This is a genomic window from Coleofasciculaceae cyanobacterium, from assembly GCA_036703275.1.
Taxonomy (GTDB): domain Bacteria; phylum Cyanobacteriota; class Cyanobacteriia; order Cyanobacteriales; family Xenococcaceae; genus Waterburya.
In genome coordinates this window covers 1-57671 of record DATNPK010000092.1, presented here as the reverse complement: position 1 = coordinate 57671, position 57671 = coordinate 1, and the positions used below count along the sequence as shown (strand labels likewise).

52 protein-coding genes, 1 tRNA gene and 1 pseudogene (1 of these 54 running past the window's edge) are annotated in these 57671 nt (G+C 39.7%); 24 read left to right on the top strand and 30 right to left on the bottom strand.

From position 1 onward, the window contains the following. The 3 genes in view from V6C71_18245 to V6C71_18235 are tightly spaced (at most 31 nt apart) and all read right to left on the bottom strand, a layout consistent with a single transcriptional unit that may run on beyond the window. Positions 1–198 carry the 5' end (the start) of a cyanoexosortase A system-associated protein gene (locus V6C71_18245; protein HEY9770402.1) on the bottom strand. It extends 513 nt beyond the left edge of the window, so only the first 198 of its 711 coding nucleotides appear in the window; it begins with the start codon at positions 196–198; the stop codon falls past the left edge of the window. Beyond that, complete coding sequence (crtA, locus tag V6C71_18240) at positions 188–1051, bottom strand: cyanoexosortase A (protein HEY9770401.1); 864 nt, start codon at positions 1049–1051, stop codon at positions 188–190. The genes V6C71_18245 and crtA overlap by 11 nt, the downstream gene beginning before the upstream one ends. Before the next feature lie 31 nt (positions 1052–1082). After that, entirely contained in the window at positions 1083–2303 is a 1221-nt protein-coding gene (locus tag V6C71_18235) for a hypothetical protein (GenBank protein ID HEY9770400.1), read from the bottom strand. Positions 2304–2792: 489 nt separating this feature from the next. On the opposite strand from V6C71_18235, the gene V6C71_18230 reads away from it, so the two are divergent. From V6C71_18230 to V6C71_18220, 3 genes are all read left to right on the top strand, one after another. Beyond that, positions 2793–3722: a hypothetical protein gene (locus V6C71_18230; GenBank protein ID HEY9770399.1), complete on the top strand. Its 930-nt coding sequence runs from the start codon at positions 2793–2795 to the stop codon at positions 3720–3722. 30 nt (positions 3723–3752) lie between these two features. Further along, entirely contained in the window at positions 3753–4328 is a 576-nt protein-coding gene (locus tag V6C71_18225; GenBank protein HEY9770398.1) for a hypothetical protein, read from the top strand. A 62-nt stretch (positions 4329–4390) separates the two neighbouring features. After that, positions 4391–5143, top strand: coding sequence for a hypothetical protein (locus V6C71_18220; protein HEY9770397.1), 753 nt, complete (start codon positions 4391–4393; stop codon positions 5141–5143). Positions 5144–5531: 388 nt separating this feature from the next. Here V6C71_18220 and V6C71_18215 read toward each other — a convergent pair whose 3' ends face one another. Next, positions 5532–7343, bottom strand: a complete 1812-nt coding sequence (locus V6C71_18215; GenBank protein HEY9770396.1) for a sodium:solute symporter family protein — start codon at positions 7341–7343, stop codon at positions 5532–5534. A gap of 179 nt (positions 7344–7522) precedes the next feature. Continuing rightward, complete coding sequence (locus tag V6C71_18210; protein HEY9770395.1) at positions 7523–8176, bottom strand: L-threonylcarbamoyladenylate synthase; 654 nt, start codon at positions 8174–8176, stop codon at positions 7523–7525. Positions 8177–8263: 87 nt separating this feature from the next. On the opposite strand from V6C71_18210, the gene larC reads away from it, so the two are divergent. Next, entirely contained in the window at positions 8264–9502 is a 1239-nt protein-coding gene (gene larC / locus V6C71_18205) for a nickel pincer cofactor biosynthesis protein LarC (protein ID HEY9770394.1), read from the top strand. 57 nt (positions 9503–9559) lie between these two features. Here larC and V6C71_18200 read toward each other — a convergent pair whose 3' ends face one another. After that, positions 9560–9685 carry a hypothetical protein gene (locus V6C71_18200; protein HEY9770393.1) on the bottom strand — a complete coding sequence of 42 codons (126 nt, stop codon included), beginning with the start codon at positions 9683–9685 and terminating at the stop codon, positions 9560–9562. A 249-nt stretch (positions 9686–9934) separates the two neighbouring features. Here V6C71_18200 and V6C71_18195 point away from each other — a divergent pair, with 249 nt between their 5' ends. Next, on the top strand, positions 9935–11152 hold the full coding sequence (locus V6C71_18195; GenBank protein HEY9770392.1) for a transposase: 1218 nt from the start codon (positions 9935–9937) through the stop codon (positions 11150–11152). A 12-nt stretch (positions 11153–11164) separates the two neighbouring features. Here V6C71_18195 and V6C71_18190 read toward each other — a convergent pair whose 3' ends face one another. Both V6C71_18190 and V6C71_18185 read right to left on the bottom strand, forming a co-directional pair. Continuing rightward, a complete protein-coding gene (locus tag V6C71_18190; GenBank protein ID HEY9770391.1) occupies positions 11165–11326 on the bottom strand; it encodes a hypothetical protein in 162 nt (53 codons plus the stop codon). 139 nt (positions 11327–11465) lie between these two features. Next, positions 11466–14150 carry a hypothetical protein gene (locus V6C71_18185; GenBank protein HEY9770390.1) on the bottom strand — a complete coding sequence of 895 codons (2685 nt, stop codon included), beginning with the start codon at positions 14148–14150 and terminating at the stop codon, positions 11466–11468. 162 nt (positions 14151–14312) lie between these two features. On the opposite strand from V6C71_18185, the gene shc reads away from it, so the two are divergent. Next, positions 14313–16226: a squalene--hopene cyclase gene (shc, locus tag V6C71_18180; protein HEY9770389.1), complete on the top strand. Its 1914-nt coding sequence runs from the start codon at positions 14313–14315 to the stop codon at positions 16224–16226. A 39-nt stretch (positions 16227–16265) separates the two neighbouring features. Here the strand turns inward: shc and carA are convergent, their stop codons facing one another. Continuing rightward, positions 16266–17402 (bottom strand): glutamine-hydrolyzing carbamoyl-phosphate synthase small subunit, encoded by a 1137-nt coding sequence (gene carA, locus V6C71_18175; GenBank protein HEY9770388.1) that lies wholly within the window; start codon positions 17400–17402, stop codon positions 16266–16268. Between the two features lie 239 nt (positions 17403–17641). Here carA and V6C71_18170 point away from each other — a divergent pair, with 239 nt between their 5' ends. Together V6C71_18170 and V6C71_18165 are read left to right on the top strand one after the other, a co-directional pair. Then, positions 17642–18736 (top strand): transposase, encoded by a 1095-nt coding sequence (locus tag V6C71_18170; GenBank protein HEY9770387.1) that lies wholly within the window; start codon positions 17642–17644, stop codon positions 18734–18736. Positions 18737–19109: 373 nt separating this feature from the next. Beyond that, the gene (locus V6C71_18165; protein ID HEY9770386.1) at positions 19110–20726 is read left to right on the top strand and encodes a radical SAM protein; all 1617 of its coding nucleotides are present in this window, start codon (positions 19110–19112) and stop codon (positions 20724–20726) included. A gap of 14 nt (positions 20727–20740) precedes the next feature. Here the strand turns inward: V6C71_18165 and V6C71_18160 are convergent, their stop codons facing one another. The 4 genes from V6C71_18160 to V6C71_18145 all read right to left on the bottom strand — a co-directional run bounded on the left by V6C71_18160 (position 20741) and on the right by V6C71_18145 (position 23643). Then, positions 20741–21538: a hypothetical protein gene (locus V6C71_18160; protein HEY9770385.1), complete on the bottom strand. Its 798-nt coding sequence runs from the start codon at positions 21536–21538 to the stop codon at positions 20741–20743. Positions 21539–21612: 74 nt separating this feature from the next. After that, positions 21613–22560 (bottom strand): hypothetical protein, encoded by a 948-nt coding sequence (locus V6C71_18155; GenBank protein ID HEY9770384.1) that lies wholly within the window; start codon positions 22558–22560, stop codon positions 21613–21615. Positions 22561–22928: 368 nt separating this feature from the next. After that, positions 22929–23189: a hypothetical protein gene (locus V6C71_18150; GenBank protein ID HEY9770383.1), complete on the bottom strand. Its 261-nt coding sequence runs from the start codon at positions 23187–23189 to the stop codon at positions 22929–22931. Next, positions 23167–23643 carry a hypothetical protein gene (locus V6C71_18145; GenBank protein HEY9770382.1) on the bottom strand — a complete coding sequence of 159 codons (477 nt, stop codon included), beginning with the start codon at positions 23641–23643 and terminating at the stop codon, positions 23167–23169. Before V6C71_18145 ends, V6C71_18150 begins: the two co-directional genes overlap by 23 nt. A gap of 364 nt (positions 23644–24007) precedes the next feature. Between V6C71_18145 and V6C71_18140 the strand changes: the two genes are divergently transcribed. Further along, complete coding sequence (locus V6C71_18140) at positions 24008–24196, top strand: CPXCG motif-containing cysteine-rich protein (GenBank protein ID HEY9770381.1); 189 nt, start codon at positions 24008–24010, stop codon at positions 24194–24196. A 17-nt stretch (positions 24197–24213) separates the two neighbouring features. Then, complete coding sequence (locus V6C71_18135) at positions 24214–24981, top strand: sulfite exporter TauE/SafE family protein (protein HEY9770380.1); 768 nt, start codon at positions 24214–24216, stop codon at positions 24979–24981. Between the two features lie 32 nt (positions 24982–25013). Here V6C71_18135 and V6C71_18130 read toward each other — a convergent pair whose 3' ends face one another. Beyond that, the gene (locus V6C71_18130; GenBank protein HEY9770379.1) at positions 25014–25430 is read right to left on the bottom strand and encodes an acyl carrier protein; all 417 of its coding nucleotides are present in this window, start codon (positions 25428–25430) and stop codon (positions 25014–25016) included. 228 nt (positions 25431–25658) lie between these two features. Between V6C71_18130 and V6C71_18125 the strand changes: the two genes are divergently transcribed. Then, a complete protein-coding gene (locus V6C71_18125; protein ID HEY9770378.1) occupies positions 25659–26051 on the top strand; it encodes a DUF4346 domain-containing protein in 393 nt (130 codons plus the stop codon). On the opposite strand, the gene V6C71_18120 is transcribed toward V6C71_18125, so the two are convergent. Both V6C71_18120 and V6C71_18115 read right to left on the bottom strand, forming a co-directional pair. Then, positions 26048–26776, bottom strand: a complete 729-nt coding sequence (locus V6C71_18120) for a TPM domain-containing protein (protein HEY9770377.1) — start codon at positions 26774–26776, stop codon at positions 26048–26050. The two genes, V6C71_18125 and V6C71_18120, sit on opposite strands and share 4 nt — an antisense overlap. 176 nt (positions 26777–26952) lie before the next feature. Continuing rightward, positions 26953–27438 (bottom strand): photosystem I reaction center subunit XI, encoded by a 486-nt coding sequence (locus V6C71_18115; GenBank protein HEY9770376.1) that lies wholly within the window; start codon positions 27436–27438, stop codon positions 26953–26955. A gap of 173 nt (positions 27439–27611) precedes the next feature. On the opposite strand from V6C71_18115, the gene V6C71_18110 reads away from it, so the two are divergent. Then, the gene (locus V6C71_18110; protein HEY9770375.1) at positions 27612–27737 is read left to right on the top strand and encodes a photosystem I reaction center subunit VIII; all 126 of its coding nucleotides are present in this window, start codon (positions 27612–27614) and stop codon (positions 27735–27737) included. A gap of 93 nt (positions 27738–27830) precedes the next feature. Here V6C71_18110 and V6C71_18105 read toward each other — a convergent pair whose 3' ends face one another. After that, positions 27831–28697, bottom strand: a complete 867-nt coding sequence (locus V6C71_18105) for an EI24 domain-containing protein (protein ID HEY9770374.1) — start codon at positions 28695–28697, stop codon at positions 27831–27833. Between the two features lie 615 nt (positions 28698–29312). After that, the gene (locus V6C71_18100) at positions 29313–30077 is read right to left on the bottom strand and encodes an SDR family NAD(P)-dependent oxidoreductase (protein ID HEY9770373.1); all 765 of its coding nucleotides are present in this window, start codon (positions 30075–30077) and stop codon (positions 29313–29315) included. A gap of 181 nt (positions 30078–30258) precedes the next feature. On the opposite strand from V6C71_18100, the gene sbcC reads away from it, so the two are divergent. After that, positions 30259–33282: an exonuclease subunit SbcC gene (sbcC, locus tag V6C71_18095; protein HEY9770372.1), complete on the top strand. Its 3024-nt coding sequence runs from the start codon at positions 30259–30261 to the stop codon at positions 33280–33282. Positions 33283–33369: 87 nt separating this feature from the next. Here sbcC and V6C71_18090 read toward each other — a convergent pair whose 3' ends face one another. The 5 genes from V6C71_18090 to V6C71_18070 all read right to left on the bottom strand — a co-directional run bounded on the left by V6C71_18090 (position 33370) and on the right by V6C71_18070 (position 40087). Further along, complete coding sequence (locus V6C71_18090; GenBank protein ID HEY9770371.1) at positions 33370–35280, bottom strand: fumarate reductase/succinate dehydrogenase flavoprotein subunit; 1911 nt, start codon at positions 35278–35280, stop codon at positions 33370–33372. A gap of 385 nt (positions 35281–35665) precedes the next feature. Continuing rightward, positions 35666–36370 carry a succinate dehydrogenase cytochrome b subunit gene (locus V6C71_18085; GenBank protein ID HEY9770370.1) on the bottom strand — a complete coding sequence of 235 codons (705 nt, stop codon included), beginning with the start codon at positions 36368–36370 and terminating at the stop codon, positions 35666–35668. Positions 36371–36448: 78 nt separating this feature from the next. Next, positions 36449–38281 carry a GAF domain-containing protein gene (locus V6C71_18080; GenBank protein HEY9770369.1) on the bottom strand — a complete coding sequence of 611 codons (1833 nt, stop codon included), beginning with the start codon at positions 38279–38281 and terminating at the stop codon, positions 36449–36451. A 169-nt stretch (positions 38282–38450) separates the two neighbouring features. Continuing rightward, on the bottom strand, positions 38451–39770 hold the full coding sequence (locus tag V6C71_18075; GenBank protein HEY9770368.1) for a hemolysin family protein: 1320 nt from the start codon (positions 39768–39770) through the stop codon (positions 38451–38453). A 62-nt stretch (positions 39771–39832) separates the two neighbouring features. Then, entirely contained in the window at positions 39833–40087 is a 255-nt protein-coding gene (locus tag V6C71_18070; protein HEY9770367.1) for a hypothetical protein, read from the bottom strand. 84 nt (positions 40088–40171) lie between these two features. On the opposite strand from V6C71_18070, the gene V6C71_18065 reads away from it, so the two are divergent. Beyond that, positions 40172–40244 (top strand) — tRNA-Ile (locus V6C71_18065). 139 nt (positions 40245–40383) lie between these two features. On the opposite strand, the gene V6C71_18060 is transcribed toward V6C71_18065, so the two are convergent. Continuing rightward, positions 40384–40752 (bottom strand): hypothetical protein, encoded by a 369-nt coding sequence (locus tag V6C71_18060; protein ID HEY9770366.1) that lies wholly within the window; start codon positions 40750–40752, stop codon positions 40384–40386. Positions 40753–40844: 92 nt separating this feature from the next. Between V6C71_18060 and pyrE the strand changes: the two genes are divergently transcribed. The 3 genes from pyrE to V6C71_18045 all read left to right on the top strand — a co-directional run bounded on the left by pyrE (position 40845) and on the right by V6C71_18045 (position 42910). Next, positions 40845–41444: an orotate phosphoribosyltransferase gene (gene pyrE, locus V6C71_18055; protein ID HEY9770365.1), complete on the top strand. Its 600-nt coding sequence runs from the start codon at positions 40845–40847 to the stop codon at positions 41442–41444. A 227-nt stretch (positions 41445–41671) separates the two neighbouring features. Then, positions 41672–42178 carry a hypothetical protein gene (locus V6C71_18050; protein ID HEY9770364.1) on the top strand — a complete coding sequence of 169 codons (507 nt, stop codon included), beginning with the start codon at positions 41672–41674 and terminating at the stop codon, positions 42176–42178. Positions 42179–42559: 381 nt separating this feature from the next. Then, positions 42560–42910 carry a hypothetical protein gene (locus V6C71_18045; protein ID HEY9770363.1) on the top strand — a complete coding sequence of 117 codons (351 nt, stop codon included), beginning with the start codon at positions 42560–42562 and terminating at the stop codon, positions 42908–42910. A 131-nt stretch (positions 42911–43041) separates the two neighbouring features. On the opposite strand, the gene V6C71_18040 is transcribed toward V6C71_18045, so the two are convergent. Continuing rightward, complete coding sequence (locus V6C71_18040; protein ID HEY9770362.1) at positions 43042–43881, bottom strand: GNAT family N-acetyltransferase; 840 nt, start codon at positions 43879–43881, stop codon at positions 43042–43044. An 84-nt stretch (positions 43882–43965) separates the two neighbouring features. After that, entirely contained in the window at positions 43966–44433 is a 468-nt protein-coding gene (locus tag V6C71_18035; GenBank protein ID HEY9770361.1) for a CRR6 family NdhI maturation factor, read from the bottom strand. A gap of 141 nt (positions 44434–44574) precedes the next feature. Between V6C71_18035 and V6C71_18030 the strand changes: the two genes are divergently transcribed. Continuing rightward, positions 44575–45027 (top strand): Fur family transcriptional regulator, encoded by a 453-nt coding sequence (locus V6C71_18030; GenBank protein HEY9770360.1) that lies wholly within the window; start codon positions 44575–44577, stop codon positions 45025–45027. A 569-nt stretch (positions 45028–45596) separates the two neighbouring features. After that, complete coding sequence (gene sir, locus V6C71_18025; protein HEY9770359.1) at positions 45597–47528, top strand: sulfite reductase, ferredoxin dependent; 1932 nt, start codon at positions 45597–45599, stop codon at positions 47526–47528. 91 nt (positions 47529–47619) lie between these two features. Here the strand turns inward: sir and V6C71_18020 are convergent, their stop codons facing one another. Together V6C71_18020 and amt are read right to left on the bottom strand one after the other, a co-directional pair. After that, positions 47620–49083 (bottom strand): response regulator, encoded by a 1464-nt coding sequence (locus V6C71_18020; protein ID HEY9770358.1) that lies wholly within the window; start codon positions 49081–49083, stop codon positions 47620–47622. Positions 49084–49106: 23 nt separating this feature from the next. Next, positions 49107–51914, bottom strand: coding sequence for an ammonium transporter (amt, locus tag V6C71_18015; protein HEY9770357.1), 2808 nt, complete (start codon positions 51912–51914; stop codon positions 49107–49109). A 127-nt stretch (positions 51915–52041) separates the two neighbouring features. On the opposite strand from amt, the gene V6C71_18010 reads away from it, so the two are divergent. The 4 genes from V6C71_18010 (at position 52042) to V6C71_17995 (ending at position 55476) form a co-directional block, all read left to right on the top strand. Next, complete coding sequence (locus tag V6C71_18010) at positions 52042–53196, top strand: glycosyltransferase (GenBank protein HEY9770356.1); 1155 nt, start codon at positions 52042–52044, stop codon at positions 53194–53196. A 69-nt stretch (positions 53197–53265) separates the two neighbouring features. Next, on the top strand, positions 53266–53412 hold the full coding sequence (locus tag V6C71_18005; protein ID HEY9770355.1) for a DUF433 domain-containing protein: 147 nt from the start codon (positions 53266–53268) through the stop codon (positions 53410–53412). 5 nt (positions 53413–53417) lie between these two features. Further along, positions 53418–53861, top strand: coding sequence for a DUF5615 family PIN-like protein (locus V6C71_18000; GenBank protein ID HEY9770354.1), 444 nt, complete (start codon positions 53418–53420; stop codon positions 53859–53861). Between the two features lie 37 nt (positions 53862–53898). Continuing rightward, entirely contained in the window at positions 53899–55476 is a 1578-nt protein-coding gene (locus tag V6C71_17995; protein ID HEY9770353.1) for a DUF4070 domain-containing protein, read from the top strand. 279 nt (positions 55477–55755) lie between these two features. Here V6C71_17995 and V6C71_17990 read toward each other — a convergent pair whose 3' ends face one another. Then, entirely contained in the window at positions 55756–56505 is a 750-nt protein-coding gene (locus V6C71_17990) for a metallophosphoesterase family protein (GenBank protein HEY9770352.1), read from the bottom strand. Between the two features lie 215 nt (positions 56506–56720). Here V6C71_17990 and V6C71_17985 point away from each other — a divergent pair, with 215 nt between their 5' ends. Then, positions 56721–57335, top strand: a complete 615-nt coding sequence (locus V6C71_17985; protein ID HEY9770351.1) for a tRNA-(ms[2]io[6]A)-hydroxylase — start codon at positions 56721–56723, stop codon at positions 57333–57335. Positions 57336–57520: 185 nt separating this feature from the next. On the opposite strand, the pseudogene V6C71_17980 reads toward V6C71_17985, so the two are convergent. Beyond that, a pseudogene (locus V6C71_17980) lies at positions 57521–57671 on the bottom strand (IS1 family transposase).

Genomic DNA, 57671 nt, shown 5'->3' with positions numbered 1-57671 from the left:
TTTAGTTAAATTCGATTTAACGGCAATTGCTGTTGCAGAATTGAGGCTTAAACTTTCAGGAAACTTAAAATCAGCCGTAGAACGATAACCTACAGCAGGAACTATAAGTGCATAAACAACCGCTAAATTAATCCCAATGCTGCTGATGACGAGAAAGTTGCTACGCCATTGATTGAACTGTAAATATTTAAGACTCATTACTTGCCTTTAATTCCTGTTGTCGCAATATCAAGTAGCAGAAAACCGAAAAAATAGCGATCGCCAAAGTCGAAAATATCTGTGAACCTGTCGCTCCATGCCAATAATCAAATTGAGCTGGTTCTGGAATAAATAAAGTTAAAAGACAAACCCTAAGGACTCCCAGAAAAAAACCCAAGATAATTGAAAATGTGGGAATTAATAATTGTTGATATTTTGGCAGGGGTACAAAAGCAACAAATAATAATGCTAATTTGAGTATTAAAAGAATCATTGGTACTCCAGCACAAGGATAATCGACGATCGCTTTAAATGTCCCCGATTGTGGCAAAGAGATCATTACCTGATTTCCTTGAGTTGCAACATTGAACCCCAAATAGTACAAAAAATAAGTAGCAAATTTAGCATTAAGAATAGTAATGTGAACTATGCTATCGATAAAGTTTCCAATTGCTCCTGTAGGAAAAAATAAAAACCAAGCAAAGAATAATTCCTGAATATACTGACCAAAACCTCTGAATCCAGAAGCAATTAAAGCTAGAGCGATCGCTACACTTAGAGGTAAGCTAAATAATAGAGTAGACTCAAACCAAAAAAGCGTCATGGTCTTAGACAAAATTGGCCCCAACAACAGCAAGCCAATAAAGCTAGAAACAGGATCGCTATTATATTCAAAATCATCTCGTTTTCGCCACAGCAGCCAGATAATTGCTCCTGCAAACAAACTATCAGTGGTAAGTTGATCGATATTTTCTGTAGCTTTCCAAACCAAGTTGAGATACAAAAGAGCCACGCCAACTAAACTAGAAAATATCCAAAAGCGATCGTTCCTAACCAAATTTTTCCTGTACATTGGTACTTTTTTTGCTTAAAGTTTAGACAGATTAAATCGGCTCTAAAACATAGAAAGTTACTCCCGCATTGCCCTCAGCCTGAAAATGAGGTTGGGTTTGTTTTATAAACTCAAATTCCTGACTATTAGCCGTAAATAAGTGAGAGTTTGATTGAGTATTTAACATTCGATATAGCGGAACTGTCTCTATGTTTTGTGGTTGAGACTCAAAAGCATAGTAGGCTATATTTTCAAAATTGTAATTACTTAGATTATCAAGAATATACTCTTTTTCAACCTCATCCATAGTGTATAGGTGCGCCCCTGTCTGTCGATTGAAAAAGCGATAAACTGGTAGTGCCTTGTTAATTTTTTCTCCACTCAAAGCATCTGTATCTCTACCTAAAACTTCATAACCTACATTTTCATAGTTGTACTTTATTTCTCCTGCCTCACTGCGCAGAATCACGTTTTCTCGTTCATTTTTATTAGCAGTGTAAAAATGAAATCCCTTTTCATATTGATAAAAACGATATACAGGAGTCCTATCATAAGCGAAGATCTCATAGCCAATATCAGCTAAAACTGCCAAATCTAAATCAGTAGGCAAATTTCTTTCGCCAAAGGTAAAAGATTTATCTAATAAAGCATCGCTATCTGGGTCTACGGTAAAACCATCTCGAATATGATTTTCATCATTATCTAAAGGTATTAGTTGACCTCCATTTAACTCGATGCTTTGAGTACCGATAAAGTGCTGATTTTGAATTTGTCTTGAGAATTGATTGGCAGTTCCAATGCCTAAGATATGACCAATTTCATGAAGACTTAAACTAAGAAAATCTTGTTTATTAAAAGGAATATCATCGTCTGTTTCTGGAGTGGGATCGAAATAGAAACTATCTGCTACTGAAGCATTAAACTCAATAGTCCCTAGCCAAGGTTCAAAATCATCTCCAATAATGCGCTGTTCGCGATCGCTGCCAACAACATAAGTAGCATAATATGCTCCTTCTCCTAAAGTTGCTCGATCTGAAGGCAAATTTACAGAAGAAACAAAGATTAAAAGGTCGTCAATTGGTTTATTCAAAACAACATTTCGTTCAATATTGTTAATTGGAAACCTTAAATTTTCTCCAGTTGGAATTGGTGTAAATTCATCTCGAATATAGGAACTCCATATTTTTCCCGCTTGTTCTAAAATCGCTTTGCGCTCTGGCGTGAAAAAATTTTTTTCATCAAAACGATAATCAAACTTAATATCAAAGCTCATAAAATGTCTGGATTAAATAAAATTGATTGTGCTAAAAATTTGGCTTTTATCTAGGTAGTTTTTCAATTTAAGCTAAAAAAACCAACTGCTTGAAGATTAAATAAATAAATCTAAAATATATTGTAATCTTTTAAAACCAAAAATATATATACAACTACTACTAACTTTTATAAACAAGATAATGCTTCGGTATTTATAACCAAATTAAATTACTATTGGTATTTTTATCTACGTTGAATTTATTAGGTAACTCAGTAATAACAACTATTTTTGCTTGAAGATATTGAGCTTTAATAAATTATAAGATATAACAGCAAAAGTGTGATCCAAAAACTTGCAAATATCAATTATATAAAATAATAAAATTAGCCAGTATTTAGTATTTATAAGCTAAGTATTGCTAGATTTTTTTCAGACTAAGCTCTAGATATTTGTATGACTAAATGATTGATTAATTGTAAGTGTGTTTATATCTATTGCTATGAATTTATGCGTATATTAACTTTTGCTGGCTCTAGCGTACTTTTTTTGCCATTTTTAAGTTTAAATGCTTGGGCAAATCCAGCCGTTAAACCTCAACAACCTGCCAATTTTTCCCAAAGTCAAATCGATAAAACAGCCGACAGTGATTTGACTTTTACTGCTGATAATTCTGGGAGTGATTCTTGGAGCGATTCTGAGGAAAATGATGCAGAAGATGTAAAGTTTAAACTGGAAAATATTCAACAACGCAATTTCACTCCTAGCCGTGGTGCGCCTGGCTTAACTATTGCCAATCCCTATGGCTTTGGTGCTGATCGCGGATTTTATAGTGGTCTTAGCTATCAGGTTGATACTCGTGGTGGAGATGAGGGAACAAATGATGGCGATGCCACCATGGTATTTGGCTTAGGTTTTGGAGATGCCCAGAAGCTGGTGGGTGCAGAACTTAGCTATACTTTGGCGAGTTTTGGTAATAACCGTGACTTCGGTTCAGGTGGTTTGAACTTAAAGCTACATCGTAGAATTGCCAACGGCTGGGGCGTTTCGGCTGGCTGGAATAGCTTTTTGTCTGTTGGTGATGAAAATGACTCAAAAGATTCTTTATATTTGTCCACTACTAAAATTTTCAAAACGAGAGAAGACATCAGTTCTCCTTTTAGTCGTGTAGGGGCAACTATCGGGATTGGTAACGGACAATTTCGTAGTGTTGACGATATTACCGACGATAATGGCAACGTTAATGTCTTTGGTAGTTTAGCTTTTCGGGTAGCCCGTCCAGTTAGTTTTGTTACCGAATGGACAGGACAAGACCTGGGTATGGGCTTGTCAGTATCTCCTTTGCGTACTGTTCCCTTAAGTATTCATCTTGGTGCTAGAGATATTGTTGGCGCAGGAGATGGAGCGCGTTTTATTTTCGGAGTCGGCGCAGGATTCTAATCGCAAAAAAGTATATAAGGATGATTAATCATGCACAAGCAATTATTTTGGCTAGGTACTCTAGTCATGGCAGGAATATTAACGGTAACGACAACGATATCTGCCTCAGCTCAAACCAACCAATCTGACACTACAGGAGCTAATAATACTAGTTCGCCTTCAACCACTGTGAATACTGGCAATCGTGGCAGCGGTAGTGGAGCTCCTCGTACTCTTCAATATAATTCAGCTACAGGAGTGGTATCTGGCGGTGGATTAAGTAGTCCAATTGATTTAGGTTTTGAAAATAGCTTTGATAGTGCTTCAGGTACTGATTCAGGTACTGGCTCTGACAATCAAACCACTGAAGTAAGTTTAAATGAAGTTGCCGAGGCGCTGCAAAAAAATCTCCAACAGTCTTTAGACAATTTAGCAGCAGTAGAAAACGAATATAAGTTAGCCGATTCTGGTCCTAGACGCATTGCCAGAAGAAGCAGTGAACCTGAAGCCAGGGAGTGTATTAATCCAGTCTACGAAGCTCGCCAAATGGCAAAACGACAGCTAGAAGAAACGAAAAAATTTATCGAACAGGTCAATCAGATTGAACCAGAACAAAATCTTTGGTAATTAGCAGGAATATTATGAAGCGATCGCCATCAACAGCAAAATTCTTCTCTAAACTTGATAAAATGCTTAAGCTCAACTGGACTTGTTTTAGTTTATCTCTTGGCACTTTAGGATTGCTTAATGCGATGAGTCTTTCGGCATCCGCAGACGTTGTCGGAAATCAAGGCATTAAATTTAACGAAGATACTATTGTTGAATTTGAATTTATCGAATCTCACGGTGCGTATCAGTCTACCTTTGGCATTGTCGATTTAGATTCTTGTCAGACCAATAGTTCGGGAACAGTCAATTTTGATTCCTGTATTAAAACTCCACTGTTATCTGAGGTTAAAGATTCCGATAGCTTTGATACTGTTTATCGTCGTTCTACCTACGAAACGGATCTACAGGCTGGTCGTAATAATGATTTTCTTGGTACTCCAGGAAATACCGTTCCCGACTTTAAGCGTGAATTTTTGTTTAAAGGCAACAAAAGATATGCTTTTTATTTGGAATCTAAGTTCGACGATAAATCTACTGGTATTGTCTACACTACAGATTTAATTAATTCTACCGGTAATCAACAGGCTCTATTTAATCAAGAAGGCTTATTAACTACTGAAGCTGTAGCTAAACGTCGTAATAATCCTGCTTATGACACCAACAAGTTTGATAGTCTGATTAATGGAGGTTTATTGATTAACTTCGATGATACTGGTTCTGCCTTAGTCAGATCTGATCTTGAAGATGCTGACTTTGATGATTTCATTGTTGGCGTGGGTGGCGGAATTATTTGTGAATATCCTCAGACTAATAAAACTGAACCACAACCATAACCACAAAAGTAAAATTTATTAGGCGTTGGTGAATTAAAAAGCTAAGAGCTAAGAGCTAATAGCTAATACTAAATCCTGTTCACAGAGGTTACTTTTAGTTGCCCCCTTCGGGTGGGTGCGGAATAAGCTTCTTAGCCAGAAGCATTTCCACCCACCCTAAATCCTGCATATTTGGGGGATTTAAAGAAATTCGATAATGACCTTTATCAATCGGATTTAGTATATATAGCTCTTTTTATAACTAACGTCCTAATCTATAGTTCACTTACCTCGTAAATTAGATATAGTTCAATTGAAACTATTCTAGATTTGGAATCCCCCGTATTTTCAATCGGGGGAGGATGTCAATATATCTCATACATCAAATCACCAACGCCATATTGCCAGATTAGTCTAAACCAGGTTTGGCCATAGAAATAGGTTTGTGCTTATTCAACTGGCGTAGCCAAAAGCCACCAATGACGGCGATCGCTAAACAAATCAATCCTGTCCAAGATTGCAGCAATAAAAACCCGCCAATCGCTAACATCGAACCAAATAACAATAAGGTAGCTGCAACTACTTTAAGTAGATCTTGGGTTAAATTTTGGGCTGCGGGAATTCCTGTTTTTTCCCGTTGTCGTTTCCAGCCAATTCCTCCTGGTTGCACCCGTCGGTAAAACTCATTTAAGGTAGCATCAGATTCTGGAGGAGTAAGATACATTACCGTAATCCATAGTAAAGCGGTAATGACCGAAATAAACAGCAGCTGATAGCCGAAATCATTCAATACTTGCTCAAATCCTGGATAAACGCTGATAATTTGCTCAGGATAAATACTGGTAAGCAAACCAATCAAAAATCCTCCAAGCATTGCAGCCAACTCCGCCGCCGCATTGATCCGCCACCAAAACCAGCGTAAGATTAAGACTAAACCAGGCCCAGTGCCGATCGCAATTACTAAACGAAACACACTGGTAATATCAGTAGAGTTCAAAGCAGCGATCGCGCCTAATATTGTTACCAAGACGGATGAAATTCTACCAATCGTGACTAATTCAGCCTGACTAGCATCGGGTTTCATAAAACGCCGATAAATATCGCTAGTTAAATAAGATGCACCCCAGTTTATCGAAGTGGAAACCGTACTCATAAAAGCAGCAATTAGAGAAGTTACCACCAAACCCAACATGACAGGGGGTAAAAAATCCAGCATTAGTTTAGGATAACCAAGCTCTTTATCTTCTAAATCAGGATAAAGAACCATTGCTACCAAAGCAACTATAATCCAGGGCCAGGTTCTAACAGCATAGTGCAGAATATTAAAAAACCAGGCAGATTTTTCGGCTTCGGCTTCATCTTTAGCCGCTACCAAACGTTGAATAAATTCTCCCCCGCCATCGCTACGACGAAAAGACCACCACTGCACAAATAAATATGTCGAAAAGGTAGTGGCGGTAATTCCCGCAGCATCACTCCAGCCAAAGCTACCGTTACTAAACTGCAAGGGAAAAAAGGACAAAACATCTAAATCGCTTATCTGCTGCACTTGGGGAATTAGTTGATGAATTCCTCCTACATGATTAACTGCAACTATCGCAACGACGAACGCGCCTAACAAAGCCAAGAAAAATTGAAAGAAATCGGTAGCAACTACGCCCCACAACCCAGAAAACCCAGAATAGATGAGAACGATAATACTAACCCCAACCACACTCCAGATTTTAAGGTTTTCTCCTGGATTTACTCCCAAACTTTGCCATAATTCTAAAGCATCTACTACTTTCACCATCGCTAACATGGCATAACCAATCCCGATACAGTTAATCGGTACAGCAAACAAAAAAGCTTTCGTACCCCGCAAAATGGCGGCATTACGACCGCCATAGCGAATTTCTGTTAGTTCAGCATCGGTAATAACTTCCGAACGTCGCCACATGCGAGAGAAAATGTAAATCAAAATTACATGAGAAATCCCAAAACTCCACCATTCCCAGTTTCCTGCAATACCTCGACTGGCTACCACACCACAAATATATAATGGCGTATCAATCGAAAAAGTCGTTGCTGCCATACTTGTTCCAGCTAACCACCACCGAAGCGATCGCCCTGAGACAAAAAAGTCTTCTAAACTGCGAGAAGCCCTACGAGAGAGCAATATTCCTAAGCCAGTTGTAAGCACAAAGTACACAAGGACAATTAGCCAATCTATCGATGTCATGGGTATGGATCTGCCTGTTTAAAGTGCCTCATTATAGTAGCTATTCATTCTATGCAGTAAACTTTAGCGCTAGACATAATGACAATTAATCAAATTTAGATTAACCTAATCAGTCCTTTTAAAAACTAAAAACAGTAGCATTTTGTACGTCATTAAATGAATCAGCAACGCCGTTGCTTTTAATGCACTGCATCTAACCAATTCTCAACTTCCTGCCAACCTAAGCCCTGACGTACCACTTCTGGTTCATCGCTGGTAAAATCAAGAATCGTTGATACTTTAAAGCCTGGGTCAATTTGATTGTCAATAATTATATCCACTTGATTTTCTAATGTATTAAACAGATAAGCTTTTTCTACATTGATCGTCGGATATTCGCCATCTTCATCGGATAAATGCGCCGAAGTAGAAACCACAGGATTACCCAATGTTTTTAATAATTCTTGGCAGAGGACGTTATCTGGGACTCTGATTCCTGTAGTCTTGCGTTTAGGACTCATAACCAGCTTTGGTACTTGCTTGCTGGCAGGAAGTAAAAAGGTATATGGGCCAGGAATCAAGTGTTTCATAATGCGATAGGCGCGATCGCTCACCGTGGCGTATTGGGAAATATTAGACAAAGAAGAACACAGGAAGGTTAGCGGTTTATCGTTAGACATCTGTTTGATTCTTCTCACCTTTTCTATTCCTGATTTAACGCTCAGATCGCAGCCAATAGCATAAACCGTATCGGTGGGATAAAGCATCACTGCACCTTTTTTTAAAGCAGTGACAATTTGATCGATACTGCGTTGTTGGGGGTTATTTGGATGTAATTCGTATAAAATCGCCATAATATTAATTAATTGGTCCAGAATAATTTTTGCTGAGTAAGCGATCGACAGTTAAGATCATTCCAAGATTAAGCAAAATTGTATTTTATGGTCAAGATTGGTTACTTAGAATGTCCTACAGGAATTGCTGGGGATATGTGCTTGGGGGCATTGATCGACTGTGGCTTACCCTGGCAATATTTGGTCGACAGTCTCAAGAGCTTGGGTATAGAACAAGAATACCAGTTGACAACTGAAACAGTTATCCGTAATGGGCAATCAGCTACTAAAGTTCATGTCAATTTACAGCAACAGCATCAGCACGATCATAATAGCCAGCATCACCATTTTTCTGCAAGACATCTGCCAGAAATTAAAAATTTAATCCAATCTGCATCATTATCAGATCGGGTTAAGCATTGGAGTCTAAGCATATTTCAAAATTTAGCGATCGCCGAAGGCGCAGTCCACGGTATTTCCCCCGAAAAAGTTCATTTTCATGAAGTTGGAGCAACCGATGCGATCGTCGATATTGTCGGCACCTGTATTGGTTTAGACTGGCTAGATATCGACCAGTTATATTGCTCGGCAATGCCTACAGGAGGAGGAACGATTCACGCTGCTCATGGTAAGTTATCTGTTCCTGTCCCAGCGGTAGTAAAGCTATGGCAGACAAGAGAAGTACCAATCTATAGCAATGGTATCAAAAAAGAGCTGGTTACACCAACGGGTGCAGCGATCGCCACGACTTTAGCGATTGATTTTGGTGAGCCTCCAGCGATGAAACTAGCTAAAATTGGTTTAGGCGCAGGCTCTAGAGATCTAGAAATTCCTAATATATTGCGCTTGTGGATTGGCGAAGCGGAAATAAATCAGCCAAAGTTCAAACTGAAGCAAGAAATCATTACGGTACTAGAAACTCAAATCGACGATCTCAATCCTCAAGCAGTGGCATATACCCTCGACCAGTTATTAACGGCGGGTGCGCTCGACGTATTTACTCAAAGCATCGGCATGAAGAAATCACGCTCTGGCATTCTTTTAACTGTCATCTGTCATCCTGAGATAGCTAATATTTGCCAAACCATTATTTTCTCTGAAACGACTACTTTGGGAATTCGCGAACGTACTCAACACAGAAGTATTCTCGATCGCGAAATAAAACCCGTGGAAACTAAATATGGTGCAGTAAGAATTAAAATTGCTAGCTGGGGAGAAGGAAACAATCGGCAAATACTTAATGTACAGCCAGAATATGAAGACTGTGCAGCTTTAGCTCGTCAACATAATGTTCCCTGGCGAGAAATATCACAAAGCGCGATCGCGGCTTGGGAGAGTAAACAATAATCTAATTACGAAATCGATTACAAAACTTTACAACAAGACTTCTAGGTTAATAATTAATTAAGAATTTTTACTGGCAAAATACGCGGCTAATTTTTCAGGTGCTAAAGCGGTGGTGTATTGTTGTGCCAATTCTGGAGTTGCCAGTTCGAGTAACACAGCATTTTCTACCCAAAACTCAATCACATCAAAATACCCGCGACTACAACGCAAGCACCTCCAGTTTTCACGCTTAGCAATATCATCGATTTGCGACTGATTAAGGGGTATGGAAATGGCAACATGAGTAGCAATAAACTGACTAACCGAATTTGACCAAAATTAATGGGATACAAGCCCCGTGCTTGACGCGAAGCTTATCCGAAGGTGTACCCTAAAGGGCTAGCACGGCTTTTATGATATTATATATTTTGATACTCAAGTTGTCAGTGTCAAATGTTTGTTCTCGAATATAAAGCCAAGCCTACTCAAATACAAATTCAAGCCATAGAAGAAGCAATTAGAACAACTCAATTTGTTCGCAATAAGGTGCTTCGCTTTTGGATGGATAATCGTGGTGTAGGCAAGACTGAAATGTTCAGACACAATACAAAGCTGAGAGCGGAATATCCTTTTGTTAAAGAACTAAACTCTCATGCTTGCCAGACAGCAGTAGAAAGAGTGCTGCGTGCAGTTAATCGCTTTTTGGAAAACTGCCGCAAGAATATTAGTGGAAAGAAAGGATATCCACGTTTTAAGCACAATACACGTTCTGTAGAATACAAAGTTTCTGGCTGGAAGCTAGAAGATTGTCGCAAAAGAATAACCTTCACTGATAAAAAGAACATCGGTACTTTAAAACTGATTGGTTCTAGAGATATATATTTCTACCAACCAGAACAAATCAAGAGAGTACGTATTCTAAAAAGAGCGGACGGTTATTATGTGCAGTTTTCGATTAAGCTCGATTCTAGAGATACGGTCAAGCCGATTGCATCATCACAACTAGCCTTAGGGATAGATGTAGGCTTGAAGTATTTTTATGCCGATAGTCGTGGCGAGATTGTTTCCAATCCTCGGTTTTACCGCTTGTCAGAAAGAAAACTAAATCGAGCCAATCGGCAAAAATCTAAGAAATTCCGTAAAGGAAAACCACAATCGCAAAATTATCGCAAAGCTAGGCAGCGATATGCTCTTAAACATTTAAAAGTAAGTAGACAGCGAGAAGAGTTTGCTAAGAGAATAGCACTTCGTTTAATTCAATCTAACGATTTGATTGTCTGTGAAGATTTGAATGTTAAAGGGTTGGTTAAAAATCGTCGTCTTGCCAAGTCGATAAGTGATGTGGCGTGGTCTAAGTTTAGATGGTGGCTGGAGTATTTTGGGGATAAATATGGCAAAGTAGTAGTCGCCATACCACCACACTATACTTCAGTTAATTGTTCCAACTGTGGCATTAAAGTTAAGAAAACACTATCTACTCGTACTCACATTTGTAGCTGTGGGTATACTGCCTGTCGCGACCAAAACGCTGCACTCAATATTTTACAGCTGGGATTAAGTAGGGTGGGGCGCACCCTAACTAACGCTTGGGGAGATTTGTCCTCTAGCTCGGTTGGAGAAATCCTGCTGGGTTACGACGAGTCGTTGAACCAAGAATCCTCGTCCTTCTAGGACGATGGAGCGTCAATTTTGGTACTGTATTGGTTTAGTGTCTTCTCCTGGAATCATTTCAGTGCCAAGAGGATAAACTTCAACTAAAGTGCCGTACTCATCGGCGGCAAATGCTACATAGCTGTCTGGATGAGACCCAAAAGGGGCGCAATAGCCATTAAACAATTCAGCCAATACCTCAGCAACGTGAAGTGGATTCTTAGCAGGGATGGAAATATGATGAATCACTTTTTAAAAAACTCCGATGATTTTAGATAATTTCACTAATAGTAGGCAGATTATTGTTTATCTTAATAAAACCTTTTCGTAATTATTAATTACTATATTGACTGCATTGCATAATTAATTTGGCAACTAAACCCGTCCAGCCTGTCTGATGAGATGCACCCAAGCCTGCGCCGTTGTCTCCGTGGAAGTATTCATTAAACAGCAATAAATTTCCCCAATTGGGATCGAAGTGTTGTTTGGCAAAATCGCCGTAAATTGGTCTAAATCCCGCTTTATTTGGCAAGAACATACTAATTAAACGTCGTTCTATTTCTGATGCTACTTCCCACAGAGTCATCATCTTGCCCGATCCTGTTGGGCATTCGACTTCAAAATTACCATCATAATAGTAATCAAATCTTTGCAAGGCTTCAATTAGTAAGTAGTTGATCGGAAACCAAATTGGCCCACGCCAGTTAGAATTACCGCCAAACATCTTGGTAGGAGACTCGGCAGGTTCATAGGTTACATCGTATTCTTCATCATTAGTTTTAAAGACGTAAGGATTATCTTGGTGATATTTAGATACAGAGCGAATGCCATACTCGCTCAAAAATTCGGTTTCATCCAGCATCTTCTCAAGCAATAAACGCAGTCTATCTTCATTTACCACGGCTAGAAGGCGACGAGAATTATGATCGCAACCTTTCATACAGGCAAGATTACGACTAAGTTCGGGACGTTCGTTAATAAACCATTGAACTCGATTATTAAAACCCTTTAGCTTTTCCATAGTTTGTTGATCGATAGTAGTTACCGCCAAAAGAGGAATTAGGCCGACAAGCGATCGCACTTTTAGATCGATATTTTCTCCACTGGGAAGACGTAGCACATCATAATAGAAGCCGTCTTCTTCATTCCAAAGATCTGTGCCTTCTGTCCCCAGGTGGTTCATCGCATCAACGATATAAAGAAAATGCTCAAAAAACTTACTGGCAATATCTTCATAAACATCGTTATTTTGGGCTAGTTCTAAGGCAATAGTGAGTAAGTCCAAACAGTAAGTTGCCATCCAGCTAGTACCGTCAGACTGGGATAGTTTTCCTCCTGTCGGTAATTCATCACCGCGATTAAATACGCCAATGTTATCTAAACCCAAGAAGCCACCTTGGAAGACGTTATTACCACCCTGATCATGCTGATTTACCCACCAGGTAAAGTTGAGTAATAGCTTCTGGAAAACTCGCTCTAAAAATTTGCGATCCGAACGTCCATACATCTTTTGTTCGATTGTATAAACCCGCCAAGCAGCCCAGGCATGAACGGGAGGATTTACCCCGTTAAAATCCCACTCATAAGCAGGCATTTGACCGTTGGGGTGCATATACCATTCACGGGTGAGGCGTTCTAGCTGTTTTTTGGCAAAATCAGGATCGATCGCAGCAAAGGGAATCATGTGAAAGGCTAAATCCCAAGCCGCAAAATAAGGATATTCCCATTTATCGGGCATCGAAATTACATCATCGGTATGGAGATGAATCCAGTCACTATTAGTACCCTGTTGACGTTTTTTAGGTGGTTCGGGTTGGGCGGGATCGCCTTCTAACCAAGTATCTACTACGTAATGATAATATTGCTTGTTCCACAGCATTCCTGCAAATGCCTGGCGTTCGACGTTTTCTAATTCCCAGCTTTTTTGATGAGGAGACACACGCTGATAAAATTCGTCCGCTTCTTGTTGACGTGTCTGAAAGATATCGTTAAACTGCTGCCCAAAAGGTATTTCTAAATCTGGTTGATTGCAGAGTCTTAATTGTATACCCGTAGTTTCTCCACCGCCTATTTCTAGGGTATGATGTGCAGCGAATTTTGTACCAATGTTGTCTGGGTTGACTGCATCTTGTTTTCCTTCGACTACGTACTTGTCAAACGCATCTTTGACGTAGGGCGAATCATTTTCTGTGTTAGATAATCGCTGATGATTCGTATTGTTATCGGTGAACAACAAGGGCGAACTACCCTTTCCTCGTGCATTAGCGCAATACAACCATCGCTTATCTAAATCGGGATGCTGCGCTTCAATAATGCTGTAATCTTTAGCGCGATCGTATATTTTTAATCTGGGCTTTTCTACCTCGTAACCCCAAGACCAAATATTGCGAAACCAAAGAGTAGGTAGTAAATGGATAGTTGCCGAATCATGGCTGCGGTTTGTCACCTGAATATAAATTAAAATATCTTCGTCGCTGCCTTTGGCATATTCAACGGTGACATCAAAATACTTATCGTCGTCAAAGATTCCTGTTTCGATCAGTTCAAATTCTCGGTCTTTTAAACCCCGTTTCTTGTTTTCTTGTTCTAACTGCCAATAAGGAAAAGCTTTCTGAGGATACTTATAAAGAAACTTCATGTAAGAATGAGTCGGAGTATTGTCGAGGTGAAAATAACACTCTTTAACATCCTCTCCATGATTGCCTTGGCTATTGGTTAAACCAAATAATCTCTCTTTTAAAAAAGGATCGCGTTCATTCCACAAGGCCAATGAAAAACATAATCGCTGATGATTGTCAGAGATACCTGCAATGCCATCCTCTCCCCAGCGGTATGCTCGATAATGAGACTGTTCAAAACTAAAATCATCCCAGGCCGAACCGTCTTCGCTATAATCTTCCCTTACTGTTCCCCATTGTCGATCGCTTAAGTAACAACCCCATCGCCGCCAATATGCCTCTCGTTCTCTGTCCTCCTTTAATCTAATTTCTTCTTGAGTAAGCTCTTGAGGTTCTGACATAGCTTTGGGCAGTATAGAACTAATAAGTAATTTTTTATTTTATAGCGATCGCCTTGATAATTCACTCTGGCTGAAGACAGAAAGTATCGGGGAATGATATTTTTTGTCACCGAAATCTGTATGATTGTCGAAAACGCCAAATCTTGAGGAGATAGTATAGCGGTGACATTAGCAGCAGCAACAATTCAGACAAAAGTACAGAAAGCGATCGCTCGTAGTCAAGATTATTTATTATCAATTCAAAATCCTGACGGTTACTGGTGTGGCGAATTAGAGTCCAACGTTACTATTACTGCTGAAGTTGTCCTCTTGCATAAGATTTGGCGAACCGACCAAACTAGACCCTTAGACAAAGCCGAAGCTTACTTGCGATCGCAACAGCGCGAACATGGTGGCTGGGAGCTTTATTATAAAGACGGTGGCGAACTTTCTACTACTGTCGAAGCATACATGGCGTTGCGTTTGTTAGGTGTCCCCGAAGCAGATCCAGCCTTAATCAAAGCCCAGAAATTTATTCGGCAACATGGTGGCATTAGCCAGACGCGCATTTTTACTAAACTGCATCTGGCATTAATCGGCTGCTATGACTGGCGAGGATTACCCTCAATTCCGCCTGGAATTATGCTGTTACCAGAAGTATCTCCCTTGACGATTTATGAAATATCTAGCTGGGCAAGAGGCAGTACTGTACCTTTACTAATTGTCTTTGACCGCAAGCCGATATTTAAGCTAGATACGCCAATCAATCTAGATGAGCTATATGCAGAAGGAGTGGCTAACGTTCGCTATGAACTACCCCGCAGTAACGACTGGACAGATATCTTCGTGACTCTTGATGATGCTTTTAAACTACTAGAGAATCTTAATTTAGTGCCATTTAGAGCAGAAGGAATCGCTGCTGCGGAAAAATGGGTTTTAGAAAGACAAGAAGCAACAGGCGACTGGGGCGGAATTATCCCCGCCATGCTTAACTCTTTATTAGCTTTACGTACTCTCGACTATGACGTTAACGATCCAGTAATTCAGCGTGGCTTGACCGCCGTAGATAACTTTGCCATAGAAACAGTCGATAGCTACCGCATTCAGCCCTGTGTTTCTCCTGTTTGGGATACAGCATGGTGTTTGCGTGCTTTAGCCGAGTCGGGAATAGCTGTCGATCATCCTGCTTTGGTCAAAGCGGGAGAATGGTTGGTAGACAAGCAAATTTTAGATTATGGTGACTGGGCGGTAAAAAATAAGGGCGTTACCCCTGGAGGTTGGGCATTTGAATTTGATAACCGCTTCTATCCCGATGTAGATGATTCAGCGGTGGTGGTCATGGGTTTATCTCGGGTCAAACTACCTGATGAGGCTAACAAAAGACAGGCGATCGCTCGTTGCCTTAACTGGATGACATCGATGCAGTGCAAACCTGGAGGCTGGGCAGCTTTCGACCGCGATAATGACCAGGACTGGATTAACCTAATTCCCTATGGGGACTTGAAAGCCATGATCGATCCCAATACTGCCGACGTTACGGCTAGGGTGTTGGAGATGCTCGGAGAATGTAGCTTAGAAATAGATGAGCGACGAGTTCAAAAGGCGATCGCTTATTTAATTCAAGAACAATCAGCAGACGGGAGTTGGTTTGGACGTTGGGGCGTAAACTATATTTATGGCACAAGTGGAGTACTCTCCGCCTTAAGCTTGATTGCACCTATTTGTTGTCGAGCGCAAATCGATCGGGGTGCAGCATGGTTAGTAAGCTGTCAAAATTCTGATGGGGGTTGGGGGGAAACCTGCGCTAGCTATAACGATGCTAGTTTAAAAGGCACGGGGGTTAGCACCGCATCTCAAACAGCCTGGGCGTTGCTGGGCATTATGGCAGCCATGCAAGGGATTGAGTTTGCTGGACAGGTATCAATCGACAGAGGCATCGAGTACTTACTTAATACTCAACTGTCTGATGGAACTTGGGACGAGGCTCAGTTTACTGGCACGGGTTTCCCTTGTCATTTCTATTTGAAGTACCATTTATATCAACAATATTTTCCGCTTCAGGCTCTTGCTAGGTATTCGCGCGCTTACAGTGCGTAGGGGGATGACATTGCCACATCCCCTACAAGATAAATGTTTTTAATCTTTTGCTTCCAGCATTAATCTGACAAACTTCTCAAATAAATAGTCAGCATCATGAGGTCCTGGGCTAGCTTCAGGGTGATATTGTACAGAGAAAAAAGGCAAGGTTTTATGACACAGGCCAGCTACAGTTCGATCATTAAGATTCAGGTGAGTTATTTCCACATCTGCCCCTAAAGATTTTTCGGCGATCGCAAATCCATGATTTTGACTAGTAATTTCAATTTGCTTTTGTAGTCCTGCGGGTTGGTTTAAACCTCGATGTCCAAACTTGAGCTTGAACGTGTCCGCACCGAGGGATAATCCTAAGATCTGATGACCCATGCAGATGCCAAAGGTCGGCTTACCTGCCTGTAACAGCTCTTTAGTTGTGGCAATCCCCTCTTTAACTGCTGCGGGATCTCCAGGACCATTAGACAGAAAAATACCGTCAGGATTATGAGCTAGAATCTCGGCGCTAGGAGTATTAGCTGGAACGACAATCACTTTGCAGCCATAGCTGGCTAAACGACGCAAAATATTACGCTTGATGCCAAAATCAATCGCCACCACCGTTAAAAGATTATCTTGATTAGCACCCCCAGCAAATTCCCATTCTGATTCTGTCTCTTCAGACCATTGATAAACTTGGGCTGTAGTTACTTCTTTAACCAAATTTAATCCCGCCATATCTGGGGCTTTCTGCACAAGCTTTAGTAGTCTTTGGGGATCGAGAATTTCTGTCGAAACAGCGCCATTAATTGCTCCATAGTCTCTTAATTTGCGCGTCAGGGATCGCGTATCAATGCCATAAATACCAGGAATATTTCTGGCTTTTAAATAGTCTGGTAAAGATTGAGTAGAACGCCAATTGCTCGGACGATAGGTAATATTTCGCGCAATCACTGCTCTAGCCTGAACGTTGTCGGATTCTTCATCAGCTGGGTTGACCCCCGTGTTACCCAACTCAGGATAGGTAAAAGTAACAATCTGACCACAATAGCTGGGATCGGTCAAAACCTCTTGATATCCTGTCATACCCGTATTAAAGACTACTTCTCCGACCACAGTTCCTGCTGCGCCAAAAGACCAACCGCGATACGTAGTTCCATCAGCTAAAACAAGTAAAGCTGTTTTGGCATTGGGTTTAAGCATATTTACCATTTAGTTTTAGATCCTAACTAAGGTTATTCCTATCAAGAAACAATTTATCAGTTATCGGCAAGATGAATTATTTCATTAAGAAACTAATAAACAATTGTGATTTTGACTGTAGTTAACGTTACCAAGTTCAGCCCGACGAGATAGACTATTTAAGTGTGTTAACAATATCGCCACAATTGATATTGTTATTAACAGCAAAGTAACACTAGCGCGAGTTTGATTAAGAAAGCATGAGTCCTAGAAAACTAACTGAAGACGATAAGCAAGATATTCTTGAACAATATCGTAATTCTGAAGCAACCACTTCAACTTTGGCACAAAGTTATGAGGTCAGTAGTTCTACGATCAGCCGCTTTCTCAAAAATAAATTATCCTCCACGGAATATGAAGATTTAATCCAGCAAAAACGTTTGGCACGTACTCCTAGAGGGGAAAAGTCATTACAACAAGCCGAAAGTGTTAACCAGACTATGCCTCAAGCTAAAGTTAAGCAGAAAAAAGCTCGACCCGCGATAGTCGAGGACGATGCTTTGTTGGAAGTTACTGCGTCTGAGAAACCAAAGATAAATACGGTTAGCCAGTCAGAGGCGGAATCCAAAATACCTCGTCGCCGTCGCCGTCGTTCTCTATCTGAACCAGCAGTAAAAACTGTTACTTCAGAGGCGATGGAGATCGAGTCAACTCAACCAGTCATCGAGTCAACTCAACCAGTCGAAGAACCTACCCCAGCCAAACTGGTTTTAGACCATAAAGTAAGCAGTAAGTCTAATATTGAGGATATTCCAAAAAGCGACAAGCCTAGCGGCATGACTCCGCAACGTCTAATTCTTAAAAGCGATCGGGTTGAATTAGAAGAGGATGAGGAAGATGATCCTATGAATATCATGATTCTCAAAGAAATGCTAGGTGAAGATCTAGAGGATATTAATGATGACGAAGATGAAGATGAAGATGAAGATTGGGAAGAGGATGAAAGCGCATTATATTCTAATAGACGTTCTGGCTTGAGAGATGTCCAGATTCTGCCTTTATCTCAAGCTTTAATTCCTAGAACTTGCTATTTAGTAATAGATCGCTCGGCAGAATTGATTGTTAAACCCTTAGCCGATTTTGCCGATTTAGGTGCAATTCCTGAGACGGAAGTAAGTCAAAGAACCCTTCCCGTGTTCGATAACCATAGCATTGCCAAACGGTTTTCCCATCGTCGCGAACGAGTGATCAAAGTTCCTGATGGTCGGATGTTACAAAAAACCTCACACCATCTTCAGGATAAAGGAATCACTAGACTACTGATTGATGGTCAAATTTATTCTTTATCCACTTAGGTTTTTATATGTAATCTGTGGCTATCATCTTTTAGATCTTGACTGGAGTGGCGGGAAAATTGTTGTTGATTCTCTAATTTATCTCGAGTGATTCCAAATTAAATAATGTTGGCAACAAATGATTTAATTTGGGAAGTATGAAGTGATTTTTGTTGGGTTTAGTTCCTCTACCCAACCTACTACTGGGGTTCGGCTATCTTTAAATGGAAATGATTATGATGGGCAAAAAACGTATCATCATTGGGACGTAAATTTAGATGATAAGACGAAGAGAATTAATCTCTATATAACTACGATCGGTTTTGCAACAACACCCGAAAGCGATCGATAATCATAATAAAGAGTCAAATTCAAAACTCAAAACAAATAATCTGTGAGTGTATTTCAACAAGAACGTCTGCTATTTACTCCTGCAACTGCCGAAAATAACGCTATCCCCACTATTTTTGCCTTTCCTAACGAATACACTATAGGTATTACTAGCTTAGGGTTCCAAATTGTTTGGGCAACTTTAGCAATGCGTTCTGATGTTGATGTTCGTCGTTTGTTTACCGATCTTGGCGAACCTTTGCCCATAAATCCTGAACTGTTGGGATTTTCTGTATCTTGGGAACTAGACTATATCAATATTTTTAATTTATTAGAGTCTTTAGATCTTCCCTTGCATAGCATTGAACGCCAAGAGCATCACCCGTTGGTATTTGGCGGGGGAACAGTATTAACTGCCAACCCAGAACCTTTGGCAGATTTCTTTGATGTGATTTTGTTGGGAGATGGAGAAGATTTACTCGATCGCTTTATTGATGCTTATCAACAGGTACGTAATGCAGATCGTCAAACCAAACTTCGTCATCTGGCGCAAGTTCCTGGAATTTATATTCCTAGCCTCTATGAAGTAACCTATCATAGTCCTGACGGCACAATCAGCGCGATCGCACCTATCGATTCTGACATCCCTGAGTCGGTACAAAAGCAAACCTATCGTGGTAATACTCTCTCGGCTTCTACTGTAGTAACCGAAAAAGCAGCCTGGGAAAATATTTACATGGTGGAGGTGGTACGTAGCTGTCCTGAAATGTGTCGCTTTTGTTTGGCTAGCTATCTGACTTTGCCGTTTCGTACCGCGCCTTTAGCAAGTTCGTTGATACCTGCCATTGATAGAGGCTTAAAAGTTACCAATCGCTTGGGTTTACTTGGTGCATCGGTAACGCAACATCCAGAATTTGAAGCGATTCTTGATTACCTATCTCAACCTAAATATCAAGATGTCCGTCTCAGTATTGCCTCGGTACGAACTAACACTGTGACCGAAAAGTTAGCCTCTACCCTAGCTAAGCGTGATACTCGTTCGATTACTATTGCCGTGGAAAGTGGTTCAGAAAAAGTAAGGCAGATAGTTAACAAAAAGCTGACTAACGATGAAATTATTCAAGCGGCAATTAACGCTAAGGCAGGTGGTTTAAAAGCTTTAAAACTCTACGGCATGGTGGGTATTCCTGGAGAATCGATGGAGGATGCAGAAGCAACCGTTACCATGATGTCGGCAATTAAACAAGCTGCACCTGGCTTACGCTTAACTTTGGGATGCAGTACTTTTGTGCCTAAGTCTCACACCCCGTTTCAATGGTTTGGAGTCAATCCTGAGGCTAAAAAACGCTTGAAATATCTGGAAAAGAATCTGAGAAAACAAGGGACGGATTTTCGTCCTGAAAGCTATAATTGGTCAGTGATTCAGGCTCTAATTTCTCGTGGCGATCGCCGTTTGGGGAAATTACTTCAGCTAACTAGAGAATTTGGTGACTCCGCAGGTAGCTATAAACGGGCTTTTAAACAGCTAAAAGGACAAATACCACCCTTAGATTACTACGTTCACGATCGCTGGTCAGCAGCAGAAACTATCCTTCCTTGGCAACATCTAACCGCTGCATTACCTCAAAAAACTTTGATCAAACATTTGAATGAAGCTATGGCAATTAAAGACGCAGAATAATCGAGAAGTCCTAATCAACTCAGAAAATTTCCAGGAATTCTTTTGTACCAAGCACCTAATGGCCCAGTTGTAGCAGGTAGTTCCCCAACTTCTCCCCAAGCACCAGCATAATCTCGCCAACCCTGTTGAGCTAAAATTTCGACATTTTGCGACGTGTCCCAAGCATAACCACCCCTTCTGGTTTTATCGGTACCAAATTTACCAAATGAACCTTCTTGGGGATACAAAGCATGAGTTCCCAAGGCAGCATACACCTGTACCTGTTTCCCGTCCATCTCTAATCGATCTAACTTGTAACAAGTTCTTTTTCCGTGAGCAGCAAGAATAGCACCCACCAATTCACCGTCTTTAGTTACTGCTGTATAATCTTCCCAATCACCTTGATGGCTGAGGTCAATTCCCACCAAGGAAGGGTTATAGCCATAGAAAAACCAATATTGATGGAAAACATAACCATTATCTGCATCTAGCTGAAATAAATAACAGGGAATGTTGCCAGTAGGGTTGAAATCTCCTGGAGGCTTACCGTCAGGTTGCAGAAATACATTGCCGAGCTTGCCTCTATTTTTATCTTTTGGTCGTCGATTTGTCTTGTCTGCATTAAGACCAAACTTCTTCAGAACTTGAAGAGGTATATCATAGTATTCTGGAGCTTTTAGATCCGTTTCCACCCAATCATTTAAGACTTTATTGTATCCATAATCCTTTCCCAGTTCTACATCATAACGAAAACGAGAAATTGAGATGAAGTCTAAAGGATTCATGGGAAAGTATTTTTCTTGAGGATGAAGTAATACTTTAGGAGCAAACATTAATTAGTTATCCTCAATTTATTTTGCATAGTAATTCTGCTTTGATAAGATCGATAATACTACTACTAAAATGACTATTGCTGGTTTGTATTAATAAACCTGGCAAAAATGTCACGATTAACAGCTAAATTATTTTCTTTAAAATAAGAGCCATGGGCGCAACCTAAACTGTAACCCAATAATCCGCGATCGCATTCTGTTGGCTCTAATTCTAAAAATTCTTTAGTAATGGCAAATTTGCCCTGAAGCATACCGCCAACGAAATCGCCTTTGGCATCAAGATTAAACCAATTGTTGAACAAAACAGGGCGATCGCCTTTTTTGTTCTCGTTTCTCAGAGAATTTCGCAGTGGCAGAGAAAGCGCGCTACCAACAGTAAAGAAATTGCTAACTTTTCCCCGACGAGCAGTCGATTGTTGTTCTAGTTCCCTCAAGCCTTCATAAGCAACAACTGTACCCCAACTATGGGAAATAATATCGAGCGCATTATTGGCTGTTAGAAGCGGTTCAACTATCTTAGTAAAGCGATCGATAATACGTTGGCGCATTTTCTCATTTAACATGTAAACCAGAAAGTCATCGAGCGCAAAACCATCACCTCTTTCCATAACTGAAGGGATGTTTCGAGTAATATTCTTTTCTCCAGAACTAACTGCAATTTCTTGTCGCTGACGATCTTCTAAAATATTTTCTATTTCTTGACGCAATTGCTGTTTTTTTTGTTCGTCAACTGCATTTATCTCCCTAGTATTCACCAAATCGCTCCAAATTACCTCTTTGCGCCGATCATCAAGATTACCATTCCCAAATACTTGACCGACATGAGGCTCAAGCGCCTTCCACCAAGAATTAGAATATCCTTGAATATGTTTGCTAATACCGTGGACTAAAACTAGATAGCGATTTTCTGTAATGTCGCGCTGACTTTCTATTTCAATTTTCTCACCTCCAGCAATAGTGTCTAAAAGTTTTATGTAAGCTTTGATTAACAGCTTTTGGTTTTCTGCATTGATATTAGGCATGGTTTTAGGGTTAGGTATGTTAGATATATCTGTAATTAAAGATTTACCAAAAATAGGACTGGCAAGATTTTCTCCTTCGTGTTGGGGTTTTTGACTAAATCCTCCTTGTGTCAGTTGTTGAGTAACTTGCTCGATTAGTTCTTTTGTTCCTAGTTGGGGAGAATCAGCGATCGCCTGACAGAAATAATAGGTAAAAGCGCCGTGAAAATCACCATCAAAATAAGCATCTGCTGAAGTTTGACTGTCCTGACAAGCAGCTAGAAGTAAATGTCGCTTTATTTTAATACCTGGCTTACTCAGTGCTTTACTGCGAGCATTTTTGACAATTTTTTCTTGTAGTTCGGGAGGCGGTGGCAGAAAACGATAGACTACAATATTTTTTTGGCTAAAATTTGTTGATATTGGTCTGGATTTAAAAGTTCGGAAACCGTATTTTTAGCTTTCAAACCTCGAAGTAATTCTTTATTTCTGCTTTTTGAGCGATCGTTGAGATCGACAGACATAGTTAAAGATCTTCCCTGCAAATTCACTGGCAACATTCTTGTTCCAGTCCCAGAATGGCAAGTATCAAAGATAATAATTAACTGCACTCCAGACGGCACTTGCTCAATCGCCTCTAAGTTTTCCATCCCAACCTTGATAATGAGCTGGATCGACTTGGTTTAATCCAATATGAAGAGAAATACCTTTAGTCTTCGATTGTTTCTGACCTGTTCTTAGATTGCTCGGTACTTTTTCAGCAATAGTAGGAGAAAAGACTTGTATGCCTCTGTTGTCAAAAATGTTATCAAAAACTGAGAGATTGGCGATCGCCATCCCCGTTGAGTCTTTTAATTCTATGGTAAATGCAGCTTGTGTCGGTGGCTTGGTATTGGCGATCGTCTCTGTTAAAACTTTTGGTTTGGGTAATCCAAATTCAACCAGCAGATCGGCGATCGCGACAAGATCGATTATTTGTTGAATGATCTCGCTAAAATTTTGGCAATTTTCTAGTTTGTTTTGCAGTTTTTCACTAATCTTCTCAAGTTTTTCGTTGGCTTTTTCGACTAAAGAATCGGCATCCAGGGAAAGTTCTTCGCTCATCAATTGCTTTAGTCGTTAAGGATTAAAAAAAAATGTCCCCTAAAGGATATGTTCGTGCATGATTTGCGACGCGAAGCGGTATCCTTTAGGGCAATCGCGTTCTCCACGTCGCAAGTAATGAACACAGATGATTTATCTGTTTACCGACTAATTATAGATTTTCGCTGGCTGATTAATCGTGAAGCTGGCTGAATTTGCCGATTTATCTCTCCAGCTAATGCGCGAGAATTGGTATATATGTAGTTAGTTGATATTATCTAATATTCCAATATCTGTCCAGAGCTACAGGAATAAATAATAGTCCAACCATGAGTGTACAATTTAATCTTTAGATTGATGTTTTTGCTAGACTACGTAATTAATTATGCAAACAACTGCCGAATATATTTGCGCTTTTTGTGGCGAATCGAACAGCACTTTTGTAGATATTAGTGCAGGGATGCAGCAGTCTTACACTGAAGATTGCCAAGTATGCTGTCGCCCTAATGTTCTCTATCTTTATATTGATGAAGATACTTTAGAAGTTGAAATCAACAGTGACTATCAAGAATAAGTAATCAAAGATTTACTATGGAAAACTGGCTAATTTTAGCAGTCGGCGGCGTTTTTTCGGGAATTTTGGCAGGAATACTGGGAATAGGTGGCGGGTTTATTATTGTATCTTTAATGGTGGCATTAAACTATCCGCCAATTCAGGCTGTGGCAACTAGTAGCTTAGTAATTATTATGAGTTCTACTACTGGCAGTTTTTACAACTGGCGCATGGGCTACCTCGACTTGCAGCGAGTAGTTTATCTTGCTATTCCAGCTATTATTATTGCCCCTCTTGGTGCATATTTAGCCGGGTCGATTTCAGAATATGTGTTATTGACAATCTTCGCCTGCTTTTTACTGGTTAATATTTTTCTCATTAGGCTTCGTCAAAAAATCGTTGCTCAAGAACAGCACTCAGAAGCATTAAATCCTAGGCTTTCTAGAATTGCTACAGGAAGCATTGGTGGATTTCTAGCTGGTTTGCTAGGAATTGGTGGTGGTACAATTATGGTTCCTTTACAGATGCTGTTGTTAAACGAAGATATTAAAGTTGCAGTAAGAACTAGCTTAGGGGTCATTGTGACCGCAACTATTTCTTCTACTGTGGTTCATGCTGTTCAGGGTAATGTACTGTTTATTCCTGGTTTGATTTTAGGGATTGGTGGAATGTTAGGTAGTCAAGTTGGAACGAGGCTATTACCCAAGCTACCCAATTCTCTAGTTAGCCAGATTTTTAGCTTATTTTTGCTGTCCATGGCTGGGTTTAACTTTTGGGAAGCTTGGAAAAGTTATCAAGGTATATAGTGAATTGAAAATTAATCAAAAATCAAATTTGCTTAATTTTCAAATATGGCGTTGCTAATAAAATCAAATAGTTTTTTTACATTGCCAGACATGGGATTGGAAAAACAATCAGAACTCCAATAATTACTTCCAATATATGTAGAGACATTATTTGGCATTTTAATCTCAAATTTCTCTTCCAATTCTATTATAAGTTCTGCAAGATCGAGATCGTCTGCACCTAGATCGTTAATAATATGACTATTTAGACTAACTGATTCTGGTTCAACTGCCAATTTTTCGATCAAAACTTTCTTTATTTCCACAAAAAGTTCAAACATCTTTATATCTCCACTTTGATACAGTAGTGAATTCAAAGCAGCTTGTTCTCTATATGGCAAAATTTTGTCTAAAATAATTGTCGATCGCTTTTTTGAAAATATGTGTTCTGTAATTTTTATTTTCCACATGCATATGCTTTTTGACCCAGAAAATCAATAGTTTGATAGAAATTAATTATTAAAAATTCTATATATAAAGTTCACTTCTAAATCAGAAAAGCGATCGCCTTAATACCTTTAATATTTTTACTTTTTTTATAATATGGAAAATTTTGCTCAATGAGCGATGATAAATGATTTGAAACGGTCTATCATAATTGTTGACCAATCAAATCAATCGAGCGTTATAAATTTTTGATGCACACTACCATCAATCTCGAACATCTAAAAGCCATAGACGACGAGTTATCCAAACGACCCATTGCCCTCGATCCAGGCGGATATTACATCATCTACGTAGATCGAGAAGCAGAATTAATTTGTGCCAAGCACTACACCAATACAATTAACGATCGCGGTTTGGCAGTAGATCCAGAAACGGGAGAAGTGATTGCTTGCGGCGGAAAAAAAGTAGAGCGTACCGTAGAAAGGCTTTATACAGCTAGAACGGCTAAACAATTGTGCGTCAAGGTAATTGAACAACCTCAACCCTGTCCGATCACGATGTTAGACCACGCTGCCTATTTAGGTCGTGAGTTTACCAGAGCTGAGTATGCTTTAATCAATGGTACAGAATATATTCAGGATTAATTACCCAATCCGACATACCAGTAATAAGTAGCCATGGGAATAATAGTAGCAACAATTAAAAACCCAATTACCCAGACGGTTGCACTTCCTTTATCGGTGTCTTCAGCTTTGGTAAATGTACCTTCAATTTGAATTTCATCATCCATTTCGGGAGGACCTGGATCTTCTTGTCCAGAAAGCACTGCCACTAGGCGATCGCCTGCATCAATAAAAGCCTGATTGTATTTGTTGCCCTTGCGAATGTTGTAGCCTACTGTATCATTAACAAGGCTTTCAGCTACCTCTGCACCAATTAGTTCTTGGGCGGAATCTCCCGAACGAATTGCCACATTATTGGTTAAGGTATCCAAGACTAATAAAGTCTGGTTAGCTTGAGCCTCAGCGTTAGGATACCAATCTTTAAATATTGTTTCTGCTAGGTTATCTACTGTTTCACCATAGTCTAGGCGACGAATTGCCACCATTCTTACTTCTTGACCTGTTTCACTAGCTAAATCTTGAAAAGTTTTAGTCAGTTTACTCTGATTAGCATTACTAATAGCATCTGCCGTATCAACAACCCAAACTTGGTCGGAATCAAAATCGGGTAGCTCGAATAGTCCAGTCGCGATCGCCGGTGCTGCTATACAGGAAATAGCCAACACAAGTAACAAAGTAGATAAAGTTGATTTTATTAGGTTCTTTAAACGCGAACCCGCCTGTTTTAGAGGTAAGAGATTTGTCATTGTTGCTCTCAAATAACTACTTATTTTCTTTAAAAAATATATCTAGCTATCAACAATATATCTGTTGAATACTTATTTAAATAATAAAGCCCAGAGTCACCTCTAGGCTCTAATCGATCGGTTGATTAAATAAAAATCTTAGACCGTTTTAAGTTTTTTAATCTTAATTTGCCAGATTAAAAACCAGGAATTAGCGCTCTAAAATCTCCTATGTAAGCTGTAGAGAGCAAGAAATAAGCAAAAAATGCTCCACCTGCACCACCAATAAAGAAACCACTACCAAATTCACTCCAGCCTTCTTTAGTAGAGAAAGCTTGAGGTACACTGCCAGTAGTCACCGTTTCAGTCGGTTTGCCACCCATAGCACTAGCATAGAGAGACAAAGACAAAGTTGCAATTGCTATTAGACCAATGGCTGAGAGCAAAGCCCCAATATCGGCACTTTGAGTATCACGTAATGGTCCTAAGACCAAAAAAGGTCCGTATAAAAAATACCCGTGAGCCATACCAACTTCTAAGCCACGGCGAAATGGTGCCAAACCTTCGCGATAGGCAGGTAAGTTACGAATTAGGCTTTTACTAAAATCCGACGAGTTAAGGGGCGTTGCCAGATTGCCAATTTGAGGATCTCCTGGCGGTTGAATCGCATTGTATTCGTTCATAAAAATTTAATTTCTCCTAATTTTTGTATCTAAGGTATCCCTTAAATAGCATCACTTTAACTTGGTTTAAGTTCGCTTTTTGTTAAGAATCTTTATAACTAAACTTAATCGGGTTGGGGTTCACAGTAATATCCATGATGTCAACGTTCATTTTAAAATAGGAAAAATTAAATATGATTGGCAATTATGCAGCTTCCTGGCTACCTGTTGCGATGGTTCCTCTTGTCGGCTTAGTGGCCGCAGGCGTTGCTATGGCGCTTTTGTTTATTTATATTGAAGGCGAAAGCCCAGCCAAATAGTTCTACAGCACCAATACTTTAAGTAACTTCTTTTTACTTATTGAATGTTAATACTCTGCCTTCTGGTAGGGTATTTTTATGAATATTGCCAGATTATCTTTCGGGTAGACTTGATGAACGTCCTAGGAGTTTTATTTGGCGATTACGCTCCGCGTACCCTTCGGGATCGCAAATAAATAATGTTCCTGAGGCGACACACAAAGGAATAGTAATTAGATTTAGCAAGGGAATACTAATTAGTCCCAAACATACTAAGCCAAAACTACCGCTAGCAGGAAGACTTTTGAAAACTATACCTAACTTTTGGCGGAATGTTAAACGTCTTCTTTCTAAACAGGGATCGAAAAAGTCTAAACAGACAATGGTAGTAGTCAAGATAAGTGAACCCACACTAAAAACAATTGTTCCTATTCCTAGAAAGAAATTAATTAATAATAAGGGAATACTGATTAAAGCAATTAACACTAGCTTTTTGAGTTCGTATAAAATCGCTCTGCTTAAATCGCTAACTATATTTAATTCAATCAGTTCAACTTTCCCTGTGCGGTGCTTTTCTAATTGTTCTGACAGTTGACCATACCAAGGCGCACCCAGCAACACGCCAAATTGAGTTAATAAAAATCCCGTGGCAATCAGCAGAATTACAACTAACAAGAAACGCACAATCACAATTAAACCTGAAACAAGATAGGTTAAAAATCCTAACCATTGAGGCAGATTAGTAATTAATTGGTTTAACCACACAGTTACATTTCCTTGTACTCCATCAACAATCTGCCAACCAAAGTACAACAACCCGCTATAAAGCGCGATCGCAACTACGATATTAACTAGAATCGGTATCGCAATATATTTAATTAACCTGGGATTTTTAATAAAGGTGATCGAGGCTTTAAAAGGATAAGTTGCACCGTTAAGTGTTCCAAACCCACCTAATATTTTTTTTAAGGTCTTTAACATTTAGATGCACATACTAATAAGCTACCTGTTCTTATATTGCCGATTCTACTGTTTTTTGAGCGAAGGCAAGTTTAATCTGCGTCAAAAATTACCATGCGATCGCGCCTAAAGTCTGAGTAAAAATTTTAAAATTACTTTTAAGATCTATTTGTTGCCAGGCTGGTTGAATAAGCAATTATACTTAGTCAATAAGCTAAGATTAAGTAAAGTAAATTTTATCATTTAAGCCCAGCAGTATAATTCTCTACGATTTAAGTATGATAGTGCTTCGAGCAATATTTTGTCTAGTCAAAATCACCAAATTGAACACAAATAACCTATTGTATTCATAATTAATGATACAGCATTCTCAATAAATATATCGCAGCCCAAAAAAACGTAACCTCGTTGCTTATTCTCAATAAGGATTGAATATTTATGAGCATCAAATTTAAAATAATTAATCAATACTGCTTTTTTAGATAAACTTAGTTTATTTATCTTAAGAATTAACTAATGACAATTACCTAAATAAGTTTGAGGCTGGCAATTATACTCATCTGTTAGGCAAACTCTTTTGATAAACTTAGCGAGCGCCTCAACTAGTTGACAATTTATTAGAGAAAAATTAGCTATTCACCAAGGCAATTGAGTGCCATCCCAGGAAAAGAATTGTCCACTGTCTTTTATTTCCAAACCGGCGATTACCTTAGATAACAGACTTACCGTATGTTCTACGGGGAATAGCTTAGCTGAAGGAACGTTTTTCTGGAAGGGTTGAGATAGTCTAGTGTCGGTAGTACCTGGATGTAATGCCACTACTATAGTCTGAGGACATCTACGACTATATTCGATCGCTGTAGTTTTAAGAAACATATTTAGAGCCGCCTTAGAAGCCCGATAGCCATACCAGCCACCAAGGCGATTATCACCAATGCTGCCGACTTTAGCTGAGATACACGCCAAGATATTGCGATCGCGTTTATTAAATAAAGGCATTAAATGTTTAGCCAATAATACCGCCCCGATACTATTAACCTGAAAGGAATAGATCAGCTTGTCGGCATCAATTTGCCTCAAGCTTTTTTCTGGGGACAGGTTACGATCGTGGAGTACTCCAACACAATAAATAGCTAGATGTAGCTGCTCGACCGACTCTTGAATCTGCTTGATTGCTGCTGCTATCTCAGATTCAGCGGTGATATCAACCTGTAAACATTTTAGGCGATCGCTGTACTGCCGTTCTAAATCAAATAATTCACCCGCCGTATCTTGACTGCGATAGGTAGCGTAAATACTTTTAACATTGTCTTGCTGCAACAAAGCTCGAACAAATCCTAGTCCGATTCCTTGACTTGCTCCAACGATTAAGGCGTTAGCTGGATTAATCTCTGCTAGCACTATAGTTAATTTAACGAATTTAACGATCTGAATAATTCACTATTTAAGATAACAATTTTTGTTAATTTTTGTAAAATACCGCCATCAAAAGCTGGAATCCCTGAAATTACAACTTTAGACTGAAACTTAATGCAAAGATACTAACAAGCTTTATTTTTATACGAGGGCGTTGTCATAAAGTATGATTCCGTTGCAGCTAACACTAAAAAACTTTTTAAGTTATCGAGATGCTACTTTAAACTTTCAAGGGCTGCATACAGCCTGTATTTGTGGCGCTAACGGTGCGGGGAAATCATCACTTCTAGAAGCGATTACCTGGGTGATCTGGGGAAAAAGCCGTGCGACGACTGAAGATGATGTAATCAACGGTGGGGCAAACAACCTTCGTGTCGACTTTGATTTTAGCTGCAATAATCAGATTTATCGCGTCATTCGCTCGCGCACGAGAGGTAGAAGTAGTTCTCTAGAATTTCAGGTGGAGACTAAAGCTGGTAATTTCAGATCGATTACCGCTAAGGGGTTGCGGGCTACCCAGGATGAAATCATTTCCTGTTTAAAGTTAGACTACGACACCTTTACCAACTCAGCTTATTTGCGTCAGGGAAGAGCAGATGAGTTTATGTTACGTCGTCCTAGTGAGCGGAAGCAGATATTAGCAGACCTATTAAAGCTCGATCGCTATGAACAGTTGGCGAGTCAAGCCAAAGATACGGCAAAGGAATATAAGGGCAAGATCGAACAGCTGAAACAAAATTTAGAGCCGTTAGAAATTGAACTGGCAAAAAGAAAAGAGATCGCAGCAGAATTAGAACATCTTCAACAAGAATTAGCCAAATCAAAAGCTTTACAAGATTGCGATCGCCAAAAGCTACAGCAATTTCAAGCAATTGAATATCAGCGACAGACTTGGGAAAAACAACTAGCTTTTCAACAGACGCAAGATCAGAACTTAGCTCAAGATTGCGATCGCGCTACCAAGGATATCAATGCTCTTCAAGGACAACTAGCATCATTAAATAATTTAATTAAACAAGAGACGGAAATTACCCAGGGTTACAACCAGCTACTCGCTTGGCAAAGTTTAGAAAAAGAATTATCCGCTAAGTTTGCTACCCATCAAGAAGCACAGCAGCAAAGACAGCAACTAGAAAAACAGCTTGCCCAACACAAAAATCAGCTAAATTTGCAAATTAACCAGATCCAAACCCGCTTGGAAAGTATCGAACAGCAGGAACAAGAAATAACCAAAGTATTGGGGAAAACTCAGGATGTAGAAGCGGCACTAATCAAGCTAGAAAAAGCTCGTCAGCAGCTAAGCGAATTAGATCGCTTGCAGCAATATATTTCTCCTTTAATCAAGCAAAAAAACGATCTAGAAAGAGAAATTAATCGTGAAGAAGCCAAACTCTCGGCAAGGCTAGAGCAACTGCACCATGCAACCCAAAAGCTAGCCGAAGATATCGAAAAAGTTCCCGAAAAGCGCAACCAACTATTAACCGTAGATGCTCAGATTGGCGAATTAGATAAAAAACGAGTATATCAAAAGCGAGTTGAAGAGAAAGGTACAGAAAGAAAAGAGTTTCGTTTTAAGCTACAGGAAAACCAGCGCATTTATGAAAGACAGTTACACGAACTCAAGCAAAAGCTAGAAATGCTGGATAACCCCGAAGCTAGTTGTCCGTTGTGCGATCGCCCTCTTGATGAACATCATCGCCATCAGGTAGTTGGCAAAACTCAGCAGCAGCAAAAGGAAATTCAAGAACAAATTTGGGTAATTCGAGAACAATTATCTACTTGCGATCGCGAATTGCAGCTACTACGTCAAGAGTATCAGGACATATCACAAGAAATTTCTCCCTATGACTCTCTGCAACAGCAGTTTGGACAACTAGAAGCGCAACTTGAAGCCACCGAAGCCGTATACGATCAGCTGCAAGTAACTCAAGAGGAAAGAGATAATTTAGAGCTATCTCTGCAAAATGGTCATTACGCTGAAGAGTTACAGACGGAAATTAAGCGTTTAGCAGGAGAATTACAGACGCTGAATTATGATGAGCAAACCCACGCTCTAGTTCGAGGAGAAGTAAATAGCCTGCGATGGGCAGAAATTAAACAGGCAAAGATTGAAGATGCCAAAAAGCGTCAGGCAAAATTAGATGAGCAGAAGCCACGACTACTCAAAGAAATTGGCGATCTACAAACTGGTTTAGAAAAGCTACATATCAACTCGCCAATCCAACAGCAGATCGACTCGCTCGATCGCCAAATCCAAGAGTTGGGATACGATCGCACTACCCATCACAACCTGTTAACCTCCTTGAGACAATCGCAATCTTGGCAGTTAAAACATCAGGAATTACATAAGGCACAGCAGGAATATCCTCAAACCCAGGCAAAATTAATTGAACTAGAGCAACTATTACAGACAAGGCTTCAAGATCGACAAAATAGCCACGAACAACTGCAAGAACACCTGGCTCAAAAAGAAACTATTGCCGATCATCGTCAGGAAATTCAAACTATAGATCGGCAAATTTATCAACGTCGTCAACAGCTAGATGAATTAATCTCTCGTAGTGGTAGACTCCAGCAATCTTTAACTCAAATAGATAATTTAAAAGTCCAATATCAAGATACAGGAAAACAACTTAAAGAATACGAAAAACAATATCGCATCTATCAAGAATTAACTCAGGCATTTGGTAAAAATGGTATTCAGGCTTTGACCATTGAAAATATTTTGCCTCAACTAGAAGCTGAAACCAATCAAATTCTTGCCAGACTTACGGGTAATCAGTTTCACGTCCAGTTTTTGACTCAAAAAGCCTCTAAAGGAACATCCAAGAAAAAAACTAAGCTGATCGATACCCTAGATATAGTAATTGCCGATGCTGGTGGTACTCGCCCCTATGAAACCTATTCTGGTGGGGAAGCATTTCGGATCAATTTCTCGGTGCGGTTAGCCTTAGCTAAACTGCTAGCTCAAAGATCGGGTACATCTTTGCAAATGCTAATTGTCGATGAAGGCTTTGGTACACAGGATGCAGAAGGCTGTAATCGATTAGTTGGGGCGATAAATGCGATCGCCTCAGATTTTGCCTGTATTCTTGCCGTAACTCATATGCCCCAGTTTAGAGAGGCTTTCCAAACCCGAATTGAAGTCTATAAAGATGAAAAGGGTTCAAGTTTACAGGTGTCAAATTAACTTAAATTTAGCTATTTGGTGTTGATGCGCGATCGCTCTTTCCCCCAATTATCCAGACAATGACTAACTATATTTAAACTCAACAACTTACTTATAACTACGTTGAGTTAATTCAACATTGTCAAACTCTAGCTGTTCTTTGTGCAAAACAGGAGTTTTTTCATCTCCTTCGTATTGCCAGGCGGCAACATAAGCATAATGATCATCATCACGTTGTGCTTCCCCTTCTGGAGTTTGGCATTCTTCGCGGAAGTGTGCGCCACAGGATTCATGTCTATCTAAAGCATCCCGCGCCATTAATTCCCCAAGTTCTAAAAAGTCGGCAACTCTACCCGCAAATTCCAGGTTTTTATTAAAGGTATGCTCATCTCCAGGAATATTAACGTTTTGCCAGTATTCTTGTTTTAATGCGGTAATTTGCGCGATCGCATTTTCTAATCCAGCTTGATTACGAGACATCCCGACATTGTTCCAGAGAATATTACCCAATTGGCGATGAAATTCAGTAACGGTTTTCTTTCCTTTAATATTTAATAGTTTGTTGACTTTGGTGTTAACCGTAGCTTCAGATTCCTCAAAAGCGGAGTGAGTAGTTGCAACGGGGGGTAAATCAGTGGTAGCAATATAGTTACCCAAAGTGTAAGGAATGACAAAATAACCATCGGCTAATCCCTGCATTAAGGCACTCGCACCCAGACGGTTTGCGCCATGATCGGAGAAATTAGCTTCGCCCAGAACGTGCAGGCCAGGAATAGTACTCATCAGGTTATAATCTACCCACAAGCCACCCATAATATAATGAACGGCAGGATAAATCCGCATCGGAACTTCGTAGGGATTTTCGCCTGTGATGCGTTCATACATCTCAAAGAGATTACCGTAACGTTCGGCGATTAGTTCTCGACCTAAAAGCGCGATCGCATCTCTAAAGTCTAAATAAACCGCAAGTCCTGTTTCGCCAACACCTCTACCTTCATCAGTTACCTGCTTTGCGTTACGAGAAGCCACATCACGGGGGACAAGATTACCAAAGCTGGGATATCTGGTTTCCAAATAATAATCTCTTTCGGCTTCAGGGATTTGGTGGGGATGGCGTTTGTCTCCTGGCTGTTTTGGTACCCATACCCGCCCATCATTGCGCAACCCTTCACTCATTAAGGTTAACTTAGACTGATAAGAACCCGATACAGGAATACAGGTAGGATGAATTTGAGTGTAACAAGGATTAGCAAATAAAGCCCCGCGCTTATAACATCGCCAAGCAGCGGTAACATTCGAGTTACGGGCATTAGTAGAAAGATAGAAAACATTACTATAGCCACCAGTACAAAGTAGCACTGCATCCCCTACGTAACGCTCAATTTCTCCCGTAATTAAGTTACGAACAATAATTCCTCTGGCTTTGCCGTCAATTAATACCAAGTCCAACATTTCTCGCCGAGAAAACATCGCGATTTTTCCCTCAGCTATTTGCCGCGACATGGAACTATATGCCCCCAGTAATAGCTGTTGTCCCGTTTGTCCCCGCGCATAAAAGGTACGTGATACCTGCGCCCCACCAAAAGAACGATTAGCTAGCAACCCACTATATTCCCGGGCAAATGGTACGCCCTGTGCCACACACTGATCGATGATTTGATTACTAATCTGCGCTAGACGATGGACGTTAGCCTCGCGAGAACGATAATCGCCACCTTTGATCGTGTCGTAAAACAATCGCCATATTGTATCCCCATCATTAGGATAGTTTTTTGCCCCATTAATTCCACCCTGGGCTGCAATACTGTGGGCGCGACGGGGAGAGTCTTGAATACAAAAGCTTTTGACGTTATAACCCAACTCTGCCAAGGTAGCTGCTGCTGAAGCACCCGCTAAACCAGTACCGACTACTAAGATGGTGTGCTTTTTCTTGTTAGCAGGGCTAACTAACTTGCAGTGATCTTTATAGTAGTCCCATTTGTCTTGCAGTCTACCTGGAGGAATTTTGGGGTCGAGCATTTTTAAGGAATGAGGACAGAAGGATGAAAAAATAGTAAATTTATTTCTTAGTATAGTGGTTTGCAATAAATAGCTGAATTTCAGTTTAATAAAATAATCAATGTAGCGTAGCATGGGATTTTTTGAGGCATCGCAAAATATGTTTAAAATACTTACAGAGATTCGCTCAATTGCCTAACTGGGTTTAAATTACAGTAGCGATGTTTAGGACCAAGAACGTTATGAACGTTTGCTAGATATTGCCACTAATAAATATTCTTTTTTAAGCGATCTCCAGCCTGAAGTTATCAGCGATCGCTTTCGTACCGAATTAGTTCATATATAATGTTACAAAACCTAAATTAAACCTATTTGCATTAGCTTAATTTAGTCATAAAAATCTTGTTTAGCTACCCGTAATAAAGCCAAAGTAAATAGACAAAGGTAAAGCTATAAAGCCGATCGCAATTAAAATGGCTAAAATAAGTGCGAGCGCGTAAACGGCAGGACTAATTTTAGAATTGAGTAGGCCAATTGATTGCCAGGCACTCCAAATACCATGGCGCAGATGAAAAGCTAAGATAATCATTATTCCTGTATAGCCGAAAGCATATACTGGGTTACGAAACTTCTCGATCACCAAACTAGATAAATCTCGCATCTCCACACCATTAACCACCGTGGAGTAATATGTTCCAAACTTAAAAATCGATAGGTGTAAGATCAGAAATCCCAGCAACACTACGCCCGTAACCAGCATACTGCGGGAACTTAGCGACTGTTTACTTGGTTCACCGACACTTTTAAACTGACTGTAGCCGACTGGTCTAGCTTTGAAAGTGTTCAGTTTAATTGAGACACCGACCACAACATGAAATATCGCCAATCCTAATAAGGTAAACTCAATTAAATAGAGTAAAATGCCTAAATTTTCGAGAAAATGCGCTAGCTGATTGTATTGATTGTTACCCGCAAACAAAGTCAAGTTTCCCGCCATATGCAACAGAACAAACAGAGACAAACCCAATCCTGTGACACCTGTGATAATTTTCTTGCCAATCAAAGAAGTATAAAAGTTAATCAGTTTTGGGCGATCGCTACTTATGGTCATGGTGCTAGATAATAAATAAGATAAAATTTGCCATTAAATTAATTATGTAGATCAAACCATTTATTCTTAACCGAATATTTAACTTTTTATGGTTTCACAGGGAAGTTCAATCGTAAAAACAGTTTTTCCTGGTTGGCTATGCAAATAAATCTTGCCATTAAGCAATTTGAGCATATTTTTGACCAAAGCCAGTCCCATACCAGTCCCGCCGAATTTCCAAGGGTCATGATGGGGAATGCGATAAAACTTGTCAAAAACTCGCTGTTGTTCTAATGGAGGTATTTCTATTCCTGTATTGCACACGCTAAGTTTAATTCCGTCATCTACTGATGAAGCAGTAACAGTAATAGTTTCTCCGCTAGGAGTATATTTACAAGCATTATTTACTAATTCAGCTAGAGTCCGCTTAATAGTTGAGATATCTGATTTAAACTGGGGTAAATGTGGCTCGAGATCGATAATTAAAGCTTGGTGTTGATTGTTAACCCGCTCTTTAAATGGTGCAACAATTTGCGGTAGCCATACTGACAAATCAATCCATTGCATTGTCATCAATTCTTGTTGGGCATCAATATAGCAGAGAGTAAGCAGATCATTTACCAGTTGATTTTGCCTGTTGCAAGCAGAGCGAAAAATATTCAAAACTTTAGTAAAGGTAGCAGATCTATGGCTGCCTATTTCCTTTTCCAGTAAAACCTCCAATGTTTCTGAAGCTAGCTGAATGCTGCTCATGGGAGTCCGCAATTCATGAGAAATAGTCTTGAGAAAATTATCTTTGAAAAAGTTTAATCGAGCCAGTTCTTTGACCTGTATTTGCGATTGTTGATATAGTCGAGCTTGTCTAATAGCGATCGCACATTGATTAGCAACCTGCTCTACCAGCATAATTTCAGATGACTGGAAAAATTGCTCTTTAGGTCGCAATAGCCAAAGATTTCCTAAAATTCCCCGATCGTCAAAAATAGGGCAAACCAATCTGGTTGCTTGAACATTGAGCGGATTAAGTTCGGGAACTTTTTCCACGAACTGAAGTGATTCTTTGTGCAGTAGCTGCTGATAGAGTTCGGGAAAATCGGCAACCTGTCGAATGCTTCCCTGGCAATTGGGCAATTTAGTAGTATACTCATAAGCCACTTCCGCTGTAGTGCGATCGCGATCGTAAAGCTCAATCTTGCAACGTTCTATATTGAGAACTTGCCCAATTTCTTGCGTGACTGTCTGCAAAATTTGCGGTTCATCCAAACTATCGCGTATTTTTTGGGTTACTTTACGAGTCAAGGTTTCAAACTTAAATGAGTTTTGTAGCGTGGCTGTACGCTGTCTAACTTTTTCCTCCAGATAGCTGTTCAGACTTTGAACTCGGTCGTAAAGTTCTGCCTGTTGCACCGCGATTCCTACCTGGGTTGCTAATTGCTTGAGAAGTTCAACTTCTGAAGCCTGCCATTGACGAGGTGACTCACAATGATGGGCAATTAAAAGTCCCCATAGTTCTTCACTGGCGACAATCGGCACGACTAAATTTGCCCATACTCCAACATTTGTCAGCACATCTTTATAGCAGGATGCTAATGTAGCGGTTGACACATCATTTATGATATGGACTTTTTCCTGTTTATATCTTTCGAGATGTTGAGCGGCAAAACAGGGATCTTTAATTTTATGATCATAAACGCTCTGAGCTGTTTTCTTAACCGATTCGACGACAATAACACCATTTAGGTCTGGCTCAAAACGATAGATTAGTACCCGATCTGTCTGCAAAAATTGTCTGACCTCAGCCACTGTTTGCTTAAGAATAAGTTCTAAATCCAAAGACTGCCGAATTCTTAAAGCGATCGCTGCCACCAAATTCTCTTTTTGTTGACCTAAGGAGGAATGTACTGAATTATGGTCAAAATTGAAGTCAGGCAAAAATTTTTCCTGTTTAAAATTGTTCTTTACTTTTAAAGCTTAATGTTTTTTAAAGATTTTCGGCATTATGTTAAGTAATGTTAAAAAAACTGTCGCATCGTGCTCTATGTGAATCTTAATTCATCATAAATCTAATTTTTTGCTGGATGAGGAATTTTTAAAGACTAAACTAGCGGTGAATCAAAATCTGATATAGGCGATTACTATCAGCAACGGTCACGGTAAAGACCAGCTCTTTATATTGCAGCTTTTCTCCTTGCTCAGGTATCTTCTGCCACTGCTCTAGCAAGAAGCCGCCTAAAGTATTATAATTTTCGGCTAAAGGGAGAGTTAGTTCTAATTGTTCGTTAACTTCCTCAAGATTTATTTGCGCCGAAACTAGAAAAGTATTTTCATCTAGCCTTTGAATAGCTTCGATTCCAGTTTCGGGGTCATTACCAGCATCACCGACAATCTCAGCAATTAAGTCATGAAGCGTAATTAATCCTGAAGTGCCGCCAAATTCATCGATGACTATAACCATCTTTTGCTGCGATCGCTGCATTGAAGGTAACAGTTCATTAAGAGATCTAGACTCAGGAATAAAGCCGACAGGCTCAAGCCATTGCTCTAAAGTAGAATCGTGGTGCAGCTCTCCTTTAGCTAATGGCGCAGATAACTTTTTATAGTGGATAATGCCGCGAATATCGTCTAGAGAATCGCCAATGACAGGATATCCAGAATATCCTTTCTCTACGACTATTTGTAAAAACTCTTCAAAAGTAGTGTTTAGCGAGAGAAATTCGATATCGGTGCGGGGAATCATCACCTCTTCGGCAGTGTCGTCACGAAATTCAAAGACGTTTTTGAGTAGCTGTCTTTGTTCGGCTTCTAAACCAATAGATTCTCTCTCAGTGGCAATAATTAACTGTAATTCTTCTGAGGTAACTTTTTCATACCATCCCTCCCCACTATATTCAACTCCTACTAGCTTGAGCAACAGACGAGTAGATAAGTTTAAAATGGCGACAAAAGGACGAAAAATACGGGCGATTACTACACTGGGAGGACCAAAAAATCGCGCTAGTTTTTCGGGGTACATCAACGCCACGGACTTGGGGCAAAGTTCTCCCAAGACAATTTGCAGATATGCCAAGATGATAAATGACAGAGGCACAGTGATCGAGTGAGCGATTGTCTCGGACAGGTAAGTAGGGAAGCTGAGACGCTGAATTAGAGCGATAATTGACACCGCAATAGTTCTTTCTCCCACCCATCCTAGTGCTAAACTAGACAGAGTAATACCTAGTTGAGTGGTAGAGAGAAGGCGATCGATACTTCTTTGAAGAGACTGTACAGTTTGAGCCTGAACGTCTCCATCCTTAACTAGCTGACTGATGCGAGAGCGACGAACCGAAACAATCGAAAACTCTGCGGTAACAAAAAAAGCATTGATCGCAATTAACAGGAAAACACCAATGAAAGTTAACAATAAATTTGGTTCAGTCATCAATTAACTAATATAAAGATGAGTGATATTAGCTTCAATTAGGCAACTAACTTGCTCAATCATTATTTCTTCTGCTCATTGACTAAGTTATACACCCTTTGTAATATATCTTTCTCTTTGATGATTTTTAAGCCTTTGTATTCTCCACCCAAAGGTTTTTGATTCAGCGTCTTGTCATTAGAATTAACGTTTGGTTGAGTTACCACCCTAAGTGCTTCTCTACCCATAAAATAGCCTACATAAGAGCTAGCAACGCCAGCCAAAAGCATCATTAGGAATAAAAATATAGTGAGCCACAAATTAATTTTTAGCTTCATACGAGCACAATTTTTTTTGCTGGATGTTGTCAAAGATACCAGACTTACTAATATAATGGTCTACTAGAGAAAAAAGATAAATATCCAGGGTTGGCCGAGCGGTTTAGGCAACAAACTCATAATTTGTGCAAGGCAGGTTCAACTCCTGCACCCTGGACTTTTTCCCCGGATGAAGGAGGCGGGACGAGGAATGAGGTAAAAGCATAATCTATCAATTGCTTTTGAGACTACATTTTTCTGCATCCCACTCCAATCCAATATGGGTCTTATTTACTTAAGGCTAATAGCTCAAGGCGTTACTCGATCAAACCAGGGCTAGGATTTTCCTGCAAAGAGGTATCATAGGGGTTATCTAAATCTTTAGTAATTAGAGGTTCTCCTGTTGAAGTTTGTAATTTCAAACCTAGTTCATAGACCTTGTGTACTTCTTTGCCATCAGCAGCAATATCCTGTTCGGGAAATTTAGGAATACCTACGATAGTATTTCTTTGACCCAAAATACCGCTCTGACTGAAAGCATTTTCGCCATGTTTGTAATAAGCAGCTTCAAACGCTTCACTTAAAGATGTTGTTTCGGCTTTAGCTTCCGGAGAAAACAAACTAGCAATAGTTGCGATCGCTATAACTTTACATAATTTAGTAAACTTAATAGACTTAATAGACATTACTTTATTTATATTTGTCAATTGACTTCTGCTCAATCCTAGCTGAAGAATTAGTCAAAGAACAGTCCACAATCTTTTTCATCTCACAGTATATGAACACGGAACAGATTTCTTATTCCTCTTTAGCTACAGCTAATAGCGATGTTTTACGGCAGATTTTATTAGATTTAATCGTTAAATATGCTTATGTTGCAGGAGACTTTGTTTTATCCTCAGGGGCAAAAAGCTCTTACTATATCAATTGTAAACAGGTAACCTTGAGAGCTGAAGGAGCATTAGCTTTGGGTCGCTTGCTATTCAAACTATTACCAGATGGCACTGAGGCTGTAGCTGGTCTTACTCTAGGTGCAGATCCTCTGGTTTCAGCGGTAAGCGTTGTTTCTGCTTATGAAAATAACTCTATTCCCGCCCTGATTATTCGTAAAAAACCTAAGGGACATGGGACAAAAGCTTATATTGAAGGACCGTCTCTAGCTCAAGGAGCAAAAATAGTTGTCTTAGAAGATGTGGTTACTACAGGAGGATCGGCATTAACAGCAGTTGAAAGGCTACAGGATGCTGGATATCAAGTAACGCAAATTCTTTCTTTGGTAGATCGAAAACAAGGGGGAAGCGAACTATATCAGTCAAAAGGAATTAAGTTTCAGGCTCTATTTTCGATCGAGGAAATTCAACAGCAATACTTAACTTGAACTAGTTAAAAAAAATTAATTTAAGGCGATCGATTTGGCAATAATGATGATAATTTTAAGCCTTGCTTAGTCTACTTTTAACTAGGTTTTAATACTTGATATTATTAAGCTCAAAGCATATAGCTTATGCCTTATAGCTTCTTCAAAAGTCTTTACCTTTCGTTATACAGAGCGAGGAAATTATTAGTTAAGCTAAAAGAGTAATAATTTTTTCCTCTTCATTCATTATGGAAGCAATTTCTCCTCGTAATTCTAAAACAGTAAACTGGTCAACAATGATTATGTTTGCTTTAGGATTTTGGCTCAGCGGCAGTTTAGTTTTTGACTTTTTAGTCGTTCCTGGAATGCTAACTAGTGGCATGATGAATGAGTCAGGTTTTGCTAGTGCTGGCTATATAATTTTTGGCACATTTAATCATCTGGAATTATTGTGTGCTGCTGCTATTTTAGCTGGATGTTTGGTTTACCGCTTTGGTTACGGCAATAGCAATAAAATAAGTGCCAAGACTGTTTTAACGGCCACGATATTGTTAGCTATTGCCATTGCCTATACCTACATTCTGACTCCGCAGATGAGCAGTTTGGGTATGTCGTTAGATATGTTCACCATTCCAGAAACTACTGCTTCGATGACAGCTATGCACATTATTTACTGGAGTCTAGAAGTAATTAAGCTAGTCGCAGCTACTGCTTTATTACGTATTTTTTATCGTAATTCTTGCAGCATAGTTTAGCAATTTAAACACAATTTAAAACTTTACTACGACTTGCTCCGCGACAAGTTTGCGGAGCAAGTCTGAAAGAGTCAGCTAGCCGTCCTAAAGGACGACGCGGAGCTTATACTAAAGCATATGTGAAGCGGTATCCTTTAGGACTCGCCCTAAAGGATTAGCGCCTGGAGGCGCGTCCTTCGCATCGTCCGAGGGTGTCTCTGTGCGGATACACTTCGGATATACCATGCACGGGAATCATGCACGGGCTTTAGCATACCGCTTCGCATAAAGGCATGGCTCTAAACAACGTAAAAGTAAATCTGCATAAAAAAAATAGACCAATCGTAACTAGTAAATGTAAGCAAAACACACACACTAAATCTTACTTTTACGAGGTCTAAAATGAAAAAATCTACATTAGGTATTCTAACTGCTGTTATCGCTTTCGCTCCTCTAACTGCTTTCGCTCAAGACGCCCAGACTAGCATTCAAAACAATACAAATTCTGCTGCTGCTGTCGGTACTGGTAACTTAATCCACCAAAACGCCGACCAAACTAGCTACCAAAACCAACTAAACTTGGATGCTTATGGAGTTCCTACTCCTGGCGATGCTCAAACTTCAGTCCAATTAAACGCTAACGAAGCTGCTGCTATTGGTACTGGTAACTTCATCGGTCAAGATGCGAATCAAACTAATGTTCAAGATCAAGTTGATGTAAATCAATACCTTCCTCACGGCTACGGCTACTAAGATTCATACCATCATTGTTTTCTAGACTCAATAATACAGCCCTGGCTGATGTCAACCAGGGCTGATTCTTTTTTGTCAGCCTTTAAGTTAAATATCAAGAGCGATCGCAGGTAACCTCTAGATTCAATCAATTAATCAAAACTATAGTTACTGATATTGCCTGTAGGTGAATAGCCAATTTTGCGATAAATATGATTAGAGGCGGAATTAGCTAAGTCGGTGAAGAGAAAACAGTACTTGTATTTATTGAGCAGTAATTGGCTAATTTGGGTTACACAAGAAGTTGCATATCCTTTGCCTCTATATTCAGGTGGGGTATAAACAGCATTAATTCTAATTCCATTAGGTGTTGCACCGCCAGCGGCTGCCATTGATACAACTACGTCATCTTGCCAAACAAACAAGCTTTTGTTCTCTAGATGCCGATGAAACCATAGCTGGTGGTCTGACTTCGGTTCGTTATCTCCTAAAGCCTCTGTTTCAAAAGCCTGTCCCCAATCTGTTAGTAAATGGCGATCGCTTTCTATTACTATTCTGAGACTACCTGAAGCTTTATTGATTGTTTTAACTTTCTCAAGCTGATGTATTCGCATCGCCAATGCTAATTCACCAGATTGCCCTGTTAAACGTTGCCAAGTTGTGACGAAAATTTCGGCTTCAGTTGATGGTGCAATTACACCAGGTAAAGATTGCAAATCGACAGCTAAATCTTTTGCAATTAACTCAACTGATTTAGAATCGATCGCTTGTGAAAGAATTAACTTACGAGGTGGAGTAAGGATAGCTGTGGCTACTACAGTGTGATTATTATGAACTACTATTAAATAAGGTAAATTGGCATCACTTTTTTTACGACCACATAAAGCTTTACCAATTCCTAAAGGCAAACAATGAGTTGCCTCATGCTGAATCAAGTAGCCTTCTACCTTCTGGTAATACTGAACGGGATCGTCAAATCTAGTAACTTTCATCACCTAATAGCAATAGGCAATACATTGTAACTACTAACTACCAACTTTTAACAATCTTAAATAGTTAGTGACTATACCAAGCTGCTAAATCATCTTAAAAAAAGCATCATCTAACTCATAACCAAATAGTTGCGCCATTGACTTTAAACGCGATCGCTCTGCAATCCCCTGCTCTTTTAACCAATCTGATAAAACAAAGATCTTATTCATCACAAAAATTTCTAAGGCTTCGGGATTAAATATAATACCCTCACTACGATTAAACTGATGTGGAACTAACATTGCCGCGTAGCGAGCTAATTCTCCTGCTTTCCAATCTAAGAAAAACGGTAACCAAGGATAAACCGTATCTAAACGGATAAACCAAAGTCTAATTTCGGGGATCTCGGAAAGCTCACGGGGATCATTTTCTTCCCGCTGAAAATCAATCACAAACTGTAGCTGTTGTTCATAGTCAGCAATTTGCTTTAGTAAAGGTGCAATTTGGTTTTTGGCAAGAGATAGATCTAAATTGTTTATTGCTTTGGTATCTAAAACTAATTTTACAGTCACAATAAATATTACAAAGATAAAAAGGTACTAAATCTATTGAGTTAAAATTAACTTTACTAGTTTTTACAATAGACATTTATATATATTTTAAGTTAAAGTAGTAACGACTATGTATAAGTTTAGATTAATTCAGCCTCCCTTATGAAAACTCCAGAGGCAAACCACAAACCAATTCATTCTCTAGAAGATGCTTTAGCTCGTTGCCAAGAATTAGGAATGCGAGTAAGCCGTCAGCGTCGATATATTTTAGAGTTACTGTGGAATAACGAAAATCATCTTTCTGCCAGAGAGATCTACGATCTGCTCAACCAACAGGGTAAGCAAATTGGCCACACATCGGTATATCAAAATTTAGATGCTCTCTCTGGTGGGGGCGTAATTGAGTGTGTCGAGCGTTTTGATGGCAGACTATACGGCAATATCAGTGATTCTCATAGTCACGTTAATTGCCTAGATACTAATCAAATTATTGACCTACAGATTGAGTTACCCAAATCGATGATCGAGCAAATAGAGAAACAAACAGGAGTTTCTATTACTGATTATCGAATTGACTTTTTTGGTTATAAAAATCCTCAAGCTAACGAAAACTAGTGGATCGATACGCTTAGGACACTTGCATTTTTGTTGGCTGGCACAGATTGCCACTGATTAAATCTTAAGAAGATAACTTTTGTAAGCACAAGTAGCCAATAACTTGTGTTCTTTGTTACCAAAATGCGAAAATACTAATTCTCTGTTTAAACAGAATTGGTTAAAAATCTCTCTCTAAATCTTGGACTCATATCTTTGCTGTCACAGGCTTTATTAGTTTTCCTCAGCAATGACATTAGTGAGAAAATTATAGATTGTTGATTAAAACCTATGAAGTAAATCAAACATTTAAGAGTAAATCAAAATAATTTGTCTCTGCTGCTTAGCAATGCCAGTGGCAAATATCGTGTCTGCGATCGAGCCTGCTGTAGCTAGATTATCTTGTGTAATTCATTCTGAAATCTAAAATTGCTTTTAGTAACTCAAAAAAACGCTTATTTTATAGCGCTTTAGTCTTAATCAAATATTTTGATGTCGTAGCCGATCGCAAACGCTAAGATAAAAAAGAACCTCAAACCACAAAACAGTACAAGCAAAACAATCCTCCTGGTATTTATTATAAGAAGAATATGGTTCAGACTCCTATCGAAAAAAAAGTATCTAAAGTAGAGAAACTAAAAGAGCATAGCAACTTTCTACGTGAACCTCTTTTAAGCGAACTGCAACAAGATACAACTCACTTTAGCGAAGATGCAATTCAAATCCTAAAGTTTCACGGCTCTTATCAGCAAGACAACCGTGATAATCGCCTCAAAGGACAAGAGAAAGACTATCAGATGATGCTGCGTACTCGCTCTCCAGGAGGGTTCGTTCCACCAGAACTGTTTTTGGCTTTAGATCGCCTATCCGAAGAGTATGGCAACCGCACACTGAGAGTAACAACTCGTCAGGGGTTTCAGATTCACGGAGTATTAAAGCAAAATATAAAAAAAGTAATTAAGGCTATTCTGAAAAATATGGGTTCTACCCTAAGTGCCTGTGGAGATGTCAACCGTAACATCATGTCTCCCCCTGCACCATTCAAGAACAAGCCCGAATATCAGTATGCTTTTAAATATGCCAATAATATTGCCCATTTACTCAACCCTCAAAGTGGTGGTTACTATGAGATTTGGTTAGATGGAGAGAAAGCCATCAGCGCCGAAGAAGCTCCAGAAGTCAAGGCTGCCAGACAAAGCAAGGGTAGAGGCATGATTGTCGAAAATAGCCCTGAGCCGATTTATGGGGAGCAGTTTTTACCCCGCAAGTTCAAAATCTGCGTTACTGTCCCTGGAGACAACTCTGTTGATGTATATACCCACGATATTAGTTTGGTAGTGATGACTAATAACAAGGGCGAATTGCAGGGGTTCAACGTGCTAGCTGGCGGTGGTTTAGGACGGACTCACAACAAGGAAGAAACTTTTGCTCGTATTTCCGATGAGATTGGCTATATCGATAAGGAAGACGTTTACGATCTAGTTAAGGCAATTGTAGCTACTCAAAGAGACTATGGCGATCGCTTTAATCGTCGTCATGCTCGGATGAAGTATCTGATCAATGATTGGGGTGTAGATAAATTTAAAGCCAAAGTCGAATCATATTTTGGTAAAGAATTTAAGCCATATAAAAAGCTACCTGCTTGGCAATACCAAGATTTTCTTGGCTGGTATGAACAGGGTGATGGAAACTGGTTCTTTGGCATCGGTGTCGAAAACGGCAGAGTGAAAGATGAGGGAGCTTTCCAGCTAAAAACCGCCCTGAGAGAGATCGTGCAGGAGCTAAACGTGCCAATGCTCTTATCTCCCAACCACAATATTATTATTAGTGATATTGCTCCAGAACACAAAGAACGGGTGGAAGATATCTTGGTTAACCGAGGTATTGAAACCGATCCCCAGGCGATCGAGCCATTAACTCGCTATTCGATGGCTTGCCCTGCACTACCTACCTGTGGACTAGCAGTAACTGAATCCGAGCGGGCTTTACCAGGAATTACCGATCGCATCAGGACATTATTGAATAAACTAGGAATGGTAGACGAACACTTCGTGATTCGCATGACTGGGTGTCCCAACGGTTGCGCTCGTCCCTACATGGCAGAGCTAGGATTTGTTGGCAGCGCACCAGGCAAATACCAAATCTGGCTTGGAGGCACACCCAACCAAACTCAGCTAGCTCAACCCTACGAACAGAAGCTGTCAGTAGAAGAGCTAGAAACTTTCTTTGAGCCTATTTTTGTGTTCTTCAAGCAGAATCGCAAATCAACAGAAAGCTTTGGTTCATTCTGCAATCGCGTTGGATTCTCTGCCATTCGTAATTTTTCTGAAAACTACACCATAGGAAGCTATATGGATACAGATACTACTAAACGCAAATCTCGCAAAAATCAGCGTCGTGTTAGCGTTCCCGATGACATTTTTCCCCGCCTAAAAGAGATTGCCGAGAAAGAAGGCAGACCAATGAATCAAATTATCGCTGATGCTTTGAGCGATTATTTTACCAAGAGTAAAAAAGCTTAGTTAGCTTACTCCTTATAATTGAATACATATTGGATAACTATTGAGGCTGCCGACTGGTAGCCTTTTTTTTAGTAGGGTGACATCTTAGTCTCTAGGTTGCGATCGCGCTAATCGGCAAAGAAACGGTAAATTTAGTATTGCCTGGCAAAGTCATTTTTCCTGAAAGAAGATTAACCGCAATACTGCCATCATGCTGTTCGACAATTTGTTTGGCGATCGCCAGTCCCAATCCCATTTTGTTTTCTGAAGCTTTAGTAGTGAAAAAAGGATCGCAGAGTTGGTTGAGCATTTCTTGAGCAATACTTTCTCCCGTATCAATGATCTCTACCATTAAATTATTTTGCTGTTGATAGATGTTTATCGTTAATATTCCGTAAGTACCTATAGCCTCAATCGCATTCTCGATCAGGTGAAACCAAACTTTTTGTAGTGCTTCAGGATAACAGTAGAGCGTAGCAACATTGCCATAATGTTTAATGATCTGTATCCCTGAAGTAATTTGTGGAGTTAATGATTTTAAAGCTTGCTCGACCGTGTTTTTAATATTGGCCAGACGTTTGTCCGTTTCAGTATTTTGAATATTAGCATAGTCTTCAAATGCTGCAATTACTTTGCTGATTTTAACCGTAGAATCGGTAATTTTTTCGCTGCTTTGGTATAAACTAATAATTAAATAGGCGTTGTCTAAAATTGACCAAGAATTCTCGCTGGTCAATAGAGGTATTAACTCTTCTATTTCTTCATCAAATCCCAATCCGATTAGCATTTCAGCAATCTTATCTACATTTTTTAAGGAATATTTTGCCAATTTAGCAACGATTTTAGTCTTTAATTCTTGTTTAGCTGCGGGGGATAATAAAGGATTAATCTGATTATCTTGAGCCTGTCTTAATAAAGCAACAAAATAATTTTGTTGTTGAGGAGAAATGTTAGCCAAAAAAGCAGGTATATTCTGCAAATTAGCTTGACCAAATTGTTTTATTTCTGCTAAAATATTGTTGATTTCGCTTAAAGAATGATTGACCTGATCGCTAATACCCGAAGTAATCTTGGCTAATGCTAAATGTTTTTGAAATTCAAATGTTTTCTTTTGGCTTTGTTTAAGCTGAGTTATGCTCTGGTTTAGCCGCTCATTTTTAACTTTGAGCTGGTGTTGCAAATTTTTGATCGCTAGCTGATTTTTGACTCGCATCAGCACTTCGTGCATTTGGAATGGCTTAGTAATATAGTCAGCACCACCGATCGCAAACGCCTTGACTTTATCCACCGCTTCACTCACGGCAGAAATAAAAATTACGGGAATGTCTTTAGTTTTAGGATTGCTTTTTAGCTGTTTACATACCTCATAACCATTAAGACCAGGCATCATAATGTCTAATAAAATTAAATCTGGTGGATTAATTTCGGCTGCGGAAAGAGCTAGCTTACCGTTAGGCACAGGTCTAACTTTATAATCGTATTTAGTTAAAATATCGACTAGTAAATGTAAATTTTGCGGAGTATCATCCACAATGAGGATATTATTTAACTCCTGAGCAGCCATTATTTTTCTCATTATTCAATTTTCCTTAGACAACGTTAATTAAGAGGCAATATATTTAAAATATGCTCGTATTCAAAATTACTAATATGTTGCTCGATCATTTGGGCTAGTAATTCATTTTCCTGACTAATCTTCTCGACAATCTGCTCAATTTTGTCTAAATCAATTTCCATAATGGATTGCTGGAGTTCTAAAATTAATTCATCGGCTATGGTGGTAAAGGAATCGCGATCCAAAGCTGATAAAGGTAATTGAGATTCCAGAACCGAGTTTTCTTCTGCACAGGTATAGCACACCCCTAAATGCTTCGCCATCATTAACACCAGTTCATCCATTTTAAAAGGCTTGCGCATAAAGTCATCACAGCCCAAAGCTAAGATACTAGCTCGTTCTTCTTCTAATGCACTAGCGGTTAAAACAATAATTTTAGTATTGGATGAAGTATCGCCTTTGATTATCTGTATCGCCTCATGACCATTCATCTGGGGCATTCTGATGTCCATAAAAATAAGCTCGGGCTGCCATTGTCGCCAGAGAGCGATCGCGCGATCGCCATTGGCTGCTGTCTTAATCTCAAAACCCATCGGCTCAAGCATTTTGACTAACAGCTCTCGGTTATAAGGCTTATCATCCACGATTAAAATTCGGCACTGTCGATTTGGCGGTAAGGCAATAACTAATGGACTAACGCGCTTGGGAAGTCGATCTGGGGTCACAATTTTGATGGCTACGTCAAAGCTAAAGACACTTCCTTGGTTTACTGTCGAGCGAACTTTAATATCTCCTCCCATTAGCTGCACGAATTTACGACTAATAGCAAGTCCTAACCCCGTTCCTTCCTCAGCATTTTTTCCTGATTCAGTTTGAGTAAAAGGATTAAATAGAGTATCTAACTCTTCGACTGCTATACCCTGTCCTGTATCTTCAACCGCAAAGATTAACTTAAGACTTTTATCTTGCTCGACGACTTCGGCAGCAGGAAAAACTTTGAGGATTACGCCTCCTTGGTCGGTAAATTTAAGCGCATTATTCAGTAAATTAAGCACGATTTGACGTAATTTTCCCTGGTCAGCCTGAATATATTTGGGAGTTGCAGGATCGATTTCACACTCAAGCTGCAAATTTTTGCTGGATGCTTTAAGAACGAACATTTGTGACAAATTATCTAAAAAAGCATAAAGATCGAAATCAACTAAGTCTAAGGTCAAATGTTCTGCCTCAATCTTAGATAAATCTAAAACATTGTTGATTAGTGATAACAAATGTTCGCCACTGCGATTAATGATGTCAGTATATTTTTTTTCTTGGGCGGGTAAAGTCTGATTGCGAGCCATCAATTGAGCAAAACCAAGAATAGCGTTGAGCGGGGTTCTCAGTTCATGACTCATATTGGCAATAAAGGCACTTTTAGCTTGATTAGCCACCTCAGCTTTTTCTTTGGCGCTCAAGAGTTCGCCAGTGCGTTGCTCAATCTTTTGTTCCAATTCAGTATTGAATTGCTTTAACTGTTGCGTCGAACCTGCGAGAGAATCAATCACACGATTGTAATGACTAGCTACGTAACCAATTTCGGTAAAAGGTTCTACGGGAACTCTAATACTTAGGTCTTGATCGGCTGCTTGTCGATCCATTACCTGGAGCATTTCATATACTGCGTTTCTAGCATAGTGTTCCGAAATGTTTAATCCTCGTTCCTCATCGGCTAAAGAAACCCGTAAAGGCATCAAACGATTAATAATCTTGAGTAAAACCCAGGTCACTCCAAAAGCCCAAATGCCACAAGCTGCTAGACCTAATAGCTGGATGAAGAACTGATTGACTCGATTTAATCCTGTATCAAGAATATCTGGATTACCAAACAAAGCGACTGCTAGAGTTCCCCAAATTCCAGCACCAAGATGAACAGCAATGGCATCAACCGCATCATCAATTTGCCAATAGCGTAACCAATAGCTAACTAAAATACTTACTGCTCCACCAACCGAACCGATCGCAATTGCCAGTACTGGAGAAACTGCATTACAAACTGCGGTAATTGAAACCAGTCCCGCTAAAGAACCATTGATTAAGAATTCCACTTTATTAATTTTTAATCTTTGCCAACTGACTAATCCTGCACACAGCATTCCTGCTGCCCCAGCTAGCATGGTATTGAGTATTATTAGGGCAACGGTACTGTTTAAAGCTTGAACGCTACCGCCATTAAAACCGAGCCATCCTACCCAAATCAACATTGCCCCCAGAACAGAAAAAGATAGGTTTGAACCATGAAGGTGATGAGTTTTACCCGAGCGATCAAATCGTCCTGTTCTCGAACCTACAACCAAAATGGTAGCCAAAGCGACCCAACCACCAATACCATGAACTACCGTAGAACCAGCAAAATCTACGAATCCAAGTTGTTTTAAATAACCACAATCATTCCAGACCCAGTGACAAAATACAGGATACACTAGACCAGAAATAATTATGGTGACAATTACATAAGCTCGAAATCTCAGTCGCTCGGCGGTAGCACCCGAAACAATCGTCGCAGCAGTACTGCAAAACATCATTTGAAAAATGAAGAAAATAATTTCTCGAGCTGAAAAAAATTCTGGATTAAAGAAGAAATGATTTGAGCCAATTATGCCTGCTATGGTTACTACGCAGTCACCGAAACTAATACCGTAACCCACTGCCCAAAACAAAATTATGGAAATGCCCAAATCGATCAGGTTTTTGATGGCTACATTGATACTATTTTTAGTTCGAGTCATGCCAGACTCCAAACACATAAACCCTGGCTGCATTAGAAAAATGAGAAAAGTACTAAAAATCAACCACAAATAGTTAGAGTTCATAGGTAGCGATCGCTTGAATGATAAGATTGAGCTTCGATTTAATTGTTCCCTTTTCGCTGGGCATTAATGGTATGGACTACAAAGATTAAAAGTCAGGAGATCGCAAGCAGAGCTGGTTGAAAATAAAATGTTAGTAATTGTTGTAGCGGTTTTGTCCTTAAGCGTTTGGTTATTTCTCTTGTTGTTTTGGGGAGACTTTTGGCAGGCAAAGCAGCGCGTAGAAGGTAGTCTTAAACTCGAGACTTATCGCCGTGTCTGGGCTATTGTCCCCGCCAGAGATGAGGCCGAAGCGATCGCAATTAGTTTGACTTCTCTGTTAAACCAGAATTATCAGGGTGAGTTTTTGATCGCATTAGTTGATGATAATAGTAGCGATCGCACTAGCGAAATTGCTTTGGCAACTGCTGCTCAACTAGGTAAAAGCGATCTCTTAAAAGTAATTACTGGCAAGCCTTTAGAATCAGGCTGGAAAGGCAAACTTTGGGCGATGTACCAGGGTATTGAATATGCTCAAGCCCAAATCCCTGCACCCGATTATTTTTTATTCACCGATGCAGACATCAAACACGATCCTGATAATTTAACTCAGTTAATTGCTAAAGCAGAAACAGAAAACTTAGATTTAGTCTCCCTAATGGTATTGCTGCGCTGTCAGAGTTTTTGGGAAAAATTATTAATTCCTGCCTTTGTCTTTTTCTTTCAAAAGCTTTATCCATTTTCTTGGGTAAATGACTGGCACAAGCCGATGGCGGCGGCGGCGGGGGGCTGCATCTTAATTAGCAACAAGGCTTTATTAGAAATAGGCGGTATTGCGACGATCAAAGATGCTCTAATTGATGATTGTTCTTTGGCAAAAGCAGTGAAATCTCAAGGAAAAAACATTTGGTTGGGCTTGAGCGAAACTACTATTAGCCTGAGAGGCTACGATAATTTAAAAGTAATTTGGAATACTATTGCCCGCACTGCCTATACCCAGCTAAATTATTCTCCGCTGCTATTAATCGGCACGACGCTCGCCATGGTCATAGTTTACTTAATTGCCCCCATTGGCATGATTTGGGGACTAGTAACTAGTAACTGGCTAGTATTTAGCACCTGTGCTATTACTTGGTCACTGATGATCTGGGCTTATGTCCCCACGATCAGACTCTATAAACTGTCTTGGGCTTGGACAGGATTATTACCAGCGATCGCTTTTTTATACACTTTAATGACTATCGATTCGGCAATTAAATACTATCAAGGTCAGGGTGGGGCGTGGAAAGGGAGAACTTATGATTGATTAATAATTACTCTTTTAAGCCGTGGCGATCGCATTACATTAAGTACCTAGGCGAAACGGACGGCTTTAATTGTTAACCTCGTGGCAAATGGCAAATCTTTTGAAGAAATCATCGAAAAATATCCCGATTTGAAATTAGATGATATTAAACAATCTTTGCAATATGCTGCTTTATTGATTAGAGAAAGCGTTTATCCTTTTGAAATTACTGTATAATTTGAATGAAATTTTTGGCGCATATGGGAATTTCATTACGTACTATCGATTGGTTACGCGATCGCGGTTATGATGTTTTCCATTTACGAGAAAAAGGATTACAAAGATTACCAGATGATGAAATTCTCGATCTAGCTCGTACTGAAGGACGAATTATCTTAACGGTAGATTTAGATTTTGCTCAACTATTAGCTGTTAATCAAGAATCCTTTCCCAGTGTAATCTTATTTAGATTGGGTAACGAAAATTATGACGAAATCAACCAACGTCTCATTGAAGTTTTAAATAATTGCCAAGGCGTTTTAGAAACAGGTGCAATAAAAAAGACCGCTGAAGTGGGAAAAGCTGCGAAGGCTGAAATTAAGAATCTTGACGATTACATAAATGAACAACTAAGAACTAAAAAACACAGATTAGGTTTCCCTCATATACAATGTAATCTCCAATAGTCTCCAAAATGAGTTGTTCTGTGAGGATTAGTTTAAAATGCGTGCCTTATTAATTTATCCCGTCTTTCCGCAAACCTTCTGGTCTTATGACAAAATCCTCGAACTAGTTGATCGCAAGGTATTATTACCACCTTTAGGAATGCTGACCGTAGCTGCCATTCTGCCCCAAGAATGGGAGTTTAAACTGGTCGATCGCAATATTAGAGACGTGACGGAAGCTGAGTGGGAATGGGCTGAGCTAGTCATTTTCTCCGCCATGATTGTCCAGAAGCAGGACATGTTGGAGCAAATTGCCGAAGCTAAAAGACGAGATAAATTAGTTGCGGTTGGGGGGCCATATTCAACCTCTTTACCTAATGAACCCAAAGCTGCGGGGGCAGACTTTTTGATTTTAGATGAAGGGGAAATTACTCTACCTCAGTTTGTCGAGGCAATACAAAGGGGCGAAACTAGCGGTACTTTTCGCGCCACTGAAAAGCCAGATGTAACCATCACTCCTGTTCCTCGTTATGACTTGCTAGAGTTTGATGCTTATGACTCTATGTCGGTGCAGTTTTCGCGTGGCTGTCCGTTCCAATGTGAGTTTTGCGATATTATCGTACTTTATGGTCGTAAACCCCGCACCAAAGAACCAGCACAGCTACTCAGAGAATTAAACTATCTCTATGAATTAGGCTGGCGACGCTCAATCTTTATGGTGGATGATAACTTTATTGGCAACAAGCGTAACGTCAAATTGTTGCTCAAGGAATTAAAAGCTTGGCAGGAAGCCCATCAATATCCTTTTGATTTTAATACTGAAGCTTCTGTAGATTTAGCCAACGATTCCGAACTGATGGAATTAATGGTGCAGTGTAATTTTAATGCTGTCTTTTTAGGCATCGAAACTCCTGACGAGTCAAGTTTGCAGTTAACTAAAAAGTTTCAAAACACCCGTGGTTCACTAGCCGAAACGGTAGACAAGATGATCCAGGCAGGATTACGCCCCATGGCTGGGTTTATTATTGGTTTTGATAACGAAAACAAAGGTGCGGGAAACCGAATTATTGATTTTGTCGAAGCAGCGGCGATTCCTACTGCGATGTTTGGTATGTTGCAGGCTTTACCCCTAACTGCCCTATGGGATCGACTGGAAAAAGAAAATCGTTTACGAGACAGTACCAGACAAGATATCAATCAAACTACCTTAATGAATTTTATTCCGACTCGTCCAATTGAGGATATTGCGACCGAATATATTGAAGCATTTTGGACACTATACGAACCCAAAAGATATTTAGACCGCGTATATCGTTGCTTTCTCAAACTGGGTACACCGCAACACGAAGCACCCTTCACTATGCCCAGTTGGGTCGATCTCAGAGCCTTAGCTATTGTGGTTTGGCGACAGGGTATTAAGCGCAATACCCGCTGGAAGTTTTGGCATCATTTGTTTGGCATCTTCCGTCATAACCCTGGAGTATGGGAACACTATCTGACTATGTGCGCCCACAACGAACATTTTTTAGAATATCGTCAGATTGTTAAGGATGAGATTGAAGCACAGCTTGCCGAGTTTCAGGCACAGGAGAAACGACTACAGCAGGCAACTCCTAAAATAGATGCGATCGCCTAACTAGGCGTTTGCCCAAGTTAACTAAACAAAAGAGTTAGTCTAAATATATCAGGCTAACTCCATCATCCTGGTTAACTTGATGATGACCAGTATTAAAAGTCATAGTTTGAGCAAGAGCGATCGCTTTTGACCAAAGAAGGGGAAAGTAGCAGTAGCAAATGAATAAAAATATTTAGAGAATTAAGGCTGATATTTGAAATTAAGTATCATTGAACCTCCCATCGCGCATTGGCGAGGCTCTTCTGCTAGAAGAAGAATAAAATAATCAATCTTGATTGTTTATGCTCGTTTACGCATTTTACGAGGCATAATTTTCGTTGCATCTACTTTGGCGATCGCTTTGCTCAAAGGCATAATCCGAATCCTGCCATCAAAAGAATTTGCCTGATAAACTTTATGCTGATTGAGATCTACCGCCGTCATCCAACCACTATGATGATGGTATGCACCAGTTTCAATGTCTAACCATCCTTTCCCCGCGGCGATTTGCCCAGGCTTAACTCCAGGAAGAGTAAAAGTAATTGTATGTCCTGTAATAATCAGTTTGTTCTGAAAAAAAGCTTGATTTGCAGTATGAAAGTCGTCTCGAATCCAGCAAAATTGATCTGCACCCTGTTGAGTTAGCGGAATTTTGGGATCGACTCCTGCATGAACTAGCCAAAAATCTCCCAAATCCAGATATAAAGGTAATTCTTTCATCCAGTTGATATGTTCTTGGGGAATTTTACTGTCATAACTCTCAACTGTAGCGTGACCACCACTATACAACCAGCTTTGGTATAGATCTATCGATACTTCCCCAGTCCCAACAACATCTAACAGCATTTCTTCATGATTTCCTCGCAAGCAGTGAAACTGATTACGCATGACCAAATCAACAACCTGCGCGCTTTTAGGACCTCGATCAATTAAATCACCCAAAAAATATACTTCATCTTGACTATTTGGTGCAATAGTATCTAGTAATGCGATTAAAGTGTCGTAGTGTCCATGTACGTCACCAATGACGATTCGACGATTTTTGGTCATATTGGCTGTTTTAACAAGATGCATAGGGAGCAATTAATATTCATCAATCGTGGGTTTACCAGATAATAAAAGCTAATTGTTAACTTACTAGTAGGTATTCCCGATTTATGGCAGATGATATAAATGTCAAACGACTAATTTTCGTAAATTAGAAGACAAAATATCGTAAACCAGAGAAAATAACGTTTTTTTAGTATTTTTAGTATAGGAGAACAATGAAGAATCGAGTAGTTTCTTCTAAGGCGGTTGCTACCATAAAAATTTTGCAACAGCCGTCAAATTCGACCTGGATTGAGCAAGCGATCGCCAATTTAAAAATAATTTTACTAGATCACTCTCATTGTGAACGTAAGGCAGCAGGAGTGGCAATAAATTTGATGTTTCGCTATCCCTCTCATCAGAAGCTAGTCCGTCAGTTAACTGCGATCGCATCTGAAGAATTATCACATTTTGAACAGGTCAATCAATGGTTAGAAAAGCTGGGGATTCCTCTTGCACCTTTAAATTCTCCCCCTTATTTCTCGCAGTTAAAATCTCAAATACGGCATTCTGAACCAGATCGTTTAGTTGATTCTCTATTAATTTCAGCGATTATCGAAGCTCGTTCTCACGAAAGATTGGGTTTGCTTGGAGAATACTGTCCCGATCCAGATTTGGCTAAATTTTATCTTAGCTTAATGGCATCAGAAGCCCGCCATTATGGAATTTATTGGGTATTAGCTCAAGAATATAGCGATCGCGCTACTGTAGAAACTCGGCTAGCAGAGTTAGCTGAATATGAAAGTAGTATTTTGAGTACTTTACACCACGAACCGAGGGTACACAGTTAGAGTCAGGAGTCAGATATTGTAAATATCCTGAGTTGGTAATTAGAGATTGGCGCCAAGGCGATCTCCTGAAAGCAAAAAATCAAAGAGCAAAAGCTATATTTTGGTGTTTTAAGGTGAGGCGAGCGCAATTTTTATATGGGAATTGCAGTGCGAGCGGTTTTTTAGCTGGTCGGCGAGAAGCCCTGAACTGTATTGCGGACTAATCGAGAAACTCTTGGGCGTAAAGTGCAATTGAACCTTTCAAGATCATTAGTTTTGCCTGTTTCTTTCCCGAACGCTCGATGGCGTTTTGAAGGAATGACTGTTTTGTAAGCGTACCAGAAGTCACGCTTGGCA

Excerpts from the sequence above, each read along its gene's own strand:
- crtA (HEY9770401.1), bottom strand. The coding sequence starts at position 1,051 with ATGTACAGGAAAAATTTGGTTAGGAACGATCGCTTTTGGATATTTTCT.
- V6C71_18235 (HEY9770400.1), bottom strand. The coding sequence starts at position 2,303 with ATGAGCTTTGATATTAAGTTTGATTATCGTTTTGATGAAAAAAATTTT.
- V6C71_18230 (HEY9770399.1), top strand. The coding sequence starts at position 2,793 with ATGCGTATATTAACTTTTGCTGGCTCTAGCGTACTTTTTTTGCCATTT.
- V6C71_18225 (HEY9770398.1), top strand. The coding sequence starts at position 3,753 with ATGCACAAGCAATTATTTTGGCTAGGTACTCTAGTCATGGCAGGAATA.
- V6C71_18220 (HEY9770397.1), top strand. The coding sequence starts at position 4,391 with ATGCTTAAGCTCAACTGGACTTGTTTTAGTTTATCTCTTGGCACTTTA.
- V6C71_18215 (HEY9770396.1), bottom strand. The coding sequence starts at position 7,343 with ATGACATCGATAGATTGGCTAATTGTCCTTGTGTACTTTGTGCTTACA.
- V6C71_18210 (HEY9770395.1), bottom strand. The coding sequence starts at position 8,176 with ATGGCGATTTTATACGAATTACATCCAAATAACCCCCAACAACGCAGT.
- larC (HEY9770394.1), top strand. The coding sequence starts at position 8,264 with ATGGTCAAGATTGGTTACTTAGAATGTCCTACAGGAATTGCTGGGGAT.
- V6C71_18195 (HEY9770392.1), top strand. The coding sequence starts at position 9,935 with ATGTTTGTTCTCGAATATAAAGCCAAGCCTACTCAAATACAAATTCAA.
- V6C71_18185 (HEY9770390.1), bottom strand. The coding sequence starts at position 14,150 with ATGTCAGAACCTCAAGAGCTTACTCAAGAAGAAATTAGATTAAAGGAG.
- carA (HEY9770388.1), bottom strand. The coding sequence starts at position 17,402 with ATGCTTAAACCCAATGCCAAAACAGCTTTACTTGTTTTAGCTGATGGA.
- V6C71_18170 (HEY9770387.1), top strand. The coding sequence starts at position 17,642 with ATGAGTCCTAGAAAACTAACTGAAGACGATAAGCAAGATATTCTTGAA.
- V6C71_18160 (HEY9770385.1), bottom strand. The coding sequence starts at position 21,538 with ATGTTTGCTCCTAAAGTATTACTTCATCCTCAAGAAAAATACTTTCCC.
- V6C71_18155 (HEY9770384.1), bottom strand. The coding sequence starts at position 22,560 with ATGCCTAATATCAATGCAGAAAACCAAAAGCTGTTAATCAAAGCTTAC.
- V6C71_18150 (HEY9770383.1), bottom strand. The coding sequence starts at position 23,189 with ATGGAAAACTTAGAGGCGATTGAGCAAGTGCCGTCTGGAGTGCAGTTA.
- V6C71_18145 (HEY9770382.1), bottom strand. The coding sequence starts at position 23,643 with ATGAGCGAAGAACTTTCCCTGGATGCCGATTCTTTAGTCGAAAAAGCC.
- V6C71_18140 (HEY9770381.1), top strand. The coding sequence starts at position 24,008 with ATGCAAACAACTGCCGAATATATTTGCGCTTTTTGTGGCGAATCGAAC.
- V6C71_18135 (HEY9770380.1), top strand. The coding sequence starts at position 24,214 with ATGGAAAACTGGCTAATTTTAGCAGTCGGCGGCGTTTTTTCGGGAATT.
- V6C71_18130 (HEY9770379.1), bottom strand. The coding sequence starts at position 25,430 with ATGTGGAAAATAAAAATTACAGAACACATATTTTCAAAAAAGCGATCG.
- V6C71_18125 (HEY9770378.1), top strand. The coding sequence starts at position 25,659 with ATGCACACTACCATCAATCTCGAACATCTAAAAGCCATAGACGACGAG.
- V6C71_18120 (HEY9770377.1), bottom strand. The coding sequence starts at position 26,776 with ATGACAAATCTCTTACCTCTAAAACAGGCGGGTTCGCGTTTAAAGAAC.
- V6C71_18115 (HEY9770376.1), bottom strand. The coding sequence starts at position 27,438 with ATGAACGAATACAATGCGATTCAACCGCCAGGAGATCCTCAAATTGGC.
- V6C71_18110 (HEY9770375.1), top strand. The coding sequence starts at position 27,612 with ATGATTGGCAATTATGCAGCTTCCTGGCTACCTGTTGCGATGGTTCCT.
- V6C71_18105 (HEY9770374.1), bottom strand. The coding sequence starts at position 28,697 with ATGTTAAAGACCTTAAAAAAAATATTAGGTGGGTTTGGAACACTTAAC.
- sbcC (HEY9770372.1), top strand. The coding sequence starts at position 30,259 with ATGATTCCGTTGCAGCTAACACTAAAAAACTTTTTAAGTTATCGAGAT.
- V6C71_18090 (HEY9770371.1), bottom strand. The coding sequence starts at position 35,280 with ATGCTCGACCCCAAAATTCCTCCAGGTAGACTGCAAGACAAATGGGAC.
- V6C71_18085 (HEY9770370.1), bottom strand. The coding sequence starts at position 36,370 with ATGACCATAAGTAGCGATCGCCCAAAACTGATTAACTTTTATACTTCT.
- V6C71_18075 (HEY9770368.1), bottom strand. The coding sequence starts at position 39,770 with ATGACTGAACCAAATTTATTGTTAACTTTCATTGGTGTTTTCCTGTTA.
- V6C71_18070 (HEY9770367.1), bottom strand. The coding sequence starts at position 40,087 with ATGAAGCTAAAAATTAATTTGTGGCTCACTATATTTTTATTCCTAATG.
- V6C71_18060 (HEY9770366.1), bottom strand. The coding sequence starts at position 40,752 with ATGTCTATTAAGTCTATTAAGTTTACTAAATTATGTAAAGTTATAGCG.
- pyrE (HEY9770365.1), top strand. The coding sequence starts at position 40,845 with ATGAACACGGAACAGATTTCTTATTCCTCTTTAGCTACAGCTAATAGC.
- V6C71_18050 (HEY9770364.1), top strand. The coding sequence starts at position 41,672 with ATGGAAGCAATTTCTCCTCGTAATTCTAAAACAGTAAACTGGTCAACA.
- V6C71_18045 (HEY9770363.1), top strand. The coding sequence starts at position 42,560 with ATGAAAAAATCTACATTAGGTATTCTAACTGCTGTTATCGCTTTCGCT.
- V6C71_18040 (HEY9770362.1), bottom strand. The coding sequence starts at position 43,881 with ATGAAAGTTACTAGATTTGACGATCCCGTTCAGTATTACCAGAAGGTA.
- V6C71_18030 (HEY9770360.1), top strand. The coding sequence starts at position 44,575 with ATGAAAACTCCAGAGGCAAACCACAAACCAATTCATTCTCTAGAAGAT.
- sir (HEY9770359.1), top strand. The coding sequence starts at position 45,597 with ATGGTTCAGACTCCTATCGAAAAAAAAGTATCTAAAGTAGAGAAACTA.
- V6C71_18020 (HEY9770358.1), bottom strand. The coding sequence starts at position 49,083 with ATGAGAAAAATAATGGCTGCTCAGGAGTTAAATAATATCCTCATTGTG.
- amt (HEY9770357.1), bottom strand. The coding sequence starts at position 51,914 with ATGAACTCTAACTATTTGTGGTTGATTTTTAGTACTTTTCTCATTTTT.
- V6C71_18010 (HEY9770356.1), top strand. The coding sequence starts at position 52,042 with ATGTTAGTAATTGTTGTAGCGGTTTTGTCCTTAAGCGTTTGGTTATTT.
- V6C71_18000 (HEY9770354.1), top strand. The coding sequence starts at position 53,418 with ATGAAATTTTTGGCGCATATGGGAATTTCATTACGTACTATCGATTGG.
- V6C71_17995 (HEY9770353.1), top strand. The coding sequence starts at position 53,899 with ATGCGTGCCTTATTAATTTATCCCGTCTTTCCGCAAACCTTCTGGTCT.
- V6C71_17990 (HEY9770352.1), bottom strand. The coding sequence starts at position 56,505 with ATGACCAAAAATCGTCGAATCGTCATTGGTGACGTACATGGACACTAC.
- V6C71_17985 (HEY9770351.1), top strand. The coding sequence starts at position 56,721 with ATGAAGAATCGAGTAGTTTCTTCTAAGGCGGTTGCTACCATAAAAATT.